This is a genomic window from Nocardioides conyzicola, assembly GCF_039543825.1.
GTDB classification, from domain to species: Bacteria; Actinomycetota; Actinomycetes; order Propionibacteriales; family Nocardioidaceae; genus Nocardioides; species Nocardioides conyzicola.
On the sequence record NZ_BAABKM010000003.1, the window covers coordinates 112,083 to 168,335 of the forward strand.

Below are 56,253 nucleotides of genomic sequence, written 5' to 3' on the forward strand. Positions count from 1 at the left end.
CACACCTGGGCGAGCGAGCCACCCAGCACGACGACCTCGGGGTTGAAGAGGTTGACGATCGCGCGGATCCCCACACCGCACCAGTCGGCCACGTCGTTGACGGCCTCCGCGGCACGGGGCTCCCCCGCCCGGGCCGCTGCGATCACCTCGGCGACCGCCTCCGGTCCGCCGCCGGCGAGCCGGCCGGCGCGCTGGAGCAGCACGTTCTCGCCGACCTTGGTCTCCCAGCAGCCGACCGCGCCACAACGGCAGTCCGGCCCGGTGCCGTCGACCTGCATGTGGCCGACCTCGCCGGCGTACCCGCTGGCACCGGTCAGGGGGCGCCCACCGACCAGGAAGCCGCCGCCGATGCCGACGCTGGCGCTCAGGTAGGCCACGTCGGAGAAGCCGACCGCGGCGCCTCGGACGTGCTCGGCCAGGACGCCCAGGTTGGCGTCGTTGCCGGTCGAGACCGGCCGGTCGAGCCGCGTGGACAGGAGCTCGGTGAACGGCTCCTCCACCCAGCCCAGGTTGGGTGCGAACCGCACCATGCCGTCCTCGGCGCGCACGGCGCCGGGCACGGCGACCCCGACCCCGAGGCAGCGCAGGTGGCCGCTCGAGGCGGCGAGGGTCTCCTCGATCATCTGCGCGACCGACTCGACCACGTGGGCCACGTCGTGCTCGCCGCGCTGGTGGCCCCGGGTGCGACGGTCCAGGACCTCGCCCCCGAGGCCCACCAGCGCGACGGCGATCCGGTCGACACCCACGTCGACCGCGACCACGACGTTGTCCTCGCTCGGGACCACGAGGTGCGAGGGTCGCCCGCGTCCACCCACCACCGCCGTCTGCTCGGTGACCAGGCCGAGCGACTGCAGCTCACCGGTCAGCGCGCCGATCGTGCTGCGGTTGAGCCCGAGCTGCTTCGTGAGCACCGCTCGGGTGGTCGGTCCGAGCGTGTGCACCGTCTGGAGGATGGCGCGCAGGTTCGCGCGCCGCAGCTCCTCGGTGCCGACGCCGGTGGGGGTGGGCACGTGCTACTCCCGTCAGATTCGTCCGCTGGCTGCGGCCTTGCGACGGCTGATCGCGTCGACGCTGGCCGCCACGAGCAGCACCAGACCGGTGACGATGTACTTCCGGCTGTCGGGCTGGTTCATCAGGCCCATGCCGTTGGCGATCGTCGCCACGACGGTGCCACCGATGATGGCGTCGACGACGCGACCCTTGCCTCCGAAGAGGCTGGTGCCACCGATGACCGCCGCGCCGACGGCGTACAGCAGCGTCTGGTTGCCACCGGTGACGTTGTTGACGCCACCGCTGTAGCTCGCCAGCATCAGGCCGCCGATCGCCGCGACCGTGGAGCACATCATGAAGCAGCTCAGCTGGACCAGCTTCACGTTGATGCCCGCGCGGCGCGCCGCCTCGGCGTTGCCACCGACGGCGTAGACGTGGCTGCCCCACCGGGTGCGGCTCAGCAGCACGGTGAGCACGACGGCGAGGCCGATGATGATGACCAGCGAGATCGGCACGCCCTTGATCGACTTGATGTTCGCGTTCGGGCTGCGCTCGATCGAGAGGTAGAAGACGACCAGGAACGTCAGCACGGCGAGGCCACCCGACTTCATGGCCCAGAGCAGGTTCGGCTCGCTGGTCAGCCCGTTGCGACGCCGGCGCCGGTTGCTCACGAACGTCAGCCCGGCGTAGGCCCCCACGAGGACGACCGCGACGACCCAGCCGAGCCAGACCGGGAGGTTGTCGCTGTTGAGCTTCGCGATGAACTCACCGGAGTCGATCGACCCCTTCTCGCCGATGATCGACAGCACCACGCCCTGCAGGGCGAGGAACAACGCGAGCGTGACGACGAACGACGGGATGCCGAGCCTGGCGACCAGCGTCCCGATGCAGAAGCCGATCGCGGTCCCGGTCAGCAGACCGACCACGATGGCCGCAGCGACCGGCCAGTCGTGGGAGGTGAGGAGCAGCGAGGTCACGGCCGCGGCCGTGCCGGCGGTGTAGCCCGCCGCGAGGTCGATCTCGCCGAGGAGCAGCACGAAGACGAGCCCCATCGCGATGATCGTGACGCCGGCCGACTGCTGGATCAGGTTGCCGAAGTTGAACGCCTTGGTGAAGGTCTCCGGCCGGAGGATGGAGAAGGCCACGACGAGCACGACCAGCCCGAGGACGGCCGGCATCGAGCCGACGTCGCCCCCTCGGAGCTTGGCGATGTAGTCGCCGACGATGCTGCCGACGGTGTCTCGGCCGTGCGCGTCCTGGGTCTCTTCGGTGACGGCGCTCATGCCGCATCTCCCTCGTTCAGCTTGCCGGTCGTGATCGCCGTGATGATCCGCTCCCGGCTGGTGTCGACGACGTCCACCTGGGCGACCATCTGGCCGAGGTAGAGGACCGCGATGTCGTCGGCCACCTCGAAGACGTCGTTGAGGTTGTGGCTGATCAGCACGACTCCGAGACCGCGCTCCGCGAGCCGGCGCACCAGCAGGAGGACCTGCTCGGTCTGCGCGACGCCGAGAGCGGCGGTGGGCTCGTCGAGGATGACGACCTTCGAGTTCCAGAGGACGGCGCGCGCGATGGCGACCGTCTGGCGCTGGCCACCGGACAGGGAGGCGACGTGCGTGCGCACGGACTTCAGCGTGCGCACGGACAGGCCATCGAGCGTCTCGCGAGCGCGAGCCTCCATGCTGTCCTCGTCGATCAGGCCGTTCTTGGTGACCTCGCGGCCGAGGAACATGTTGTGGACCACGTCCAGGTTGTCGCACAGCGCGAGGTCCTGGTAGACGACCTCGATGCCCAGGGCGTTCGAGTCCCGTGGGCTCTTCACGTGGACGGCGTTGCCCTCGAACGTGTAGTCGCCCTCGTCGAACGGGTAGATGCCGGCAATTCCCTTGATCAGCGTGCTCTTGCCGGCGCCGTTGTCGCCGACCAAGGCCGTCACGCGACCGGGTCGTACCGTCAGGTCGACACCGCGCAGCACGTGCACGGCACCGAAGCTCTTCTCAACGCCGCGCAGTTCCAGCAGCGGCTCTCCACTCGACATTACTCACCCTCCCAGGGGTTCTGATCGTGAAGCGGGGGCCCGCCCAGTCGGACGGGCCCCCGCATTTCAAGCTGTCAGATGACCGCTAAGCGGTCACGCGACTCCGTACTTCTTGCAGAGGTCCGCGATGCCCTTGCAGATGTCGGCGGCCGTGGCCTGACCGGCCGCGACCACGTCCTTGACGGTGTCGGCGGTGATCCACACGGGGGTGGCGAGCACCGACGGCACGTCCTTGCCGAGCTTCGAGTCGTTGACCGAGCCGGTCGCGATCGAGGACGGGTCATCGCCCTTGATGATCGCGATCGCCAGGTCGGCGGCAGCCTTCGCCTCGACGGAGGTGTCCTTGAAGACGGTGCCGGCCTGGTAGCCCTGCAGCACGTTGGCGAGGCCCTCGGACGTGGCGTCCTGACCGGTCACCAGGATCTTGCCCTCGACGCCAGCAGCCTTCTCGCGAGCGAGGACGCCGCCGGCCATGCCGTCGTTCGCCGTGATGAGACCGACGAGGTCGGGGTGAGCAGCGTAGAACTGGTCGAAGACCTTGCCCGCGGTGTCCGGGTCCCAGTCACCGGTCTGGTCGCCGACGACGGTGTAGCTGCCGTCGTCCTTGATGACCTGCTCGTAGCCCTGCTTGAAGAGCGTCGCGTTGTTGTCGGTCGCGGCGCCGTTGATGAAGGCGATGTTGCCCTTGTCCTTGCCCGCGGCCTTGAGGGCGTCGATCAGGCCCTGGCCCTGCAGCGCGCCGACCTTCACGTTGTCGAAGGACACGTAGTAGTCCGCGCCGCCGCCCAGCGTGAGCCGGTCGTAGTCGATGACCGCGATGCCCGCGTTCTTGGCCTTGTCGATGCACGCCTTGCCCGAGTCAGGGTCGAGATCGGTCTCGATGAGGACCTTGACGCCCTCGGTGATCATCTGGTCGCAGAGCTGACCGAACGTGTCGGGCGAGCCCTCGGCGTTCTGGATGTCCGACTCGAGGCCAGCAGCCTTGAAGGCCGCCTCGAGGTTCGGTCGGTCCTGGGTCTCCCAGCGGACCGAGGACTTCGAGTCGGGCAGGATCACCCCGACCTTGCCCGTCGCCTTGCCGCCGCCGCCGGAGCCCCCGCCATCGGAGCCGCCGTCGCTGTCGCTGCTGCCACACGCGGCGAGCCCGCCGAACGCGAGCACCCCCACTGCGGCGAGGGACGCGATACGCGCACCCTTGTTCCTGACCATTTCCTCGACCTCCATGGTTCGGATCAGCCGTGACCGTCGTCATGTGATCGCAGTCACGGCTTAAGTTGTCCGGCACAACATACTGACGGAGCCCAGGCTGGGCAAGCACCTGCTCGGTCCTTGTTTTGTTGCACGTTCAAACCAAGTGCGTCCCCGCCTGAGCGTGATCGAATCGTGATCTCCGCCGGGTGTGGCGGACCCGCTCCACGACGTCCGCCGGGAGGCTCCGACACCGGCCCGACTCGGTGCCGACACGCCGACGACATCGACGCGCTCGTACCAGGGGGTGCACTGTGACCCCGATCACCGGGTATGTTGTCGGCGGCAACATACCCGCCGCGCTCCCCCGAGCCGACGGGCCGATGATCTCGACTTTGTTGGATGACCAAACGAAATCGCGCTGGAGGCCGGAAACCCATGACCACACCCACGAACGACAGCTATGCCCCCACCCGTGAGGACCGGTTCTCCTTCGGTCTCTGGACCGTGGGCTGGCAGGGCGTCGACGTCTTCGGCGGCGCGGTGCGCCCGGAGCTGGCCCCGGCCGAGGCGATCCACCGCCTCAGCGACCTGGGCGCCTACGGCGTCACCTTCCACGACAACGACGTCTTCCCCTTCGACGCCGACGCGGCGACCAAGGAGAAGCACCTCGCGCCCTTCCGCAAGGCGCTGGAGGAGACCGGTCTGGTCGTCCCGATGGTGACCACCAACCTCTTCTCGCACCCCGTCTTCCGCGACGGCGGCTTCACCAACAACGACCGCGACGTACGCCGGTTCGCGATCCGCAAGGCGGCCGACCAGGTCGACCTGGCCGCCGAGCTCGGCGCCTCGCTGTTCGTGGCCTGGGGCGGCCGCGAGGGCGCGGAGTCCGGAGCCGCCAAGGACGTCAAGACGGCGCTGGACCGCTACGCGGAGGCGTTCAACACCCTCGGCGCCTACGTGCTCGAGCAGGGCTACGACATCCGCTTCGCGATCGAGCCCAAGCCCAACGAGCCGCGCGGCGACATCCTGCTCCCGACGATCGGCCACGCCCTGGCCTTCATCAACGAGCTGGACCACCCCGAGCTCGTCGGCCTCAACCCGGAGACCGGGCACGAGGAGATGGCCTCGCTCAACTACGCGCACGGGCTGGCGCAGGCGCTCTGGCACGGCAAGCTCTTCCACATCGACCTCAACGGCCAGACCGGCCCGCGCTACGACCAGGACCTGCGCTTCGGTGCCGGCAACGCGCGCGGCGCCTTCTGGACCGTCGACATCGTCGAGCACGGTGGCTACGAGGGCCCCCGCCACTTCGACTACAAGCCCCCGCGCACCGAGGACCTGGACGGCGTGTGGGCCTCGGCTCGCGGCTGCATGCGCAACTACCTGATCCTCCGCGACAAGGTCCGCGCCTTCCGGGCCGACCCCGAGGTGCAGCAGGCGCTCAAGGACGCGCGGGTCGACCAGCTCGGCGTGCCGAGCCTCGCGTCCGGCGAGACCGTGGCCGACCTGCGGGCCGAGTCCTTCGACCCCGACGAGGCCGCCCAGCGCGGCATGGCGTTCGAGCACCTCGACCAGCTGGCGCTCGAGCACCTGTACGGGGTGCGCGGCTGACGCACGACTGACATACACCTGCGCCCTCGCCCGCGACCGACGTCGCGAGCGGGGGCGTAGTGTCGTGGCACGGCGGCCGGTCAGGCTTCCCCCTCAGAGAGATCGCGCATGAGCGACAAGTCACCGCGCCAGGGCATGACCAAGAAGAACAGCAAGTCCATCAAGGAGAAGCGGGCCGACAAGCGCGGCAAGGGGTCGTCCATGATCGACGACCCCATCGCTCCGACGAAGAAGAAGTGACGCTCCTGTCGCTGGGGGTCGTGGGGTCGTCGGCGAAGGAGAACGAGTTCCGCCTGCCGATCCACCCCGAGCACCTCCCGCTCCTCGAGGCCGACCTCCGCCAGCAGATCACCCTCGAGCACGGGTACGGCGAGCGCTTCGGCGCCACCGACGGGTCGCTCGCGCCGTACGTCGCGGGGTTCGCCTCGCGCGACGAGATCCTGGCGAGCTCCGACGTCGTGCTGCTGCCCAAGCCGCAGCACTCGGACATCGCCGCGCTCGGGCCCGGTCAGGTCCTGTGGGGCTGGCCGCACTGCGTCCAGGACACCGAGCTCACGCAGATGGCGATCGACCAGCAGCTGACGCTGATCGCGTTCGAGGCGATGAACCACTGGACCGTCGACGGTGCCGTCGGCCTGCACGTCTTCCACAAGAACAACGAGCTCGCCGGCTACTGCTCGGTGATCCAGGCGATGGAGCTGGCCGGGATCACGGGCGACTACGGCAAGCGGCTGACCGCGATCGTCATCGGCTTCGGTGCGACGGCACGCGGGGCGGTGACCGCACTCAACGCCCACGGCGTGCACGAGGTCGCGGTGCTCACCAACCGCCAGGTGGCGGCCGTGGGCTCGCCGATCCACTCGGTGCGGATCCGGCAGTTCGACCACGTGCCCGACGGGGTGAACCTGAGCCACGTGATCACCGAGCGCGGGCGCGAGCCGCTGGCGGCGTACCTCGCCGAGAACGACATCATCGTCAACTGCACCCTCCAGGACACCGCGGCGCCGCTGACCTACCTGAGCAACGAGGACGTCAAGCTCTTCCGTCCGGGCAGCGTCATCGTCGACGTCTCGTGCGACCTGGGGATGGGCTTCGAGTGGGCGCGGCCGACCGGCTTCGACGACCCGACCTTCATGGTCGGGGACCACGTCCTCTACTACGCGGTCGACCACAGCCCGTCGTACCTCTGGAACTCGGCGACCTGGGACAACAGCACCGCGCTGATCCCGTTCATCCGGCCGGTCCTCGAGGGCGGGGCTGCGTGGGACGCGGACGAGACGCTGAGCCACGCCATCGAGATCCGGGAGGGCCGGGTGCAGAACCCGAGCATCCTGGACTTCCAGGGCCGGTCGGCGGAGCCGCCGTACGCGCTGGTCTGAGCCTGTCGGCGATTCGTGCGCGCGGGGGCCGATCGCTGTGGATACTGAGCCCACCCGACAGCAGGAGGCACACACCGTGCAGCGCGACACGGAGGACCGGAGGCTGCTGCACGCGTTGAGCCTGGCGGTGCTGGCCACCGACGAGGCCGGCATCATTGTCTTCGCCAACGACGCGGCGACCGAGATGTTCGCGCGCACCGCTGACGAGCTCGTCGGCAGCCAGGTGGTCGACCTCGTCGCCCTCGGCCCCGGTGAGGCGCCGGCGCTGCCGGCGGTCCTGCAGGGCGTGCGCTGGCACGGCGACCTGACCATCCTGCGCGCGGACGGCGCCGACCTGCTCGCCGCCGCCACGGTCAACCCGATCAGCGCCGCCGACGGATCCGTCGTCGGCGCCATCGCCGCGCTCGAGGACATGACCGAGGTACGCCGTACGCAGGCCGAGGCGACGGAGAGCGAGGTGCGCCTGCGGCTGGCCCACGCGGCCGCCGAGCTCGGCACGTGGCACTGGAACGCCCTGGACGGCACGAACGTCTGGGACGAGCAGATGCACCGCATCTACGGCCTGGAGCCCGGCAGCTTCGACGGCACCTGGGACGCGTGGGTGGGCAGCATCCACCCCGACGACCAGGAGGAGGCCATCGCGGTCGTCGTGCGCGCGATGGAGGAACGCGCCAACTACGTGCTGCGCAACCGGATCGTGCGCCCCGACGGCAGGTCGCGCTGGATCGAGGCCCACGGCAAGGTCCTCGTCGCCGCCGACGGCAGCCCCGCGGGCACCATCGGCTGCGTCCAGGACGTCACCGAGCGGATCCGGATGCAGCAGCGCCAGGAGGACGCCGCCGCCCGTGCGCTCCTGCTCCAGGAGCTCACGGCGGACTTCTCGAAGGCGCTCACGCCCGAGCAGGTCGCCGAGGTGCACCAGGCCGGGCTCGAGCGGGTGCGGGCGATCGTCGGCGCCGACCAGGCCCTGTCCGAGGCCGACGAGCAGCTGCTCGACACGCTGGCCTCGCAGCACGCGATCGCGGCCGCGCGCGCCGAGCTCTTCCGGCACACCACCGCCATCTCCGAGGAGCTCCAGTTCAGCCTGGCGGCGAGCCCGCTGCCGGAGCTGGACCGGTTCGAGGTCGCGGCCTACTACGCCCCCGGCGGCGACGACCTCGAGCACGTGGGCGGCGACTGGTACGACGTCGTCGCGACCGCATCCGGCGGCCTGGTGCTGGTGGTGGGCGACGTGATGGGCCGGGGCGTCCGCGCGGCCACCTCGATGATCCACGTCCGGGCCGGCATCCGCGGCCTGCTCACGGTCGAGACAGCACCGGCGGCGCTGCTCGAGGCCGCCGACCAGCTGATGACGCGCGACGCCCCGGAGCAGTTCGTCACGGCTGCCGCCGTGCTCATCGAGCCCGGCACGGGCACGCTGGAGCTGGCCAACGCGGGGCACATCCCCCTGGTGCTGGTCCGGCCCGACGGCACCGCGGCCGTCCTCGGGCACGGCACCGGCCTGCCCCTCGGCGTACACCCTCGAGGGCAGCGCACCAGCGAACGGGTGGACCTCCAGCCGGGCTCGGTCGTGCTGCTGGTGACCGACGGCGTCGTCGAGTCCCGCGACCACGACATCGACGAGGGCATCGCGCGGCTGGCGCGCTGCGCCGCGGAGCTCGCCGCCGGCTCGCTCGAGGACCTGGTGACCGGGGTGGCCGCGCTGGCCGACGAGCGCCTCCAGGACGACGTCACCGTGGTCGCGGCGCGCCTCAGGGCGTAGTCAGGGCCGCGCAGACCTCGTCGACCGCGGTCGGCGCACCGGCGACGTACCAGTCGACCCCGGCGGCCTCGACGTGCCTCGTGACCCCGCCAGCGCCCCGGATGATCGCGGCTCCCGGCAGCTCGTCCCACGGCGGCACGGAGTGCTGGCACACGACGTGCAGCCGCCCCTCGGCGACCGCCATCGCGTCCATCGAGCCGGAGCCCAGCATCCGCAGCGTCGCGGCCCGCGCGGCCATCCGGCCGAAGGCCGCGCCGACCTCGCCGCTGAAGTACGGCGGGTGGAGGTACGTCGTCACGCAGGACTCCGCCAGCGGGCGGTCGACGATCCGGCCGAGCGCCTCCCCGTCGACGCGGGAGGGCAGGTCCGGTCCCCCGACGAACGTCCGTCCGGTCGCGGGGTGGTGGATCGCGCCGAGCACGAGGTCGTCGCCGTCGGTGAGCGCGATCGCGGAGCACCACCAGTCGAGCCCGGCCACGAAGTTGTAGGTGCCGTCGACCGGGTCGATCACCCAGGTGCGTCCGCTGGTGCCGTCCCGGCTCGCGCCCTCCTCCCCCAGGACGCCGTCGTCGGGCCGCTCGGTCGCGAGCGTGTCGACGACGAGGCGTTCGGCCGCGTGGTCGGCGGCGGTGACGACGTCCGAGATCGACGTCTTGGTCTGAGCCTCCAGCCCAGCCGACCGCATCCGGTGCGCGAGCTCGCCGGCGTCGCGCACCAGCCGGGCGGCCAGATCGGCGTCGTCGGCGATCGTCATGCCCACGCCTCGGCCAGCAGCGACCGGGTGTCGGCGAGCAGCTGCGGCAGCGTCTTGGTGCCGCCGAGGACGGTGATGAAGTTGGCGTCGCCCGACCACCGGGGCACGACGTGCTGGTGGAGGTGCTGCGAGAGCGAGCCGCCGGCGACGCCGCCGAGGTTGAGCCCGACGTTGAACGCGTGCGGGCCGCTGACCTCGCGCAGGGTGCGCACCGCCTCCTGGGTGGTCGTCATCAGCTCGGTCACCTCGGCCGTGGTCAGGTCCTCGAGCTCGGCCACGTGCCGGTGCGGCAGCACCATCATGTGCCCGGGGTTGTAGGGGTGCAGGTTGAGGACCGCGAAGCAGGTCTCGCCCCGGTGCACGACCAGGCTCTCCTCGAGCGACTGCTCCCCCATCGCGCAGAAGGGGCAGCCCTGGTCGGCCGGCACGCTCGGCGCGACGTACGCCATCCGGTGGGGGGTCCAGAGGCGGTCGAACCCCTCGAACCCGTCGCGCTCGTGGCCCGCAGGATCGCTCATGGGCCCAACCCTAAGGTGAGGCCATGATCCGATCTGCGCGGCCCGAGGACATGGCAACCGTGGCCGACATCTGGCACCAGGCCTGGCACGTCGGGCACGCGGGCCACGTGCCCGAGGGCCTGACCGCCGCCCGCACGCTGGAGGCCTTCCACGCGCGTACGCCGTCGCGGGTGGCCGACACCCATGTCGCCGAGGTCGACGGCGTCGTGGTCGGCTTCACGATGGTCAACGGCGACGAGGTCGAGCAGGTGTTCGTCGACCCGCGCAGCCACGGCACCGGGATCGCCGCTCCCCTGCTGGCCGCCGCCGAGCAGCAGGTCGCGGCCGCCGGGCACGACGTTGCGTGGCTGGCCGTCGTCGTGGGCAACGCCCGAGCACGGGCGTTCTACGAGAAGCACGGCTGGCACGACGCGGGCGACCTGCCCTACGAGGTCAGCGCCGGGGGTACGACGTACGTCTCGCCCTGCCGTCGCTACGAGAAGGCCGTCAGTACTGCCGGAACCAGCGACCGAGGTCGGTGACCCCCGGGCAGGTGACGTCGAGGTCGCGCTGCCCCTCGACCCACTGACCGAGGACCGCCTCGCCGCCCTGGATCTGCCAGTCGTCGCCGCACCGATCCAGCGCCTCGGCCTGCGAGGTCTGCCCGGCCGCACGCCACTCCGGGAGGTCGAGGGCGAGGTCGCCGACGACGTCGCGCCACAGGGACGGCGTGGAGTAGACGCCGACCCCGTAGCCCGCGTCGGCGTACCCGCGCGTCGCGCCCTGCACGACCGCTCCGTTGGCCTCGAGGTCGCTGCTCCACTCGAAGTCGGGCACGTGCTCGACGTCGACCCAGACGACCGGGCTGTCCAGGCCGGCCGCGCGCATCGTGGCCACGTTGGCCAGCGCCTGCTGGTAGCCCGTGTTGGCCAGCGCCCCGAGGTCGGTCGTGGCGTCGAACGGCCCGCGGTCGCCGTACGACGTCACGGCCGCCCGGTCGGGCTGGCTGACGACGGCGTACGCCCCGGCCAGGAGGTGTCGCTGCCGGATCCACGCGACCTGCGAGGCCAGGCACGGGTTGGCGGTGAAGCCGGGACCGTTGGTCAGGCCGACGACGACGTACGTCGCCTCCGGTAGCGGCATCGGCAGCCCGAGCGTCCGGCGCTGCGGGATGCCCATGCCCTTCGGGCACTGCGGCCAGCTGATGTCGGCGCCGAGGACGGGGCGGTCCACGGCTGCTGGCTGCGCCGACGGCGAGGCGCTGGGCAGTGCTGCGGCCTGCTGCTCGGCCAGCTGCGCGAGCGCCTTGAGCCGCGCGGTCTCGGGATCCTCGGTCGGGGTGACGACGGCGGTCGGTCGCGGCGTCGACGGCTCCGGCGCGGGCGCGCCCGACGGGTCGCCTCCGCTCGACGAGCACGCCGTGAGCAGCGCGGCCGCAGCCACCAGGGCCGCGCCGCGCCGCACCACGACGCCGGTCAGACCTGTTCGCGTGACGCGACCGCGTCGACGACCCGCTGGATCGCCTCGGCGACGGGCACGCCGTTGTCCTGGCGGCCGTCGCGGTAGCGGAAGGAGACCGCGCCCGCAGCGACGTCGTCGGCGCCGGCGATCATCATGAACGGCACCTTCTGCAGCTGCGCGTTGCGGATCTTCTTCTGCATCCGGTCGTCGGAGTCGTCGACCTCGACCCGCAGGCCCTGCGCCTTCATCTGCTTCGCGACGTCGTGCAGGTAGTCGGAGAAGGTGTCGGCGACCGGGATCGCCTGCACCTGCACGGGCGCGAGCCAGGGCGGGAAGGCGCCGGCGTAGTGCTCGACGAGCACGCCGATGAACCGCTCGATGGAGCCGAACTTCGCCGAGTGGATCATCACCGGCTGCTGGCGGCTGCCGTCGGAGGCGACGTACTCGAGGTTGAAGCGGTCGGCCGAGGGCTGGTTGAAGTCGTACTGGATGGTCGACATCTGCCAGGTGCGGCCGATGGCGTCGCGGGCCTGCACCGAGACCTTGGGGCCGTAGTACGCCGCGCCGCCGGGGTCGGGGACCAGCTCGAGGCCGGACTCGATGCAGACGTCCTCCAGCACCTTGGTCGCGATCTCCCAGTCCTCGTCGGAGCCGATGAACTTGTCCGGCTTGGAGTCGTCACGGGTGGACAGCTCGAGGTAGAAGTCGTCGAGGCCGAAGTCGCGGAAGAGACCCAGGCAGAAGTCGAGCAGGTGCTTGATCTCGCCGGACGCCTGCTCCTTGGTCACGTAGGAGTGCGAGTCGTCCTGGGCGAAGCCGCGCACCCGGGTCAGGCCGTGGATGACGCCGGACTTCTCGTGCCGGTAGACGGACCCGAACTCGAAGAGCCGCAGCGGCAGCTCGCGGTAGGAGCGCTGCCGCGACCGGAAGATCAGGTTGTGCATCGGGCAGTTCATCGCCTTGAGGCGGTAGTCCATGCCGTCGACGTCGAGCGGCGGGAACATCCCCTCGCCGTAGTACGGCAGGTGCCCGGAGGTGTAGAACAGCCCCTCCTTGGCGATGTGCGGGGTGCCGACGTACTCGAAGCCCTCCTCGATGTGCCGCCGGCGGACGTAGTCCTCCATCTCCCGCTTGATCACGCCGCCCTTCGGGTGGAAGACGGGCAGGCCCGAGCCGATCTCGTCGGGGAAGCTGAAGAGGTCGAGGTCGCGGCCGAGCTTGCGGTGGTCGCGGCGCTCCGCCTCCTCGATCCGGTGCAGGTGCTCCTCGAGCGCCTCCTTGGACTCCCAGGCGGTGCCGTAGATGCGCTGGAGCTGCTTGTTCTTCTCGTCGCCGCGCCAGTACGCCGCCGCGCTGCGCATCAGCTTGAACGCCGGGATCCGCTTGGTGGTCGGCAGGTGCGGGCCGCGGCAGAGGTCGCTCCACGCGACCTCGCCCTTGCGGTTGACGTTGTCGTAGATGGTCAGCTCGCCGCCGCCGACCTCCACGCTCGCGCCCTCGGTGTTGTCGGCGCCCGCGCCACCCTTGAGCCCGATCAGCTCGATCTTGTACGGCTCGTCCTGCAGCTCGTTGATCGCGTCGGCATCGCTGGTGACCCGGCGCTCGAAGCGCTGGCCCTCCTTGATGATCTTGCGCATCGCCGTCTCGATCTTGGCGAGGTCCTCGGGCACGAACGGGGTCTCGACGTCGAAGTCGTAGTAGAAGCCGTTCTCGATCGGCGGGCCGATGCCGAGCTTGGCGTCCGGGAAGAGCTGCTGCACAGCCTGCGCCATCACGTGCGCGGTCGAGTGCCGCAGGATGTCGTGGCCGTCCTTGGAGTCGATCGCGACGCCCTCGACGACGTCCCCGTCCTGCAGCTCGTAGGCGAGGTCCTTCAGGTCGCCGTTGACCCGGGCAGCGATGACCGCGGTGTCGTCCGCGAACAGCTCCCACGCCTTGGTCCCCGTGGTGACCGACCGGTCCTCACGCGCGTCGGCGTGGGCGAGGACGATCTTGAGGTCGGACACGGGTGCTCCTTGGTCGGGTCGGTGCCTCGGCGTACGCCGGGACCCGTCGATCGTATCGACCGCCCCCGGTCGCTCGCGCGGCAGTTGTCGTCCCCGGTCCCGTCCCGTCAGTCCTTCTCGAGCCGGACCTTGCCGATCGACCCGATCGGCGACGCGCAGGCGTCGCCCCAGTCCGCGACCACGCCGCCGTTGCAGGCGCGGTAGCCGATCTCGTAGCCCTTGGCCGCGCCGTTGACCTTCAGGTAGCAGTCGTCCTCGCACTCGAGGCCGGTGATCGTGAAGACGCCGGCGCGGTTGGTGACGTCCGTGCCCTCGGTCTGCCAGCCGTCGTTCATGCTGCGCGCGGCGACCTTGATGCCCCGGACCGGCTTCTTCGTCTTCGCGTTGACGATGACGCCTCGGATGTACGCCGGGTTGGCCCGGATCTTGCCGAGGGCCGCGTGCGCGCCGTACGTCATGGCGTCCGCCGCACTGGGCTGCACCCACCCGTCCCCGACGTACCCGCCCTGGAAGCGCCCGGGCACCACCTGGACGTAGTACTCGTCGTCCGGCGAGGCCCCCGCGTCCAGCGCGAACTTGCCCGCGCTGTTGGTCACGTCGGTGTCCACGACCGCTCCCGGGCCACTCCCGGTGACCGTGCGCAGACGGACCGTCTGGCCGGCGACGGCGCCCGATCCCATCGAGTCGACCAGGCGGCCGGTGAGCGGGGACGCGGCCTGGGCCGGGACCTGGACGAGACCGACGGTCGTGACACACACCATCGCGGCAACCGCGGCGAGGACTCCGTGACGAGGCATGCCTCAGGCTACGTCTAGTCTCGCGCCGTGGAGGTCAGAATCGACGACCCGCGGCGCGACGACGTCGTGGCCCTGCTGCTCGAGCACCTGGCCGACATGCGCGCCACCTCGCCGCCCGAGAGCATCCACGCCCTCGACGTCGACGCGCTCGCCGTACCCGCCATCACGTTCGTCACCGCCCGCGAGGACGGCGTGCTCCTCGGCTGCGGCGCCCTCAAGGCGCTCGACGACGACCATGCCGAGATCAAGTCGATGCGGACGACGCAGGCCGCCCGCGGCCGCGGCGTCGCGGGCGAGGTCCTCGGCTGGCTGCTCGCGGAGGCTCGCGCACGGGGGCTGGCCCGGGTCAGCCTCGAGACCGGCACCGAGGACTACTTCGCCCCCGCGCACCGCCTCTACCTGCGGCACGGCTTCGTGGACTGCGGGCCCTTCGGCGACTACGTGCTGGACCCGCACAGCCGCTACCTGACGATGGTCCTGGACTGATCGGTCAGGTCGTCGAGGTGCCGGGCTCGAAGATCTGATCCGGCGACGGGACGGGCAAAAGGGCGTCGGCCTCGTCGTACTCCGTGAAGTGTGACGTCGTGACGGTGCCATTCGGATCGCGGGCGATCATCTTCACGAGCCGCGTGACCTCGCCGTCGGCCGCGATCCAGGTGTCGATCTTCCAACCGCTTCCGACCTTGCGGAAGTGGACGGCGCTGCGACCATCGACGTGCTCGACGCCCTGGCGGGACATGTCGTAGGGGCCCCACCAGTTGCCGATCCCGGTCGACGACAACACCACCGCGACCACGCCACCAACACATGCGTCGGCGAGCGGGTGCGGTGTCTCGACCCAGCGTCCGTTCAGCTGGGCACCGACCGTGCCGTCGCCGGTCGTGATCAACAATCTCGCGTCCTTGGTGGTGACGAAGCGCAGGTGGTGGCCATGGTCCACCATCTCGCCGGAGCAGCGACCCGAGTCGTGGACATCGTTGCTGATCGTCACACGATCCTTGGTCACGGTCGTCTCGAGGTGCACGCTCGTCAGTGCCTCCAGGTCGCTCTGGACCGTCGTGGCCAGCCGGTCGTGCTCCACACCCGGCCGGAGCAGCTCGCGGGCGTCGAGTCCGATCCGGACGTCCGACGGCAGGGGCTCGAGCGCCGCGGACGGGGCCGGTCCGCCGATGAGCGGGTTCTTGGTCGCCGACGGCGACGGAGCAGCCGACGGCTTCGCCTCGTTCGATCCGTCACCCGCTGAGCAGCCCGCGAGCAGGAGCAGCAGCACGGGCGCGGCGTACCGGAGCCCCGAGAACACGATCACGCGCCGAGGCAACCACATCGTCCGGCGTCGTGGGGGTGCTTCGCTGAGAAATGAAACGAGGCCGCACGCTCGGCGTGCGGCCTCGATCTGGTGGGCGATACTGGGTTCGAACCAGTGACCTCTTCGGTGTGAACGAAGCGCGCTACCACTGCGCCAATCGCCCTCTGTAGCGGTCGCAGACTCTAGCCTACCGAGCCGAGACGGTCATATTCGGGCCGGGCCGACGGCGTCATGTACGGCGCGGCCGCCCGTCTCCTCAGCGTGAGCCAGCCGACGTCCCCCGCCCTGACCCAGCAGGTCGCCTTGCAGTGCCTCGATGCACGGGGTCGGAGCATCGACCTGCCGGCCGTCCTCGGCTACTACCCCGAGGACCCGTGGGCCGTCGAGGTCACCTTCGGGAAGCCCGGCGAGACCGTGCGCTGGCTGATCGGCCGCGACCTCCTCCTCGAGGGCATGACGGACCCGGCCGGCGAGGGCGACGTGCAGCTCTGGCCGAGCATCGACGAGTACGGCCGCGCGGCCGTCGTCATCGAGCTCCGCTCCCCCCACGGCCGCCTGGTCACCCAGCTGCCGACCCGCGACCTCGGCTCGTTCCTGGCCCGCACCCTGGTCCTCGTCCCGGAGGGCAGCGAGCGGATCGACGTCGACCTGATGGTCGACGTACTGACCCGTTCCGAGGCCTGAGAGCGCCGGCGACCGGCCTCCCGGGCGGGTCCGGGTAGCCCGCAACGCGCCGGGGCGGACCGGATTTTGCACGGTCTGGGGCATCGGCTACTGTTCTCACGCAGCCAACCGGGAGACCGGATCTGGTGCGCAGGCGGACATAGCTCAGTTGGTAGAGCGCAACCTTGCCAAGGTTGAGGTCGCGAGTTCGAGTCTCGTTGTCCGCTCGGAGAGGTCTCTCTCTGGTTTGGCCTCTATGGTGGGTTGGCCGAGAGGCGAGGCAACGGACTGCAAATCCGTGTACACGGGTTCAAATCCCGTACCCACCTCCATGCAGTCCACAATTCAAGACTTGGGCGATTGGCGCAGCGGTAGCGCGCTTCCCTGACACGGAAGAGGTCACTGGTTCAAACCCAGTATCGCCCACCAGCACCACAGAACCCCTGACCTGCGGAGACGCAGATCAGGGGTTTTCTGCGTCCGTGCGACTCTGGCGCCACGAAGGTCGCCACCTCGATCACGAGCTCCGAGCTCGTCGTGGAAGCGGTCGTACCTGACGTGTAGTCCTGGGGCGTGGAGCTCCCAGCGCTGAGCGGCCCGCCACCACCGGAGGACCTCCCGAGACGGCCGAGGACGGGCCCGGCCGCCGAGATCGCCGGCGAAGAGACCGTGGGGCAGGCGGCGGGTGGCCGCTCCGAATGCGCCACGCCGCGACGGGTACCGACGCGTCATGGGAGATCAGGAGCACACGCACCAACCGGCACAGGAAGAACGTCCGATCGAGGTGGACGGCGTCCCCGAGGAGGAGGAGCTGTCGGTCGCGGATGCCGCCGATCGCCTGGACGTCGAGCCCGACCAGCAGCTCAACCGGCCGGACCAGCCCGACTTCGACGAGGCCGAACGCCGTCAGTACGAGGACCCGCCGCTCGACCGCCCGCTCTCGGAACCGCACCAGCCGGAGGACCGCTGACGACGACAGCCCCCCGTGGGCAGGGAGTCGGTGCGACGGTTCGTCAGGTCGGTGTCGAGGAGGAGCTGCTGCTGGTCGACACGGTCACGGGGCAACTACGTCCCGTGGCGGGCGAGCTGATCGCCGCGTTCGGTCCGGGGCCCGGAGGTGCCGTCGAGGTCAAGCACGAGTTCTTCAGCTCGCAGGTGGAGGTCACGAGCAGCCCGCACACCGCGTTGAGCGCGATCCGGGACGAGCTGCAGGCCGCACGAACGCGCCTGGCCCACGTGGGGGCCGCCTACGGCGTCGCACCACTAGCGGTCCCGGGGCCCGTCCTGGCCGGCGACGGCTCGGGACCGGATCTCTCGCCCGGGGACCGCTACGCGGCCATCGAGCAGCACTACGGCGATGTCGCCCGCCGATCGCTCATGTGCGCCCTGCACGTGCACGTCGACGTGACGGACGATGAGGAGGGCGTAGCCGTGATCGACCGCGTGCGCCCCTGGATCCCGGTGCTGCTCGCGATCAGCGCCAACTCGCCGTACTGGCACGGGCACGACAGCGGGTACGAGAGCTGGCGCTCGCGCCAGTGGAACATGTGGCCGACCTCCGGTCCCGCCGAGCCGTTCGGCAGCGCCGCCGCGTATCAGAAGGTGGTGGGCGAGATGGTCAGCCGAGGCGCCGCACTCGACGTCGGGATGGTGAACCTCGACGTTCGGCTGTCGCACCGCTATCCGACGGTGGAGTTCCGCGCCCCGGACGTCTGCACCGACCTCGACGACGCCATGCTCGTCGCGGCCCTGGCGCGGGCGCTCGTCACCCACCTGGCCGACCAGTGGCGAGATGGGATGCCGGCGGAGGAATGGCGTGTCGACGAGCTGCGTGCCGCCGCGTGGCGTGCGAGCCGGTTCGGTCTGCGCGGCACGCTCGTCTCGCCGCTGACTCGCGACCTCACGGGTGCCGGTCACCTGCTCCGGCAGATGGCAGACCTGCTCGCCGAACCGCTGGCAGCCACGGGTGACGCCTCATCCGTTGCTCGCGGACTGGCGGCCCTGGTGGAGCGAGGACACGGCGCAAGCCGCCAACGGCAGGCGCTCGCGAGCCCCAGAGCGCAGATGATGGACATCGTCGCCGACCTGCGGATGAGGACAGTCGCGACCTCATGACGCACCGAGGGCGATCGTCGTGCGACAGGGACTTGAGCGCGCTGAGAAGGTGGCCGAGTGGAGGTCCTGCCTGACATCGTCGCCCCCGAGCCCGTCGTCGTCTTCTGCGGGCTCGCGGGAGCGGAGAGCACCAAGCTGCGCGACCACCACTACGACAGCCCCGGCAACAGCTTCTGGGAGTCGATGCACCTCAGCGGCCTGTCCCCGCGGCGGCTGCGCCCGGACGAGGAGGCGGTCGTCGCGGACCTGGGCCTCGGTCTGACCGATCTCGTGGGCCACTGGGACCCGCGGTGGGTCGAGATCGACGAGCTGGTCGCGAAGCTCGAGCGGTGGCGGCCGGAGTGGCTGGCGTTCACCAGCAAGACGGTCGCCCACGAGGCCGCCCGGGCGCTCGGCGTACGCCGTCCCGGCCTCGGGCCGGTCGACTGGTACCTCGGCCCCGCGCAGGTCTTCGTCCTCCCCGGCGTGAGCGGCGCCAACCAGCGCAAGGACTACGACGGCCGCCCCAACCGGCTCTCCTGGTGGCGCGATCTCGCGGCGCTGGCCGGCACCGGCTTCGACGAGGCGCCGGCCGGGTAAGGAGAGCGCATGACCCGCTTCTCCGCAGACACCAAGGCCGAGGCCGTCGTGACCGCATCGCGCGCCGAGATCTGGGCCGCGCTGACCGATCCGGCGCTGATCGCCGAGCTGACGCCGTTCGTGCGCCGTATCACCGCGGAGGGCGACCACTGGCGGTGGGAGCTGAGCGGGCTGAAGGTGCTCGGGGTCGGGGTGGAGCCGGCGTTCACCGAGCTGATGACGTACGACGAGCCGGAGCGGATCGACTTCCGGCACGACCCGCCGGACGGAGAGACGGAGCGGTCCGGCGTGGAGGGCTGGTACGAGCTGACCGAGGTCGACGAGGGCACGCGGCTGGTGACCTCGCTCGAGATCACGCTCGACCTGCCGCTCCCCAAGGCGTCGTCCCGCGCGGTGAAGGCGGCGATGGGCAAGGTGGTCGACCAGATGGGCGAGCGGTTCTCGAAGGGACTGCTCGCCCACCTGGACGCCGAGGAAGTGGCGTAGCCGCTACTTCTTGGGCACGACCTTGATCGTGACCTTCGTGGTCGCGCCCGCGACGTACGTGTTGCCGGCGTAGGTCACCGTCAGGGTCTTGGTGCCCTTGGTCCTGAAGACCGCGAGCTTGACCACGACCTTGCCGCCGGCGCCGAGGGTGACGGTCCGCTTGGCGAGGCCGCCACCCGAGAGGGTGACCTTGCCCGTGGGCGTGACGCCGGACGCGGTGACCTTGATCGTGACGGTCGCCTTGGTCTTCTTGACGATCACCTTCTTGGGCGTGACGGAGGGCTTGGCGATGGCCGCCTTCGCCCTGGCCACGCTCAGGGTGGCGGTGGTCTCCGCCGCCGCGACCGTCGCGCTGCCGCTGTAGCTGACGGACAGGGTGTGGCTGCCCGGAGCGAGCGCCTTCGCCGGGATCGCGACCGTGGCCGCTCCCCCGGTCAGGCCGGCACTGCCGAGGACCTTGCCACCGGACGAGACCGTGACGGTGCCGGTCGGCGCGGAGCCGGTGGCGGTGACCGTCACGGGGACCGAGGTGGTCTTGCCGTAGACGACCGAGCCGCCGGTGGCGGTGACCGTGCCCGCGGCCTTGGCCACCGTCAGGGTGACGGCGTCCGTGGCCGTGGCGACGTGGTCGTCACCGGCGTACGCCAGCGTGAGCGCGTGGGTGCCGGGCTGCAGCGAGCTCGCCGGGACCGTGACGCTGGCCTGGCCGGAGGCCAGCGGTGCCGAGCCGAGGACGGTGTCGCCGTCCTTCACGGACACCGAGCCGGTCGGCGTGACGCCGTCCGCGGTGACCGTGACCGGGAGCGAGACGGCCTGGCCGTAGACCACCGAGGTGTCGGCGGCCGCGACCGAGCCGACGGCCTTGGTCACGGTCAGCTGGATGCTGTCCGTGCCGGTGGCGACGTGGTCGTCGCCGGCGTACGCGACCGTCAGGGTGTGCGTGCCCGGCTGCAGCGAGCCCGCCGGGACCGAGACGCTCGCGTGGCCCGCGGTCAGCGTGGCCGAGCCGAGGACGGTGTCGCCGTCCTTGATGGACACCGAGCCGGTCGGCGTGGTGCCGTCCGCGGTCACGTCGACCGGCACCGACAGCGCCTTGCCGTAGGCGACCGTGGCGTCCGCGGCCGCGACCGTGGCGTCGAACTTGTCGCACGGGAACGTCCCCGAGCGCAGCGAGTGGCCGTCCGTGTCGCCGTCGTCGGACCAGACGACCTCCTTCTTGCCGGCCACGCAGGTGGACTGCGGGGCGACCGCGAAGCCCTCGTTGTTGAGGTTCGGCATGCCGGCGGGCCGCTCATAGGCGTGGTCGACGACGAACTTTCCGCCACTCAGCTCGAGCAGCACGCTCGTGCCGTTGCAGCTGTCGTCGCAGATGGCCCAGAGACGCTTCTGCTCGGCGTCGTACGACACGTCCATCACGCTCGGCGGCCCGGCGTTCGTCAGCAGCCGCGGGTCGACGGTCGCGACGACGTGAGCGGTCTCCTGCACCGCATCGGTCTGGTCGAGCGCCAGGACGTACACCATCCCGGTGCCCTCGACGGCGACGGCGTACAGGCCGGTGCCGTGTGCGGGGTAGTGCGCGGGGTCGTACGCCGCACTGGTGCTCTCGTCGACGAAGCCGCCGCCGACCAGGAAGCTGTCCGGGATCCAGGTGATGCCCTCGAGGCCGAGGTTGGCTCCCACGGACGGGAGCAGCGAGTTGAGGTTCCACTCGTCGGTGGCGTTCAGCGTCGAGCCGGTGGCGCCGTTGGCGTCGTAGCGGAGCACGGCCATCTTGCTGACACCGCTGTTTGAGTTGTCACGCTCGGTGGCGAGGTAGACCGCACCGTCAGGCCCGACCGTGATCCCCTCGCTGTCGGGCGCGCCCGTGCCGTCGTGGTACTTGGGGGTCTTGCTCCAGCCGGCTGCCGGCACCCAGGTGCTGCCGCTCTTGGTCATCTTCCAGAGCGTGCCGAGCTTGTTCTGGGCGACCCAGAGCGTGCCGGCGTCGGCCGGGTCGAAGGCCAGGCCGCTGGCGTCCTGGTTGAACGTCGCGGCGTCGTCGGAGACGGCGACCGTCGGCGATCCCGGCCAGGGCTCGGTGGTCAGACCCGGGCACGCGTTCGCGGCACCGATCGTGACGGACTCGGTCTGCTTGAACGCGCCCACACCGTCGGCGCAGCGGCCGAGGCTCGGGGTCGGGGCGGTCGTCCAGGTCGCCGAGTCGATCAGGGCACTGGTGGTGTCGAAGAGCCGCACCGAGTCGGCGGCGTCGAGCGTGGCGTTCGGCGTGACGACGAGGTAGCCGTGCGCGGGGACGACGCTCGGGGACGGCAGCGTGGTCGGGCTGGCGTCGGTGCTGTCCTTGACGACCCAGCCGGCGACGTCGATCGGCTCACCGGAGATGTTGACGAGCTCCACCTGGTCCGGCGTACCGGAGGTGACGACCTCGTTGACCCGGATCGGGCTGCAGGCGTTCGGACCCCCGCGCGTCGAGACCGTGGTGACGCGGAAGTCGCCGGTCCCGTCGGGGCAGCGGCCGTACGTCGTGGCAGCGTGCGGCCCCCACGAGTAGCTGTCGACGGCGGCGGTGCCGTCGGTCTTGTACAGAGTGACCTGGTCGTCGACACCCAGCCCGAAGCCCGGGCCGGGGATCTCGGTGTAGATCGCGTAGAAGCCACCGGGCGCGATCGTGGTGCCGCTGGGGATCGTGACAGCCGGGTTGCTCTCGCCGCCGTCGCGGAGCTGCCAGCCGGAGACATCGACCGCGGTGCCGCCCGTGTTGGTCAGCTCGACCCAGTCCGCGACCGGGTCGCCGTTGGACTCGACCTCGTTGATCTTGATGGCCTCGGGGGGAGCGACGACCGGGCAGCTGTTGGCTGCTCCCGGGGTGGCGGCGAGGTTGAGCACCATGGTGCCGGTCCCGTTGGCGCAGCGGCCGTACGACGGGTCCGCGTGGTTGCCCGGGGCACCGATGCCCTCCCAGTTGAAACCGTCGACGACGGTCGTCCCGTCAGGGAGGAAGATCGTGATCTGGTCGTTGGAGCCGAGCCCGAACGACCCCGACGGGTACGCCGTCGTGTCGTTGGGGTTGAACGTGAAGTAGCCGCCCGGGGCGAGCACCGTGGTCGCCGTCGTGATCACCAGCGGCGTGTGCGACGGGTCGTCGTCGACCGCCTTCCACCCGGTGATGTCCACGGACTTGCTGGACGTGTTGAGCAGCTCTACGAAGTCCGGGTTGGGGTTGGACTTCACCTCGTTGAGGACGACGCCGCCGCCCGGCGGCGGGCAGCTGTTGGCCGCGCCGGGCGTCGCTGCCAGGTTGAGCTGCAGCGTGGCGTAGCCCGGGCAACGGCCGTACGACGGGTCCGCGTGGTTGCCCGGGGCGCCGATGCCCTCCCAGTTGAAGGCGTCGACCACGGTCGTCCCGTCAGGGAGGAAGATCGTGATCTGGTCGTTGGAGCCGAGACCGAACGACCCCGACGGGTACGCCGTCGCGTCGTTGGGGTTGAACGTGAAGAACTCCCCCGGAGCGAGCACCGTGGTCGCCGTCGTGATCACCAGCGGCGTGTGCGACGGGTCGTCGTCGACCGCCTTCCACCCGGTGATGTCCACGGGCGAGCTGGAGGTGTTCAGCAGCTCCACGAAGTCCGGGTTGGGGTTGGACTTCACCTCGTTGAGGACGACGCCGGCACCGGGCACGGCGGCGTCGGCAGCGACCGGGGTCGCGAGCACCGCCAGGATCGGGAGGGAGACGACGACGACGGCTGAACACGTGGCGGCGACCAGGCCGCGAAGGGGCGAACGCAAGAGGGGTCCTCGACGATGTCAGGTGCGGCCCGAGCCGGCAGGTGGTGGTCACGCGAGCACGCGTCACGCTGTCGAAGCCGGGCGAACCGTCGGTGAACTCATCACCAATCCCCCACCAACGACCAGGGGCCGGCGGCGGTCGGGTCGACGTACGGCGGGTTAAGCGTCGACCGCGGCGGCGGACTGCCAGCGCCGACGGGTCGCCACCTCGTGGTTGACCAGGTCGGCGAACCCGCGCGCCTCGTCGCCCATCCCACGCTTGAGCTTGAGCGCGTGGGGGTCGTGCTTGCGGCGCTCCACGGGCGCGGCCCCGACGACCTGGATCTCGAGGACGGGCTTGCCGGTCGCGGAGGAGGTGACCGTGGCCCGGTCGATGGCCGACCAGCCGACCTGGTGCAGCCGGCCGACACCGCGCGCCGCGGCCGCCGAGCGGGTGCGCCGGAAGGTCAACCCGTCGAGGGTGAACTCGATGCGTCCGTTGGAGCCGGAGAGATGCGTGACAGCCACGACGGAAGTGGAGCACACGGAGATGAACAGCCTCGTCCGAGGTCACCCCGCGTTCAGACGGCAACGCTAGGGTCCGCGCATGCTGCGCGACTTCAGGGAGTACATCGACCGGCTCCACATCGACGGTCACACGATCGGCGACGACCACGACGACGACCCGGTGCTGATCGACCCCGAGGGCCGGGCGGTGGACACCTGGCGGGAGGGCTACCCGTACGACGAGCGCATGCCCCGCGAGGAGTACGACGAGGCGAAGTACCTCCTCCAGGTCGAGCTCCTCAAGTTCCAGAACTGGGCCGCCGAGACCGAGACGAAGCACGTCCTCCTCTTCGAGGGCCGCGACGCCGCCGGCAAGGGCGGCACGATCAAGAGGTTCACCGAGCACCTCAACCCGCGCTACGCCCGGACCGTCGCGCTCACCAAGCCCAGCGACCGCGAGCAGAGCCAGTGGTACTACCAGCGCTACGTCAAGCACCTGCCGACCGCCGGCGAGATGGTCCTGTTCGACCGGTCCTGGTACAACCGCGCCGGCGTCGAGCGGGTGATGGGCTTCACGTCGGCACCGGACTACGAGCAGTTCATGGCGCAGACGCCGCTGTTCGAGCGGATGCTCGTCGACAGCGGGATCTCGCTGACCAAGTTCTGGTTCTCGGTCACCCAGTCCGAGCAGCGGACCCGCTTCATCATCCGTCAGGTCGACCCGGTGCGGCAGTGGAAGCTCTCCCCCATCGACCTGGAGTCGTTGGACAAGTGGGACGACTACACGGCCGCCAAGGAGGCGATGATCCGGCGTACGGACACGGAGTGGGCTCCCTGGACGACGATCCGGAGCAACGACAAGAAGCGGGCCCGGATCAACGCGATGCGCCACTTCCTGTCGCGCTTCGAGTACGACGGGAAGGACCAGGGCGTGGTCGGCGAGCCCGACCCGCTGATCGTGCAGCGCGGCATCGACGCGATCGAGGACTGACGTCTCGGAGGTGTCGAGGTGGTCTGGACGGGGTATCCGACCGACATGGACGCCCAACACCTCAGCTGCGAGGTCACCCGATGCCCCGCCTGCGGGCGCCGCTCGATGGTCGTGACCTACGAAGGCCTGGCCGACCCGGCCGACCCCACCCAGGTCGCCGTCTGGATGCCGACCCACGGATCGTGCGAGCACGGCTGCAACACCGCGCACCACGTCCTCCCCGGGCTGGCACGGGAAGCCGCCTGATCCACACCGCCCGCATCCGCCGACCGCCCGGTGGCGGTCACTTCCTGCTCGGGCTCAGCCCGGCGCAGACCCTCGTGGTGCTCATCGGGGTCGTCGTCATCGTGCTGGCGATCTACTACACGCGCCGCCGCTGAGATTTCCCCGGGAATGGACACCCGGCGGTGGCACTCCTGTCTCGCAATCCCCGAGATTCGAGACCGATGTGCACGCCGCCGGGGCCTGAACAGGATGCGCGACGACGTACCTCTCGCGGCTCACCCCAGGGGATGAGAACCGCCTGGTCAGGCGTCGTACGCCGGGAGCGTGAACCGGAACGCCGAACCCCGCCCCGCGGGGTTGGGGTGCGCCTCGATGCTGCCGCCGTGACGGTTCACGATGCGACGCACGATCGACAGGCCGAGTCCGCTGCCCTCGTACTCGCGGTAGTGGGCCCGGTGGAACTCGTCGAAGACACGCGCGCGGTCCTCCTCCGGGATGCCGATCCCGTCGTCGAGGACCTCGATGGTGACCAGGCGGGCGTCGGTGCGCTCACCGCACACGACGACCTTGGGCTCCTCCCCTGGCGCGACGTACTTCAGCGCGTTGCCGATCAGGTTGTCGAGCACCTGACGGACGAGCACCGGGTCGCCGAGCACCAGCGGGATCGACGTGGCGCTCACGAACCCGGTCGCCGCCCGGCCCACAGCGATCTCGTTGACCATCGCGGTCACGTCGATCCGACTGACGTCGAGGTCGCGGGCGCTGCTGGTCGCGTGGGCCAGCAGGTCGCGGATGAGCTCGCGCATCCGGCGCGACGACGAGCGCACGCGGGACACGAACTCCTGGGTCATCTGGGCGTCGAGGGAGCCGGCGCCGAGCTCGTCGGCGATCATCTCCGTCCAGCCGTCGATCGCGGCCAGCGGGTTGCGCAGGTCGTGGGCGACGACGCCGGCGAATGCGGCCAGCTCCTGGCGGTTGGCGTGCTCGTGGGTGGTGTCCCGCATCAGCACCATGGCCCGGCTCCGGCCGTTGACCTCGTCCCGCGGCAGCGGGATCGCGGAGACGGTCAGGACGCGGTCACCGACGTCGACGACCTTGACGACCATCAGCTCGCCGTCGACGCGCTCGCCCCGCAGCGCCCGGGCCGACGGACGCTCGTAGGCCGTCATCTCGACACCGTCGACCGTCCAGCTGCTGAGGGCGAACCTGGTCTGCCTCGTGAGCTGGTCGCCCAGCCCGAGCACCCTGGCCGCGGCCTCGTTGTGCATCAACAGGTCGCCGTGCTCGTCGACGACCAGGACCCCCTCGGTCATCGAGCCGATCACCGCAGCGCGGACGCTGCCCTGGTACGCCGTCTCCTCCTGCGCGCGGCGCAGGTCGTCGGCGAGGGCCTGGCGCTCGTCGCGGCCGGTGGCGATCGCGAGACCGGTGACGGCGATCGTCGCGATGTAGAACTGCGCGATCATGAAGCCGACGTCGGCGTGCTCGACGTGCGCGAACGGCCCGATGCCGCGCAGCGTGAGCATCATCGTGACGATCCCGACCACGAACGAGTGGGCCGCGCTCAGCAGGGTCGAGAAGCGGGCACCGAACCAGACCGTCGCGGCGAGCAGCGGGAACGCGAGCGGCAGCTCGTCGAAGCTGAAGGCCAGGCCGTAGGCGAAGACCGTGAAGACCGTCGCGGCGAGCAGCTCCGCTGGTCCGGCGTCCTCGCCGCGCAGGCGCGGCCTGGGGCGCGGCGCCGTGACTCGCTGGCCGATCATGATGCCGAGTGCGACGACGATCAGCGCGCTGCCGAGGTTGCGGCCGAACCACAGGCCGCTCGCCGTTGCGTCGAAGCTGTCGTAGCCGGTCGCCGGCAGCAGCACCGCGCCGATGCTCGCCAGCGCCGTACCGATGCCGATGGCGAGGATCAGGGCGGCGCCGAAGCGGGCGACGACCTTCGGGCTGTCGAGCGCGCGGTCGCCGCCGCAGTGCCAGACGTCCGGGCACCACCGGCGCAGGAGCAGCACGGCCAGCCAGCTCTGGACCACGTTGGCGACCGCGAAGACGGCCGCGATCTCGGCCTCGGAGCCGGTGTTCAGGTTGGCCGTGAAGGCCGCCGCGAGGAGCAGCAGGGTGTCGATCCCGACGAAGCGGCTGTTGCGGACGAGCAGCCAGACGATCGGCAGCCCACCGGCGGGCCAGAGCTCGGTGAAGCCGGCGCCCGCCATCTCGACCCGCCGGGTGAGGAACGACGACGCGACGAAGGCGACGGCGAAGAGGATGCTGAAGCCGAGACCGGCGCTTGCGCTCGACCTCGTCTGAACGTGCGGCATGGCGCCGCTCACCGGGCCCCCACCCACGCCTGCAGGCTAGCCGTCGGCGCCGCCGAATGGGGGGAAGCGGCGATTGACGGACGACCGCTCCAGACGGGTGTTGTCACTCGTCGGTCGCCAGCTCCTCGTCGTGCGTCCCCGGGCGGGGCGCCCAGGGCAGCTCACGCGCCGGCCGTACGACGATCAGCCGGTCGCCGCGGGCCAGCTGGGTGACCACCGGGTCGAAGTAGCGGTAGACCTTCTCGTCGCGCACGACCGCGATCACCTGGTCGGGGAGCTGCTGGGGCTGCTTGCCGACCTCGGACACGATCAGGTCCCGCTCGGCGACCTCGAGGCCCTCGCCGTACGTCAGCAGGTCCTCCATCACCTGGCCGAGCGTGGGCGAGAGCGAGGACAGGCCGAGGAGCCGGCCGACGGCGTCCGAGGACGTGATGACCGAGTTGGCGCCGGACTGGCGCATCAGGGCGACGTTCTCCTGCTCGCGGCAGGCGGCGACGATCCAGACCTCCGGGTTGAGCTGGCGCACGGTCAGCGTCGCCAGCACGTTGGAGTCGTCGCGGTTGGTCGTGATGATGACCTGGTCGGCCTCGCCGACGCCGGCGCGGCGCAGCACGTCGCGCCGGGTGGCGTCGCCGGTGACGACCGCGAGACCGTCGGCGTGCGCCTCCTGGAGCGCCTCGGCGCCCGGGTCGACCACCACGATCGACTCCCGGCTCAGACCGTTGTTGACGATCGTGTCGACGGCCGCTCGGCCCTTGGTGCCGTAGCCGATCACCACCACGTGGGCTGCCATGCGCTTCCTCCAACGGGCGATGCGGAACATCCTGCGGCCCTGCGAGGCGAGCACCTCGAGGGTGGTCCCGATCAACAGCACCAGGAAGGCGATGCGGAGCGGGGTGATCACGAACGCATTGATCAGGCGGGCGTGCGGCGCGACCGGCGCGATGTCGCCGTACCCGGTCGTGCTGAGCGTGACGGTCGTGTAGTAGATCGAGTCGACCAGGTTGACGCCGTAGCCGGGCGGGTCGTTGCCGTCGCGGTAGGCGCCGCGGTCGAGGTAGACGATCAGCACGGTGCCGAAGAGGATCGCGAACGCCAGCAGCAGACGCCGACCGAGCTCCCACCACGGGGAGCGCACCGGGTCCGGGAGCGAGATCAGGCCGACGCTGCGGCCCGTGCCCTGCCCGATTTCGCTGGAGTCGTCGGCCACGGACGTGAATCTAGTCGGTCTCCTGCCGCGAACCGATGCGACGCAACCGCTGCACGAGCTCGGATCTCGCGAGCATGGTCGAGCTCTGCGGGAAGACCGTGTCGAACGCCGCGTTGACGGCGGCGCCGATCAGCACCGCGATCGAGACCAGGTAGAGCCAGAGCAGGACGGCGATGGGCGCCGCCAGCGGGCCGTAGATCGAGCCCGAGTCGGCGGACGTGGCGGTCAGGAACCAGCGCAGCAGGGACGACCCCACCACCCAGCCGATGAGGGCGAACGTCGCGCCCGGGAGGTTGAAGCTCCAGTTGGTCCGCACCGGCACCGACACGTGGTAGAGCGTCGCGAGGAAGCAGATGCTGATCACCACGACGACCGGCCAGTAGAAGTGGATCAGGAAGTCCAGCCGGGGCGGCAGCCACTCCGCCACGAGTCCCGGCCCGGCGACGACGAGCGGGACCATGAAGACGCCCAGCACCATCGCGAGCAGGTAGAGCCCGAACGACAGCGCCCGGGTCTTCACGATCCCCCGGTGCCCGCCGAGCCCGTGCATGATCGTGATGGTGTCGACGAAGACGTGCAGGGCGCGCGAGCCGGACCACAGGGCGAGCACGAAGCCGAGCGAGATCACGTCGAAGCGGCCGCCCCGGAGCACGTCGTCGATGGTCGGCGCGATGATCTTGTTGACCGCGCCCTGGGTCAGGGCCTGCTCGGAGAGGTCGAGCACCGCCTGGCGCACGTTCTCGACCTGCTCGGGGCTGAACCGGTCGGTGACGAAGCCGATCGCGCCCGCCATCGCGAAGATCAGCGGCGGCACGGAGAGCACGGCGAAGAACGCCGCCTCGGCCGCCAGCCCGGTCACCCGGTAGCGCATGCACGAGCCGACGGTGGCGACCACGAGCCGCCAGATCAGGCTCCGGGCCCGCCGCAGGCGGGCGGCCAGGGCGCCGGGCTCGGCGCTCGGCCGACTCTCAGCACGCTCCGCCCCGGACATGGATCTACCGTAGACACATGAGTTCCGACATCCGGGTAGCCACGAACCAGGCCCCGCTCCTCGTTGGTCACAACATCGTCACGGCGGACGCGGCCCTGGTGGAGGCCGTCACCCGCCACGGCTCGGCCGAGGTGGTGGACGACCTCGCCCCGATCGGCGCGATGGCCGGGACGGCAGAGGCCCGCGAGCACGGGATGCTGGCCAACGAGCACCACCCGCGGCTCACGCCGTACGACCGCTACGGGAACCGGATCGACGAGGTCGAGTTCCACCCGTCGTGGCACTGGCTGATGGAGCGCGCGGTCGGTCACGGGCTCGCCGCGGCGCCGTGGGAGTCGGACTCGCCGCACGCGCACGTACGCCGGGCCGCGGGCTTCATGGCCTGGTCACACACCGAGCCGGGGCACGGCTGCCCGATCTCGATGACGTACGCCGCCGTGCCGGCCCTGCGCGCCGACGACGCGCTGGCGAAGGAGTGGACGCCGCTGCTCGCGTCGCTCACCTACGACCCAGGCCTGCGCGCCCCCGGCTCCAAGCTCGGCGCGCTCGCCGGCATGGGGATGACCGAGAAGCAGGGCGGCTCCGACGTCCGCGCCAACGTCACGGAGGCGCGCCGTACGTCGGTGGAGGGCGAGTACACCCTGCACGGCCACAAGTGGTTCACCTCGGCGCCGATGAACGACATGTTCCTGGTGCTGGCGCAGGCCGAGGGCGGGGTGACCTGCTTCGTGCTGCCGCGGGTGCTCGCGGACGGCACGCGCAACCGCATCGACGTCGTCCGCCTGAAGGACAAGCTGGGCAACCGGTCCAACGCCTCGTCGGAGCTGGAGTTCGACGGCACGGTCGCCTACCGGCTCGGCGACGAGGGCCGCGGGGTCCGCACCATCATCGAGATGGTCGCCGCGACCCGGCTCGACTGCGTGCTCGGCTCGACCTCGCTGATCCGACGAGCGGTCAACGAGGCGACCTGGCACGCGTCGCACCGCTCGGCGTTCGGCTCGCTGCTCAGCGAGAAGCCGCTGATGCAGAACGTGCTCGCCGACCTCGCCGTCGAGGCCGAGGCCGCCACGGCGCTGGCCGTCCGGCTCGCGGCAGCGGTGGACAACCTGGCGGACCCGCACGAGGCGGCGCTGCGGCGGATCGCGCTGCCGCTGTCGAAGTTCTGGGTCTGCAAGCGCACCCCGGCGGCCGTGGCGGAGGCGCTCGAGTGCCTGGGCGGCAACGGGTACGTCGAGGAGTCCGGCCTGCCGCTGCTCTACCGCGAGGCGCCGCTCAACTCCGTGTGGGAGGGCTCGGGCAACGTCAACGCGCTCGACGTGCTGCGCGCGCTCGGCCGCGAGCCCGAGGTGCTCGACGCGTGGATCACCGAGGTCGGCCGGGCCCGCGGCGGCGACGCCCGCCTCGACCGGGCCGTCGAGGACACGCTCGCCCTGCTCGGCTCGCTGATGGGTGACCCGTCGTCGATGGAGGTCAACGCCCGGCGGCTCGCCGTACGCATGGCCCTGTGCCTGCAGGGCTCCCTGCTCGTGCGCTTCGCTCCCCCCGAGGTGGCCGACGTCTTCTGCGCGTCCCGCCTCGGCACGTCGTACGACGGCGTCTTCGGCACGCTCCACGGCGGCGACCTGCGGGCGATCGTGGAGCGGGCGACGCCGGTCGTGTGAGCGGCTGCGGGTTTCACCGGCTGACCAGGGAAGCCCGCACGACACGCCGACGCGACACGGCGTGTCGTGCGGGTTTCACCGGCCACCCGGTGAAACCCGCCGTCCTACCGGGCGCCCACCGGCTCCGGGTCGGGCTCGGCCGTGGGGGCAGCGGGCTCGGGATCGTCGTCGACCATGGTCCGCTCGTCGAAGGGCAGCTCCCCGGCGAGCACGCGGTCGAGGCGCTCGCGGTCCAGGCCGTCGGTCCAGTTGCCGATCAGCACCGTGGCGATCGAGTTGCCGGCGAAGTTGGTGAGCGCGCGGGCCTCGGACATGAAGCGGTCGATGCCGACGATCAGGCCGACGCCGTCGACCAGGTCGGGACGGTGCGACTGCAGGCCGCCGGCGAGGGTGGCGAGGCCGGCGCCGGTGACGCCCGCCGCGCCCTTGGAGGCGATGACCATGAAGACCAGCAGGGAGATCTGCTCGCCGAGGCGCAGCGGTTCGCCCATCGCCTCGGCGATGAAGAGGGTGGCCATCGTCAGGTAGATGGCGGTGCCGTCGAGGTTGAACGAGTAGCCGGTCGGTACGACGATGCCGACGGTCGTCTTGTCGACGCCTGCGTGCTCCATCTTGGCGATCAGCCGCGGCAGCGCGGACTCGGACGACGACGTCGCGAGGATGAGCAGGAACTCGCGGGCGAGGTACTTGAAGAGCAGGAAGATGTTGACGCCCGAGAAGACGCGCAGCACCGTCCCGAGCACGCCGAAGACGAAGAGCACGCAGGTCAGGTAGAAGGCCACCATCAGCAGGCCCAGGCTCTTCAGCGCGTCGAAGCCGGTCTCGCCGACGACCGCGGAGATGGCGCCGAAGGCGCCGATCGGTGCCGCCCACATGATCATCGCGAGCACGCGGAAGACCAGCTTCTGGGCGTACTGCACGACCGTGAGGATCGGCTTCGCGGTCGAGCCCATCTGCTGGAGCGCGAACCCGATCAGCAGCGCGACCAGCAGCGTCTGCAGCACGTCACCGGAGGTCAGCGAGGAGAAGAGCGAGTCCGGGATGATCCCCAGCAGGAAGTCGGTCGTGCTGCCGTGCCCGGCCTCCGCCTGCGCGGCCCCGGCCGCTGAGACCTCGTCGTTGAGGTCCAACCCGGAGCCCGGGTGGATCAGGTTGCCGACGACCAGCCCGATCGTCAGCGCGAACGTCGACATGATCAGGAAGTAGCCCAGCGCCAGCAGGCCGACCTTGCCCACCTTGGCCGCGCTCGCGACCGAGCCGACCCCGAGGATGATCGTGCAGAAGATCACCGGCTGGATCATCATCGTGATCAGCCCGACGAAGCCCTCGCCCAACGGCTTGAGCTTGACCGCGAAGTCCGGGAACAGCAGGCCCACGAGGATGCCGAGCACGACCGCCGCGATCACCGCCAGGTAGAGCCAGTGGGTGCGGTTCTTGGGGGCCGCCTTCGGCGGTACGGCGTCGGTTTGTGGCATGGGTCACGCGTACCCGACTGACCAGTGGGCAAACCGCGACCCCTGCTGTTCACCCCGACCCGTCACACTCCGCCGATGTGACAGGGTCTCCCACGATGCTGCCCGAGCTGCTCGCCTCCGACCGGGCACCGGCGCCGCGGACGCTTGCCGACATCCTCGCGGCCACCACCGAGGAGCACCCGCACGCCGTCGCGCTCGACAGCGGCGTCGACGTGCTCACCTACCTCGAGCTCGAGGAGGCCGCCGGCGAGCTCGGCGCCCGCCTCCGCGAGGCGGGGGTACGCCGCGGCGACCGGGTCGGGATCCGGGTGAAGTCCGGCACCACCGACCTGTACGTCGCCATCGTCGCGACGCTGCTCACGGGCGCGGCGTACGTCCCGGTCGACGCCGACGACCCCGACGAGCGGGCGCGGACGGTCTTCGACGAGGCCGACGTCGCGGCGGTCGTCGGCAACGACCTGGCGATCACCAGCCGACGCGCAGCCCGGCCGGACCAGCCGGACGAGGACGTCGAGTCCTCCCTCCCCGAGCCGTCCGACGACGCCTGGATCATCTTCACCTCCGGATCGACCGGCACCCCGAAGGGCGTCGCCGTCACGCACCGCAACGCCGCCGCGTTCGTCGACGCCGAGTCGCGCTGGTACCTCCAGGACGCCCCCATCGGGCCTGACGACCGGGTGATGGCCGGGCTGTCCGTCGCCTTCGACGCCAGCTGCGAGGAGATGTGGCTCGCCTGGGCGTACGGCGCCTGCCTGGTCCCCGCCCCTCGCTCCCTGGTGCGCTCCGGCGTCGACGTCGGGCCCTGGCTGGTCGCCAACGACATCACCGTCGTCTCGACCGTGCCGACCCTGGTCGCCCTGTGGCCGACGGAGTCCCTGGCGACGGTGCGGCTGCTGATCATGGGCGGCGAGGCCTGCCCCGCCGAGCTCGCCGCCCGCCTCCAGTCCCCCGGTCGCGAGGTCTGGAACACCTATGGCCCCACCGAGGCCACCGTCGTCGCGTGCGGCACGGTCCTCGACGGCACCGACCCGGTCCGGATCGGCCTGCCTCTCGACGGCTGGGACCTCGCCGTCGTGGACGCTGCCGGGCAGCCGGTCGCCGCGGGCGAGACCGGCGAGCTGATCATCGGCGGGGTCGGCCTGGCCCGCTACCTCGACCCGGTCAAGGACGCCGAGATGTACGCCGCGATGCCGAGCCTCGGCTGGGACCGCGCCTACCGGTCCGGCGACGTGGTGCGCAACGACCCCGCCGGGCTGGTGTTCGCCGGCCGCGCCGACGACCAGATCAAGCTCGGCGGCCGGCGCATCGAGCTCGGCGAGATCGACGGCCAGCTGCTGCGGCTGCCCGGCGTCGTCTCGGCCGCCGCGGCCGTCCGGTCCACGAAGTCCGGCAACCAGCTCCTGGTCGGCTACCTCACGGTCAATGAGACGTACGACGACGCCGCGGCCCTCGAGCTGCTGCGCGCCCGGATGCCGGCGGCGCTGGTGCCGCGCCTGGCCGTCGTCGACCACCTCCCCACCCGCACCTCGGGGAAGGTCGACCGGGACGCCCTGCCCTGGCCGATCCCCGGCGCCGGCAAGGCCCGGGAGCCCGACGGTCTCACCGACACCCAGACCTGGATCGCCGAGATCTGGGCCGACGTCCTCGGCGCCGAGGTCACCTCGGTCCGCGACGACTTCTTCGACTTCGGCGGCGGCTCGCTGACCGCCGCCCAGGTGGTCGGCCGGCTGCGCGAGCGCTTCCCCGAGGTCGCCGTCGGCGACCTCTACGCGCACTCGCGGGTCGGGTCGCTCTCCGTGGCCCTCGAGGAGCTCGGTGGCACTACCTCGCGCACCGACCGCTCGGTCTTCCCCATCCCCCGCAAGACCCAGGCCGGTCAGCTCGTCGCCCTGGTCGGCCTGCGCGCTCTCGCGGCCGCCCGCTGGCTCAGCTGGCTCGCGCTCGGCTCGACCATCGCGTCGCAGCAGGTCGACTACCTGCCGTCGTACCCGGTCTGGGCGCTGATCCTCAGCACCTGGTTCTTCCTCGTCCCGCCCGGCCGGATGGCGCTCGCCGCCGGCCTCGCGCGGCTGACGCTGCGCGGCATCACGCCCGGCGCCTACCCGCGCGGGGGCAAGGTCCACCTCCGCGTCTGGATCGCCGGCCGGATCCAGGAGGAGCTCGCGGCCGCGGGCGTCGCGGGTGCGCCGTGGTTCACGACGTACGCCCGCCTCCTCGGCGCGCGCGTCGGCAAGGGCACCGACCTGCACGCGCTGCCGCCGGTCACCGGCTTCCTGCAGGTAGGCCCCGGCGCCGCGATCGAGCCCGAGGTCGACCTGACCGGCCACTGGATCGACGGCGACGTCTTCCACCTCGGCGCGATCAAGGTCGGCCGCGGTGCCCGGATCGGCGCGCGCAGCACGCTGGCGCCCGGCGCCGTCGTCCGCGCCAACGCGGAGGTCGCTCCCGGGTCGCTCGTCATCGGGGAGGTGCCGGCCGCGGAGTACTGGTCGGGATCGCCCGCCGAGCAGCAGTCCGTGCACGCCCGCGGTCCCTGGCACGACCAGGCGCCGCCCCCGGGACGCGCCTGGCTGCTCGGGTACGGCGCGCTGGCGACCCTCATCGGCGCGTTCCCCGGCATCGCCGCGCTGGCCGGGCTGCTCGTCGTGCTCGGCCCGGTCCGGGACGCCGACTCGCTCGGCGGGGCGTTCACGGCGGCCCTGCCGTGGCTGCCCCTCGCCACCGTCGTCGCGTACGTGGTCCTCGCGCTGCTGGTCCTCGGCCTCGTGCGGGCCCTCGCCGGCGGCATGACGGCCGGCGTCCACCCCGTCCGCTCCGGCGCCGGGCTCTGCATCTGGGGCACGTTCCGGGTGCTCGACGACGCCCGCACCTGGCTCTTCCCGCTCTACTCGAGCACTCTGACCCCGGTCTGGCTGCGTCTCCTCGGTGCCCGCATCGGCGTGGGCGTCGAGGCCTCGACGGTGCTGCTGCTGCCGAAGTTCGCCACCGTCAACGACCACGCGTTCCTCGCCGACGACACCCTGATCGGCTGCTACGAGCTCGGCGGCGGCTGGGTGCGGGTCGAGGACGTCAAGATCGGCAAGCGGGCCTTCGTCGGCAACTCCGGCATGGCGGCGGCCGGCCGCAAGGTGCCCAAGGCGTCGCTGGTCGCCGTGCTGTCCGCGGCTCCGCACCGGGCGATCGCCAAGGCCGGCTCGTCGTGGCTCGGCAGCCCGCCCACCCGGCTGCGCCGCTCGGCCAGCACCCAGGACGACAGCCGCACCTACGACCCGCCTCGCCGCCTGCGGACCTACCGCGGTCTGGTCGAGGCCGCGCGCGTCGTACCCCTGCTGCTCGCCGCCCTCCTCGGTACCTCCGTCGCCGTCGTGCTGCTGGCCCTCCTGGACGCCGCACCATGGCTGGCCGTCGTCCTCGGTGGCCCCGTGCTCCTCGCCGGCGGCATCGTCGCCGCGCTCGTCACCGCCGCTGCCAAGTGGACGATCGTCGGGCGGCACCGGCCGTCCGAGCACCCGCTGTGGAGCGGCTTCGTGTGGCGCAACGAGCTCGCCGACACCTTCACCGAGGTCCTCGCCGCGCCGTGGTTCGCCACGGTCACCCAGGGCACCGTCGCGTTGAACGTCTGGCTGCGCATGCTCGGAGCGCGGATCGGCAACGGCGTCTGGTGTGACACCTACTGGCTGCCGGAGACCGACCTCGTCGAGCTGCGCGACGGCAGCACCGTCAACCACGGCTGCGTCGTCCAGACCCACCTCTTCCACGACCGGGTGCTCGCCATGGATGCGGTCGTCTTGAAGGCGGGTGCGACCCTGGGGCCCAACAGCGTTATCCTTCCGGCCGCGACGATCGGCCGTCACGCCACCGTGGGGCCGGCGTCGCTCGTCATGCGGGGGGAAGGTGTCCCCAGCCGCACCCGGTGGATCGGGAACCCGGTCGGACCGTGGGAGGGCCAAGAGGAATGAGTGGGCACGATGACAGGGACTGACCCGTATGTGCCCGGCCACGGGGACGCGTCGTACGACGTCTCGCACTACGTGCTCGACCTCGGCTACCGCCCTGAGGGCAACCGTCTCGACGGCGAGGCCACGCTGACCTGCGTGGCCGTGGACGACGTCGTCCGGCTCCGCCTGGACCTGCACCACCTGCGCGTCTCCCGGGTGAGCGTCGACGGCAAGCCGCCGGCCCGCTACACCCACCGCGACGGCGGGGTGGCGATCTGGCTGGACTCCCCCATCGCGGCCGGCACCGAGTTCGAGGTGCGGGTCAAGTACTCCGGCCAGCCGGCGGTGATGAAGAGCAAGACCCTCGGCGACGCCGGCTGGGAGGAGCTCACCGACGGCGTCATCGTCGCGGCCCAGCCGCACGGCGCCCCGTCGTGGTTCCCCTGCAACGACCGGCCCGACGACAAGGCCACCTACGACTTCACCGTGACGGCGCCCGCGGGCTACGAGGTCGCGCTGAGCGGCGACCTCGTCGGTACGTCGCGCCGCAGCTCGGCCGTCAGCTGGCGCTACGAGCAGCGCGCGCCGATGGCGACGTACCTCGCGACCTGCCAGATCGGCCGCTACGCCGTCACCGAGCAGGACGGGCCGGTGCCGCTGCGCGTGCTCGCGCCCGAGGACGTGGCGGGCGACGGCTTCGACGCGAGCTTCGGCCGACAGCCGGAGATGATGCGCTTCTTCGTCGACCGGTTCGGCGCCTACCCCTTCGACGGCTACACGACCGTCATCACCGACGACGACCTCGAGATCCCGCTGGAGTCGCAGTCGCTGTCGACCTTCGGCCGCAACTTCTGCGTCGACTCGTGGGACACCATTCGGCTGGTCGCGCACGAGATGGCGCACCAGTGGTTCGGCAACGCGGTGACGCTGCGGCGCTGGCAGGACATCTGGCTGCACGAGGGCTTCGCCTGCTACGCCGAGTGGCTCTGGTCGGAGGAGTCGGGCGGCGACAGCGCCGACGACTGGGCGCGGACCCACCACAAGAAGCTCGACGGCAAGGACCAGGACCTCCTGCTCGCCGACCCGGGTCCGGAGCTGATGTTCGACGACCGGGTCTACAAGCGCGGCGCGCTCACCCTCCACGCCCTGCGCGTCGAGCTCGGCGAGGAGCCGTTCTTCCAGCTGCTCCGCGCCTGGGTCGCCGCGCACACCGGCGGCTCGGTCACCACCGAGGACTTCATCGGCTTCTGCGAGAGCGAGACCGGCCGGGACCTCACGGACCTGTTCGACGCGTGGCTCTTCCAGACGGACCTGCCGCCGCTGCCCGCTGCGGTGTGAGCCAGGCGACCGCGGCGACGTAGCCGTCGGGCGCCTCCAGGTCGATCCAGGCCTCGGCGCCGAGCACGACCGCGGTCATCGGCCGGGCCAGACCGACGCCGTACATCTTGAGCACGGCCTCCTTGCGCGCCCAGACCCGTGCCTGCTCGAGCGCGTCAGCGGCCACCTCGCCCGGCGCCAGCACCAGCTCAGGCTGCCAGCGCGCGGCGACCTCGGCGACCGACTCGACGTCGACGCCGACCGCTCCGTCGGTCGCCACCGCCGTCACCAGGTGCGGGCCTGACCGGGCGAGCGAGACCGCGACGTCGCGCCCGTCGTACGTCGCCCACGGTCGGCCGTGCGCCGCGGAGCCGCACCGTCCGCACAGGCGTCCGGTCCGAGCCTCGCCGTCGCCGTACGCCCAGCCCAGGTGCGCCGCCAACGCGTCGTCGGCGGCGCGCGCCGAGTCGTGCCAGGCGACGTCGATCGTCAACTCAGCTCGAAGGCCACGTCGGTATCTCGCTTCGCTCGCTACGAGAGGTTCAGACCTGGGTAGAGCGGGTGCTTGTCGAGCATCTCCGCCGACGCGGCCTTCACCTTGTCGGCCACCCCGTCGCCCAGCTCGTACGACGCCTTCGACGGCCCGCCCGCCTTGGTGGTGCCGGGCTGGGTGTTCTGCAGGACGTGGACGATCAGCTCCGCGACGTTGTCGAACTCGTCGTGGCCGAAGCCGCGGGTCGTCAGCGCCGGGGTGCCGAGGCGGACGCCGGAGGTGTACCAGGCGCCGTTGGGGTCGGACGGCACCGAGTTGCGGTTGGTGACCACGCCGGCGTCGAGCAGCGCCGACTCCGCCTGGCGGCCGGTGAGGCCGAAGGACGACACGTCGAGCAGCACGAGGTGGTTGTCGGTGCCGTCGGTGACCAGCTTGGCGCCGCGGCTCATGAAGCCGTCGGCGAGCGACTTGGCGTTGTCGGCGACCTGCTGCGCGTAGGTCTGGAACGCCGGCTGACGGGCCTCCGCGAGCGCGACGGCCTTGGCCGCCATCACGTGCGAGAGCGGGCCGCCCAGGACCATCGGGCAGCCGCGGTCGACGCTCGGTGCGTACTCCTCCGTCGCCAGCACCATGCCGCCGCGCGGGCCGCGCAGGGACTTGTGGGTCGTGGTCGTCACGACGTGGGCGTGCGGCACCGGGTCCTCGTCGCCCGTGAAGACCTTGCCCGCGACCAGCCCGGCGAAGTGCGCCATGTCGACCATCAGGGTGGCGCCGACCTCGTCGGCGATCTCGCGCATCTTGGCGAAGTTCACGCGACGCGGGTACGCCGAGTAGCCCGCGACCAGCACCAGCGGCTTGAACTCCTTGGCCTTTGCGCGGACCACGTCGTAGTCGAGCAGCCCGGTCTCCGGGTCGGTGCCGTACTGCTGCTGGTGGAACATCTTGCCGCTGATGTTGGGCCGGAAGCCGTGGGTCAGGTGGCCGCCGGCGTCGAGGGCCATGCCGAGCAGGCGCTGGTTGCCGAGCTCGTGACGCAGCTCCTCCCAGCCCTCGTCGGTCAGGTCGTTCACGTTCTTCTTCTCCAGGCGCTCGAGCCACGGGCCCTCGACCCGGTGGGCGAGGATCGACCAGAACGCGACCAGGTTGGCGTCGATGCCGGAGTGCGGCTGGGCGTAGGCGTACTCGGCGCCGAAGAGCTCGCGGGCGTGCTCGGCGGCGAGCGCCTCGACGGTGTCGACGTTCTGGCAGCCGGCGTAGAAGCGGTGGCCGACCGTGCCCTCGGCGTACTTGTCGCTCAGCCAGGTGCCCATGGTCAGCAGCACGGCGGGCGAGGCGTAGTTCTCGCTCGCGATCAGCTTCAGCGAGCTGCGCTGGTCGGCGAGCTCCTTGCGGGTGGCGTCCGCGATCCGGGGCTCGACCGAGGCGATCACCTCGAGGGCCTGCTGGTAGGCGCTGCTGGTCAGGGCGGAGAGGTGCGCGTCGCTCATGCGGCTCAGCGTAGTGGGGCCGTACGACGCCGATCGAGCGGCTCGGGCCGCCCCCGGAGTGTGACGTGGGCCGCACCGGGCGGGGTCGGCCGCCCGGCGCGGCCCGCCGTGTCTCGCATGTTGGATCCTCGTCCCACATCATGGGATTTCGCCTTGTGGGGAGGGCGTCCGGACCGTGAGACTGCTTGACATGACCGCTGCGACGCAGACGTACCTCGTGGTTCGACGCCACGTGGACTTCGGGCGTACCCGCAGCTCCATGTGTTGGCCCTCCTGACGTACAGAGCCTGACCAGCCGCCCATCACGCAGCTGACCGGACCAGGGCATCGACGCCCGGTCCGAGCGTCGCTGCCACCGTCGTCAAGGAATGCCTCGCCTGATGTCTGACCTGCGCTACACCGCCAAGGCCGCCGCCCACACCGAGATCCCGCGCCCCAAGCGCGGCGAGGGGCAGTGGGCGCTCGGCTACACCGAGCCGCTGAACAAGAACGAGCAGTCCAAGAAGGACGACAGCCCGCTCAACGTCCGCGACCGGATCCTCTACACCTACTCCAAGCGCGGCTTCGCCTCGATCGACCCCGCCGACCTGCGTGGCCGCTTCCGGTGGATGGGCCTCTACACGCAGCGCGCCCCGGGCTTCGACGGCGGCAAGACGGCTACGCTCGAGGAGGAGGAGCTCGACGACGAGTTCTTCATGATGCGGGTCCGCTCGGACGGCGCGCTCCTCTCGCACGACGCCGTACGCGCCCTCGGCACCATCGGCGTCGACTTCGCCCGGGACACCGCCGACGTCACCGACCGCGAGAACATCCAGTACCACTGGATCCGGATCGAGGACGTGCCCGCGATCTGGGAGCGGCTCGAGGCCGCCGGCCTGGACACCATGGAGGCGTGTGGCGACTCGCCGCGGCCCTTCCTCGGCTCGCCGGTCGCCGGCGTCGCCAAGGACGAGATCATCGACGGCTCCGCGGCTCTGGAGGAGATCAAGCGGCGCTTCATCGGGCACCCGGACTACGCCAACTTCCCGCGCAAGTTCAAGACCGCGCTGACCGGGCACCCGGGCCACGACGTCTCCCCCGAGACCAACGACATCTCCTTCGTCGGCACCGTGCACCCCGAGCTCGGCCCCGGCTTCGACCTGTGGGTCGGCGGCGGCCTGTCCACCAACCCGATGCTGGCGCAGAAGATGGGTGTCTGGATCCCGGTCGACGAGGTCGCCGACGCCTGGGAGGGCGTCGCGTCGATCTTCCGCGACTACGGCTACCGCCGGCTGCGCTCGCGGGCGCGCCTGAAGTTCCTGGTCGCCGACTGGGGCATCGAAAAGTTCCGCGAGGTCCTCGAGAACGAGTACCTCGACCGCAAGCTGGTCTCCTGCGAGTCGCCCGGCTCCCCCGTCGGCCACCGCGACCACATCGGCGTGCACGAGCAGAAGGACGGCAAGCTCTACGTCGGCATCGCGCCGACCGCCGGCCGCGTGTCCGGCACGATCCTCGTGCAGCTCGCCGACCTGATCGAGGAGTACGGCGTCGCGGGCGCCCGGCTCACGCCGTACCAGAAGATCGTGCTGGTGGGTGTCGAGCCCGCCGTCGTCGAGGAGCTCGTCGAGAAGCTCGACGCGATCGGGCTCTCGGCCCGGCCGTCCAACTGGCGCCGCAACACGATGGCCTGCACCGGCATCGAGTTCTGCAAGCTGGCGATCGTCGACACCAAGGAGCGCGCGCGCACCCTGGTCGGCGAGCTCGAGAAGCGCTTCCCGACGCTGGACACGCCGATCACCGTCAACGTCAACGGCTGCCCCAACGCCTGTGCCCGCACGCAGATCGCCGACATCGGCCTCAAGGGTCAGCTGGTCATGCACGAGGGCGAGCAGGTCGAGGGCTTCCAGGTGCACCTCGGCGGCGCGACCGGACTGCAGGCCAACTTCGGCCGCAAGCTGCGTGCCCACAAGGTCACCAGCGCCGGGCTCGACGACTACATCACCACCGTCGTGACGAACTTCCTGGCCGACCGCGAGGACGGCGAGCTGTTCGCCACCTGGGTCGCCCGGGCCGACGAGGACCTGCTGCGCGGCGACAAGCTGCTGGAGGGGGTGGCGACGCCATGAGCGAACGCGCCGTGCCCTTCCACTGCCCCTTCTGCGGCGAGCAGGACCTGCGCCCGCACGAGGTCGTCTCGGAGAGCGGCGAGATCAGCTCGCCGCACGGCACCTGGGAATGCCGAGGATGCCTGCGTGCTTTCAGCCTGAAGATGCTCGGCTTGATCCGACCGTCAGGAGCCCACTCATGAGCGTGACCACGACGACCGCGCGCAACAAGCGTGGGATCGACACCGCCGGCCGGTCGCCGGAGGAGCTGCGCGAGCTGGTGTCCCACTGGGGCGCCGAGCTCGAGCTGGCCCCCGCCGAGGTGATCGTCGAGTGGGCGGCCGCGACCTTCGGGGAGCGCTTCTGCGTCACGTCCTCGATGGGCGACGCCGTGCTGACCGACGTGGTCTCCAAGGTCGTGCCGGGCATCGACGTGCTCTTCCTCGACACCGGCTACCACTTCGTCGAGACGATCGGCACCCGCGACGCGGTCGAGGCGACGATGCCGGTCAACCTGATCTCGATCACGCCCGTGCAGTCGGTGGCGGAGCAGGACGCGACGTACGGCAAGGACCTGTACAAGACCGACCCCGACCTGTGCTGCAAGCTGCGCAAGGTCGAGCCGCTGGCCGCCCGCCTGGCCGACTACGACGCCTGGGCGACCGGGCTGCGCCGGGCCGAGACCAAGAACCGGGTCATCGCGCCGGTGATCGGCTGGGACGCCAAGAAGGCCAAGGTCAAGATCTCGCCGCTGGCCCGCTGGTCCGACGAGCAGGTCGAGAAGTACATGGCCGACAACGGCATCCTGGTCAACCCGCTCGTGTACGACGGCTACCCCTCGATCGGGTGCTGGCCGTGCACCCGGCGCGTGGCCCCCGGCGAGGACCCGCGCAGCGGGCGCTGGGCCGGCACCAACAAGACCGAGTGCGGGATCCACTCATGAGGACCCGCACCCTGCAGACCGGCAGCGTGGCCGGCCGTGCACTCGCATTCCCCGAAGCACGCACAGGTAAGGAGGCGGCGTGATGGCTGCTCCTGCTCTGGTGGCCCTGGCTCACGGCAGTCGTGACCCCCGGTCCGCCGCAACGATCAAGGCCCTCGTCGACGAGGTCAAGGCGATGCGCCCCGACCTCAAGGTCGAGGCCGCGTTCCTCGAGCTGTCGAAGCCGTCTTTCCAGACGGTCGTCGACCGGCTCGTGAAGGCCGGTCACGACGAGATCGTCGTCGTGCCGCTGCTGCTCACCGAGGCCTACCACGCCAAGGTCGACGTCCCGAGCGCCGTCACCGAGGCGACGACCCGGCACCCCGGCGTACAGATCCGGGCCACGTCGATCCTGGGCCTGGAGGCGCACTTCCTCGAGGTGCTGGACCTGCGGATGCGGGAGGCGCTCGCGGCCTCCCGGGTGCGCGAGCTCGACGCGCTGGTGCTGGCCGCTGCCGGGTCGAGCGATCCGCTGGCCAACCAGGCCGTCGCGCGGCTCGCCCGCGTCTGGGGCGCCCGGCACAAGCTGCCCGTGACCGCGGCGTTCGCGTCCGCCTCGCCGCCGGCGACGGGCGAGGCCGTCCGCACGTTCCGTGCCGAGGGACGCCGGCACATCGCCGTCGCCTCGCTCTTCCTGGCCCCGGGCTTCCTCCCGGACCGGGCCGCGGAGCTCGCCCTCGAGGCCGGTGCGATCGCGGTCTCCGCGCCGCTGGGTGCGCACCCGGAGCTGGCCCGCACGATCCTCGCCCGCTACGCCGTCGGCGCGGTCGAGCTGGTCCCCGTCTGACGCCGAGTCGGCGCCAGTTTGCACAAACTGGCGCCGACTCGACTGCAATGTGGCGCCGACTCGGCACTTGGGGGCAGTCGGGTGGTACCTCAGGTGGAGGCGGGTGACCCACCCCGTTTCCTAGCGTCGAAGCATGACGATCCTGCTGTCGGACGAGCGCGTCCGGTCCGTGCCCGTGGTGGAGTCCGGCGAGCCGCTGGTGCGGCTGCCGCGGAGCCTGTCCCCCGCCGGCGCGCTGGTGCGCGCCGGCCTCGCGAACCGGCTGATGGCGGCCGACCTCCAGCTCCCGTGGGTCGTGCAGCTGCGGGTGGTCGAGGGGTTCCGGCCGGTCGAGCAGCAGCGCGCGATCATCGCGTCGTACGCCGAGCAGGTGCGGCTCCACCACCCCGGCGCCGACGACGCGGAGCTGGCCCGGCTGACGAGCAGGTTCGTCTCGCCGGTCGACGTCGCACCGCACGTGGCCGGCGCCGCGGTCGACCTCACCCTCGTCGACGCGTGCGGCGACGAGCTCGACCTGGGCACGCCGATCGACGCGACCCCGGAGGACAGCGACGGTCGCTGCTACTTCGCGGCCGACGGCATCGGTGCGGATGCCCGGGCACACCGGGAGCTGCTCGCCACGGTGCTGGCCGGGCACGGGCTCGTGAACTACCCGACCGAGTGGTGGCACTGGAGCTTCGGCGACCGCTACTGGGCGCTGACGACCGGCGCCCGGCACGCGCTCTACGGCCCGGTCGCCGCGGCGGTGGCGGCATGAGCGCCACCGCGATCGCCCCGCGGGCGGGCACGAGCAGCGGGCCGCGGCTCGACATCGACCTGCAGGCCGTCGGCCGCAACACCCGCCTGCTCGCCGACCGCGCGGCCGGCGAGCTGATGGCCGTGGTGAAGGCCGACGGGTTCGGGCACGGCGCGGTCGACGTGGCGCGGACGGCGCTGGCCCACGGCGCCACCCGGCTGGGCGTCACCACCCTCGACGAGGCGTGGCCGCTGCGCGACGCGGGCCTCGCCGTACCTCTCCTGAGCTGGCTGAACCCGGTCGACGCCGACTACGGGTCGGCGGCGGCGCGCGACGTCGACGTCGCGGTGCCCAGCCTCCAGCACCTCGCGGCCGTCGCGGCCGCGCCCGGCCGCAGCCGGGTCCACCTCCACCTGGACACCGGCCTGGCCCGCGACGGCGCCGACCCCGCGAGCTGGGGGCAGCTGTGCCGGGCGGCCCGGCGGGCCGAGCAGCGGGGCGAGGTCGAGGTCGTCGGCGTGATGGGCCACCTGGCCTGCGCCGACGAGCCCGGCGACGAGAGCAACGCGCTCGGCCGGACCCGCTTCGCCTGGGGCCTCGAGACCGCACGCGCCGCCGGCCTGCGCCCGCGCGACCGGCACCTGGCCGCCACCTCCGCCACCCTCAACGATCCACGGGCGCACCACACGATGAGCCGCGTCGGCGCGGGCCTGGTCGGCATCGACCCCTCCGGCTCGACCCGGCTGCACCCGGCGATGACGCTGACCGCGCCGGTCGTGCAGGTCCGCAAGGTGCGGGCGGGCACCCCGGTCGGCTACGGGCACACCCACCGCACCGCCGCCGCGACGCACCTCGGCCTGCTGCCGATCGGGTACGCCGACGGCCTGCCGCGGCTCGCCTCGGGTCGGGGCCAGGTGCTGGTCCGGGGCGTACGGCGCCCGGTGGTCGGCCGGATCTCGATGGACCAGCTGGTCGTGGACCTCGGCAGCCGCGGGATCGACCAGGGCGAGACGGTGACGCTCTTCGGTCCCGGCACGCACGGCGAGCCGACGGTCTCCGAGTGGGCGGCGTGGGCCGACACCATCGAGCACGAGATCGTCACCGGCATCGGCGCCCGCGTCGAGCGCCGGACCCGCCCGGTGCCGCACCTGAGGAGCCTGTCGTGAGGACACCGCCGACCAGGACCAGGGTCGCCGTCATCGGCGGCGGGCAGAACTGCGAGCACGACGTCTCCCTCGCCTCGGCCGCCTCGGTGGCGGGCGCGCTCGACCCCGCGGCGTACGACGTCGTGCCGATCACCATCGGCCGCGACGGCACCTGGCGCGACCGCGGGCTGCGGCCGATCGGCCTGTGCGGAGCCGCTCAGGTGCTGCGTGGCTGCGACGTCGCCTTCCCGGTCGTGCACGGTCCGCGCGGCGAGGACGGAGCGCTCGCCGCCCTGTGCGAGCTCGCCGGGATCGCGTACGTCGGGTCCGGGGTCCGCCCGGGCGCGATCGCGATGGACAAGTGGACGACCAAGCTCGTCGCCGCAGCGGTCGGCATCGCCACGGCGCCCGGCCGCCTGGTCACGGCGGCCACGGCCGGGCACGAGCGCTGGACCCACCCCGTCGTGGTGAAGCCGGTCGCCGCCGGCTCCAGCCTCGGCGTCAGCCTGGTGACCGAGCCGGGCCTGCTCCGCCCGGCGCTCGAGGAGGCCCTCGCCCTCGACGACCGGGTGCTGGTCGAGGACGTCGTCGCCGGCCGCGAGATCGACGTGGCGGTGCTCCGACGCACCGACGGGTCGCTCTTCGTCCCGCCCGCGCTCGAGATCGTCGCCGACGGGGTCTTCGACCACGAGGCGAAGTACGGCGGCCACGCGGACTTCCGCGTCCCCGCACGTCTCGAGGGGGTCGAGGCCAAGGCGCTCAAGGAGGCGGCGCTCGCGGTGTACGACGCCCTCGGCTGCTCCGGGGTCGCCCGGGTCGACTTCTTCCTGACCGAGGACGGCCCGGTGCTCAACGAGGTCAACACGGTGCCGGGGATGACCGAGCACTCGCAGGTGCCGCGGATGTTCGCCGCGGCGGGGATGTCGTACCCGGAGCTGCTGGACGAGCTCGTCCGCGGCGCCCACCGTTGAGCGCCCCGTCGGGCGTGGTTCCATTGCGGGGTGGTGACGGCATGACCTCCTGGCGCCAGTGGGCTCCCGACCTCGGAGCCGGCCTCGTCGTCCTGCTGGTCGGGCTCGTCGAGACGCTGAACCTCTACCACCCTTATTACGCGTCCGACCCGCGCCCGCCGGCCGCCCTGATCTGCCTCGGCATCGCGACCGCCGTCGCGCTGTCGCGCCACCTGCCCGGCGCCGCGCTCGCGCTGGTGTGGGCGGTCTGCTCGCTCCAGGTCGTCTTCGGCACCCAGCTGCTGATGGTCGAGCTGGCGATCGGGGCCGTGGCCTTCGGGGCCGCCCGGTGGGGCAGCACCGCCACCGCCTGGCTGAGTGCGCTCTCGATCCCCGCCGCCGCGGTGATCTCGGTCTTCTGGATCCAGCCGGACGTGTTCTACCGCGCGCTCGACACGGCCGGCTTCCGGTCCCTGATCGACACGACCTCGCGGTTCAGCGACCGCTGGCAGATCACGGCGGCCATCCTCGGGATGTCGGTGCTCGGGGTGCCGTGGCTGGCGGGGCTCGCGCTGCGCTTCTCGGCCCGCGCCCAGCAGTCGCGCGAGTCCCAGGTCACCGCCGAGGCGCAGCGCGACCAGGCCGAGGAGATCGCCGAGCTCCGGGAGGAGCAGGCGCGGCTGGCCCGCGACGTGCACGACGTGGTCGGCCACTCGCTGGCCGTGATCCTGGCGCAGGCCGAGTCGGCGCAGTACCTCAAGGACGCCGACACCAGCGCCTTGAAGCAGACCATGGCCAACATCGCGACCTCGGCGCGCACCTCGCTCCAGGACGTCCGCCAGGTGCTCACGACGACCGGAGGCGGTACGGCGCCGCCCGCTCGCACCGCCGGCCTCGACAGCCTGGTCGACGGCGTGCGCGCCAGCGGCCACGAGATCGACTCGACCGAGGTCGGCACGCCCCAGCCGCTGCCGCCGGAGCTCGAGGTGGTGGCCTTCCGGGTGCTCCAGGAGATGCTCACCAACGCGATCAAGCACGGCCACCGCGGCGCGCCGATCCAGGTCGAACGACACTGGGAGGGTGAGCTGCGGATCGAGGTGCGCAACGTGATCGACACCAGCGCCCCCGAGACCCAGCCGTTGATGATGGCGGAGCCGATCCCCGAGCAGAGCGGGCAGGGCCTCGACGGCATGCGCCGCCGGCTCGAGTCCGTGGGCGGACGGCTCGACGTACGCCGGCGCACGGAGGCGGGCGGTCCCACCTTCACGGCCACGGCCTGGGTGCCGGTGAGGTCCCGATGACCACCCCCGCGATCCGTGTCCTGCTGGTCGACGACCAGGAGCTCTTCCGCGAGGGCGTCCGGGTGATCGTCGACGCCCAGGACGGCATGGAGGTCGTGGGGTCGGCGGGCGACGGGCTCGAGGCGGTCCGCCTGGTCGACGAGCTCGAGCCGGACGTGGTGCTGATGGACATCCGGATGCCGGAGATGGACGGCGTCGAGGCGACCCGCCAGATCTTCCTGCCCGACCGGGCGGCGCGGCGCGAGACGCCGGTGCGGGTGGTCGTCCTGACGACGTTCAACCTCGACGACCGGGCCGCGACCGCGATCAGGTACGGCGCCAGCGGCTTCCTGCTCAAGGACACGACGCCGGTGATGCTCCGCGACGCGATCCGCACCGTCCACGCCGGCAACGCCGTGCTCGCGCCGACGGACCTCTCGACGCTGCTGGAGGGCCAGTTCCGGGCGCAGACGCCGACCCCGCCGGCGTACCTCTCCCTCACGGACAAGGAGCGCGAGGTCTTCGCGGCGGTCGCCAAGGGGTTGTCCAACACCGAGATCGCCGGCCTGGTCTTCGCCAGCGAGTCGACGGTGAAGACCCACGTCGGTGCGATCCTGCGCAAGCTCGGCCTGCGGGACCGGGTGCAGATCGTGGTCTTCGCCCACGAGCACGCCCTGACCTAGCCGACGAGCTTCTCCCGCAGGTGCTCGAGCTGGCGGGCGGGGTCGGTGGTGGTGCCGCCGTGCACCGGACCCGGCTGGAGGACCGTGCTGCGGGGCGCCTTGACGAAGCCGAAGCGCTGGCTGATCGGCGCCGACGCGGCCGCTCCCCCGCGCTCGTCGCCGGCGCAGACGCCGTCGACGAAGGCCAGCGCGTCGCAGACCTGGTCGACGTCCACGCTCGGGTCGAGGGCGCGCAACCGCTCGGCGTCGACGTGCCAGGAGACGTCGAGGAAGTCGGTCGCGTGGCAGTAGAGCACCACGCCGACGTTGACGAACTCCTCACGGTCGACGCGCGGCACGCAGCGCAGGACGACGTACTGGTAGGCGAGCGTGGTCATCGCGCCGCAGCCTCCGCGCTCGGCAGCCACTGCCGGGTGCCCAGCCGGGCGACCAGGAACGACACGTAGGCCGCACGCACGGCGTCCGCGCTCTCGGCACCTGGCACCGGCTCGAGCCACTCGTCGGGCACCTCGGCCAGCACCTCGGTGAAGACCGCCTCGTCGAGCAGCGCGCTGATCTCGGCGTCGGCCTGCGGCAGCCCGGGCGCCGACGCCCCCAGTACGTGGTCGTCGGGGTTCCACGGCTGGCGCGCGAAGCGCTCCGGGTCGGTCACTCCCCCACCCCACGCGTGGTGGAAGTACAACGCCGCACCGTGGTCGATCACCCACAGGTCGCGGTGCCACACCAGCAGGTTGGGGTTGCGCCAGGAACGGTCGACGTTGGCGGTGAACGCGTCCAGCCAGAGCACCTTCGCCCCCACCGTCTCCCCCGCGGCGACCTGGCCGTCGTACCCGAACGAGCCCGGCAGGAAGTCGATGCCGAGGTTGAGCCCGGCGCTCGCGTTGAGCAGGTCCTGGACCTCCTCGTCCGCCTCGTAGCGCGCGATCGCGGGGTCCAGGTCGAGGGCCACCAGCCGCGGGGTCCGCAGACCGATCCGGCGGGCGAGCTCGCCGACGATCACCTCGGCGACCAGCACCCGCAGGCCCTGGCCGGCGCCGCGGAACTTGCACACGTAGGTGCCGAGGTCGTCGCCCTCGACGATCCCGGGGAGGCTGCCGCCCTCCCGCAGCGGGGTCACGTAGCGGGTCACGGAGACGGTCGGGATCACGCCGTCACCCTAGGGCGTGCCCGGTGCCCCCCGCATTTCCGTACGCCATCGTCGGAATTGTTTGGTCGGCCCGCTCCCCGGGTAGTCGGCGGGTGGGCGTCCGGTGGGGGCGCCCCATTCCGGGAGGACACCTTCATGCACGTACGCCGACTCATCGGCTCCTTGCTCGCCACGACTCTCGCCGCGACCGCGTTGACCGCCGTCGCCACCAGCGCTCCGGCCTCCGCGGCGACGACGGTGCCGACCAGGGTCACGATCCAGGTCAGCCAGAAGAAGGCCGAGTACAACGACAAGATCTCGGTCACCGGCTCGGTCCAGGGGCAGAACAGCGACGGGACCTGGGGCACGCTGCCCTACGGCTCGGGCAGCGCCACCCTGCAGTTCCTGCCCAAGGGCAGCTCGACGTGGAAGTCGCTCCAGTCGGAGGCCGACGGCAACACGTTCTACTTCTACCCGGTCCCGGTCAAGGCCACCGGCACCCTGCGCGTCGTCTACAGCGGCGGCACCTACGGCGACTACCAGTTCACCCCCTCGACGTCGTCGTCGAAGTCGCTCAAGGTCACGCGCAAGCTGACCTACAAGGAGGTCCCCGGACGACGGACGGGGATCCAGGGCAAGATCTCGCCCGCGGCCAGGATCAAGGTCGTCATCCAGAAGAAGGTCGGCAAGAAGTACCGCCACTTCAAGACCGTGAAGACCGCCCGCAGCGGCAAGTTCAAGATCATCCTGCCGGCACCGCGCAACGGTCGCTTCTACTGGAAGATCACCTTCACCGGCAACAAGACCTTCGTCCCCCGGGTCGTGAAGGGCAGCACGTACAGCTACTGAGCAGCTCCGACCGAACGGGTCAGGTGCTCGCGTCCGACGCGAGCAACCTGGCCCGTTCGGCTTCCACGTCGAAGTCGGCCGCCGGCCAGCGCAGGTCCATCCCCCGCAGAGCGGCGAGCAGCAGCTGCCCGACGGCCAGGTTGCGGAACCACTTGCGGTCGCTGGGGACGACGTACCACGGCGCGTGCTCCGTGTTCGTCCGCTCCAGGGCCAGCGCGTACGCCTCCTGGTAGTCGTCCCAGCGGGCGCGGGCGTCGATGTCGCCGGGCTCGTACTTCCAGTGCTTCTCGGGGTTGTCGAGCCGCGCGAGCAGCCGGTTGCGCTGCTCGTCCTTGCTCAGGTGCAGCATGCACTTGAGCACGACCGTGCCGTCGTCGACGAGCTCCTGCTCGAACGCGTTGATCGCGTCGTACCGCCGGTCGATCTCCTCGAGGCTGGCCAGCTCGTTGACCCGCGCGATCAGCACGTCCTCGTAGTGGGAGCGGTCGAAGACGCCGAGGTAGCCGGGGTCCGGCACCGCCCGGCGGATCCGCCAGAGGAAGTCGTGGGAGAGCTCCTCCTTCGTCGGCGCCTTGAACGACGTGATCCGGACGCCCTGCGGGTCGACCAGGCCGACGGTGTGCCGCAGCGTGCCGCCCTTGCCCGAGGTGTCCATGCCCTGCAGCACCAGCAGCACCCGGCGGCGGGAGCCGGTCGCCCGTCCCTCGGCCCAGAGCCGCTCCTGGAGGTCGGCGAGCTCGTCGCCGAGCCCGCACAGGGCTGCCTTCCCGTCGCTCTTCTTGCCGTCGAAGCCGGGCTTGGCGTCGGTCGGGAGGGCGGCGAGGTCGACGGGGCCGGTGGGCAGGCGCAGCGGGTGAGCGGTCATCTGGTGATCATCCCAGGACGCGGGCCACATCGAGGGAGCAACCGACGACCGTGTCGACACTGCCGTCCTCCTGGGGCTCGTCGAACCACAGCCCGGCGACGAACCCGGTCTTCGCCAGCATCCGCAGCGACGCCGCGTTGCGGTGGTCGGGAGCCGCGAAGTACGTCGGGGCGTCGGGGAACCGGTGCCGGGTGCGCAGCATCCACGCCCACAGCACGCGCGGGCCGAGGCCGCGCCCGCTCCACTCCTCGGCGAGCGCGTAGTCGACGCCGATCGCAGCCGGATCGGGTCCGAGCAGCGCGTAGTCGGGGTAGTCCGCGATTCGGTAGTCCTGGAGGAAGCCGACCGAGCGGCCGTTGACCTCGGCGACCCACATCCGGGTCGGGCTCATCCCGTCGATGCACGGGCCGTAGCGGGCCTCGACGTTGTCCGCGGTCGGCTCCCCCTCGGAGGCCCACCAGCGGCGGACGTGCTCGGAGGACCGCCAGCGCAGCACGTCGGGCAGGTCGCCGCGGGTCATCGCCCGGACGGTGATCCGCTCGTCGTGGTCGACGACGAACTCCTTGACCGTGCCCGACAGGTCGCTCGGTGCCGGCTCGGCGTGCATGCTCGCGCAGGTACGCCGGGCCGCGGCCGCCCACGGCTCGCCCGGACGGACGACGCCGGACAGGTCGCGGCCGCGGTCGTGCACCACGACGCGGACCGGCTCGTCGGTCACGACCCCGGCTTCGCCCGGTGCACCAGGGGCGGAGCGGCGGACCAGGGGAAGTCGATCCACGCCTCGGTGTGCCGCCAGACGTACTCCGGTCGGATCACCGTCCACGGCTTCTCGTAGATCACCGCGGTGCGGGCCTCGGCCACCTGGTCGGCGACGAAGTCGCGGACCACCTCGAGGGTCTTGCCGGTGTCGGCCACGTCGTCGGCGATGAGGATCTTCAGGCCCGCTAGGTCGACCGCGGCCGGCGTCGGCGGCAGCATGATCGGGACCTCGAGGCGCTGCTCGACCCCGGTGTAGAACTCGACGTTGACCGCCGACAGGTTCTTGACGTCGAGCGCGTAGCCGAGGCCCATGCCCAGCCCGAGACCGCCGCGGGCGATCGAGAGGATCAGGTCGGGTTCGTAGCCCGAGTCCACCACCTGCTGGGCCAGGTCCAGCACCGCGGTGCCGAACAGCTCGTACGTCAGGATCTCGCGCTCGGTCGCCACGAGAGCATTGTGGCGGGTCGGACCGGTCAGTCGTCCAGGGGTTCTCGTCCTGCGGCCGCCAGCTCCTCGCGGACGACCGCGAACGCGAGCCCCGAGCCGTAGCCCTTGCGGGCCAGCATGCCGACCAGCCGCCGGGTGGCCTTGACGTCGTCGACCCGCTCGACGGAGCGCAGCTTGGCGCGCACGAGCGCACGCGCCGCCGCCGCCTCGTCGTCCGGGTCGATGTCGTCGAGGGCCTCGCGGGCCACCTCGTTGTCGATGCCCTTGCGGTGCAGCTCCTGGGCCAGCGCCCGCTTGGCGAGCCGCCGTCCCACGTCGGACCGGGTCGCTCCGCGCGACGCGATCCAGGCCCGGGCGAACGCCTCGTCGTCGATCAGCCCGACCTCCTCGAACCGGTCGAGGAGGCGGGTGGCGATGTCGGCCGGGACGTTCTTGGCGGCCAGCTTGTCGGCGAGCTCCTTGCGGGTGCGCGCCTGGCCCGTCAGCTGGTCGAGCAGGATCTTGCGGGCCACCGCCTCCGCGTCGGCCTCCGGGACCTGGGCTGCCTCGTCCTCGGGTGGTGGTGCGGTCGGGGCGGCGCGCCGTGTCCACGCGTCCACCCCGACCGAGACGTCACCGAGCCAGTCGGGCGGCACAGAGGTCCCCGCTGATCGAGCCTGTCGAGATTCGTGAAGGGTCATCGACTAGAAGGAGTCGACGCCGATCGGCTCGTCGGAGAGCGGAGCCTCCTGGTCGACCTGGGGGCCGACGCCGAGCTTCTCGAGGATCTTCTTCTCCAGCTCGTTGGCCAGGTCGGGGTTGTCCTTGAGGAAGTTGCGGGAGTTCTCCTTGCCCTGACCGAGCTGGTCGCCCTCGTAGGTGTACCAGGCGCCGGCCTTGCGGACGAGCCCCGACTCGACACCGACGTCGATCAGGCCGCCCTCGCGGCTGATCCCCTTGCCGTACATGATGTCGAACTCGGCCTGCTTGAACGGCGGGGCCACCTTGTTCTTCACGACCTTGACGCGGGTCCGGTTGCCGACCATGTCGGTGCCGTCCTTGAGCGTCTCGATGCGCCGCACGTCGAGCCGGACCGAGGCGTAGAACTTCAGCGCCTTGCCACCGGTGGTGGTCTCGGGCGAGCCGAACATGACGCCGATCTTCTCGCGCAGCTGGTTGATGAAGATCATCGTGGTGCCGGAGTTGCTGAGGGCACCGGTCATCTTGCGCAGCGCCTGGCTCATCAGACGGGCCTGGAGACCGACGTGGCTGTCGCCCATCTCCCCCTCGATCTCGGCCCGGGGCACCAGCGCGGCCACCGAGTCGATGACGACCAGGTCGAGCGCGCCGGAGCGGATCAGCATGTCCGCGATCTCCAGCGCCTGCTCACCGGAGTCGGGCTGCGAGACCAGCAGCGCGTCGGTGTCGACGCCCAGGGCCTTCGCGTAGTCGGGGTCGAGCGCGTGCTCCGCGTCGATGAAGGCCACGATGCCGCCGGCACGCTGGGCGTTGGCCACGGCGTGCAGGGCGACGGTGGTCTTGCCGGAGGACTCCGGCCCGTAGATCTCGATCACCCGTCCGCGCGGGAACCCACCGAGGCCCAACGCGATGTCGAGAGCGATCGAGCCGCTGGGGATGATGGCGAGCGGGGCCCGCACCTCGTCGCCGAGACGCATGACCGAGCCCTTGCCGAACTGCTTCTCGATGTTGGCGAGCGCGGCGTCCAGGGCCTTCTCGCGGTCTGCACCAGCCATGTGCTGATCCTTCTCTCTCGTCGGGTGTCAGGTACGTCGGCGACGCTAGAGCGAGCCACCGACAGCGCCTGATCAGCGCTGACACCATCTGTGGAGAACCTCGTCCGCGTCGTACCTGTGCACACAACCTAGCCCGAACACCTGTTCGACCGCAGCACCTGGGTGCGGCGTGTCGCGACGTCGCTCAGACCGGGACCGAGGCGGGCAGCCGGACCAGGAAGCGGCAGCCGGCGGGCGCCGGCTCCCCCACGTTCTCCACGTGCACGACGCCCTGGTGCGCCTCGACGATGCCCTTGACGATCGCCAGCCCGAGCCCCGCTCCCCGCGCCTCGCGCGAGCCGAGCGCGGGCTCCGGCGTGCGCGCCGTCTCGCCGCGCCAGGCCAGGTCGAAGACCCGGCCCATGTCCTCCTCCGACAACCCGCCGCACTCGTCGCTCACGCTCAGCTCGACCCCGTCGGGGAGCGCCCGGCCGCGGATCTCGACGACGCCGTCGGCCGGGGTGTGCCGGATCGCGTTCATGACCAGGTTGGTCATCACGCGGGCCATCCCGGCCGCGTCGGCCGTCAGCACGATGCCGTCCTCGACGCTCCCCCCGAGCCGCACGTTGCGGGCCCGGGCGACCGGGTCGGCGCCGGCGATGGCCTCGCTGACCAGGTCGCGGAGCATCACCGGCTCGGGCGTGAGCCGGAGGACGCCCGCGTGGATCCGGGAGAGCTCGAACAGGTCGTCGACCATCCGCACCATCCGGTCGACCTCGGCGCGGATCTGGCGGTGGTAGCGATCGGGGTCCACCGCGATGCCGTCCTCCAGCGCCTCGGTCATCGCCCGCATGCCGGCCAGCGGTGTGCGCAGGTCGTGCGACACCCACGAGATCAGCTCACGTCGCGACTCCTCCAGCCGGGCCTCGCGCAGCCGGGACTCCTCGAGGCGCTCGCTGGTGCGCGCCAGCTCCTCGGAGAGCGCCTGGAACTCGCTGGGACCGCGGCTCGCGGCGACGTACGTGCCGTGGGCGTCCAGCAGCCGGGCGTCGCGCTGCAGCGCCTCCGACCAGCGGGAGATCGCCAGGCCAACCGCGAACGCGACGACGAGGGACACCGCTCCGGCCGCGCCCGCGACGAGCGCGACCACGCCCCAGTCGTGCGTCGAGATGAACATCATCCGGGCGGCGGCGACGACGCCGGCCAGCACCGAGCCGATCGCGACCACGACGACGAGGCCGAGCTGCCAGCGGATGGACAGGTGCCGCAGCAGCCACGCCGCCACCAGCCCGACCACGCCGACGCCGACCGCACAGACGGCGGCCACCGCCACGATCTGCACCTGGTCACTCGTCATGACGCTGCCTCCCACCGATAGCCCACACCCCACACCGTCTGCAGCCGCTCCGGCCGGGTCGGGTCGCGCTCGACCTTCTCCCGGAGTCGGCGCACGTGCACCGTCACCGTCGAGTGGTCGCCGATCGACCAGCCCCAGACGTGCTGCAGCAGGTCCTCGCGCGAGTACGCCGTACCGGGGTGCGCGAGCAGGAAGCGCAGCAGGTCGAACTCCCGGACGGTCAGCGCCAGGACCTCGCCGTCCCGGGTGGCGACGTGCGCGCCCTCGTCGACGACGAGGTCGCCGTCCACCAGGCGCTGGGGCGCCGGTGCGGAGCCGGTACGCCGGAGCACGGAGTCGACGCGCAGCACCAGCTCACGCGGGCTGAACGGCTTGCTCACGTAGTCGTCCGCACCGGTCTCGAGACCCATCACCCGGTCGGTCTCCTCGCCCAGCGCGGTCAGCATGATGACGGGCACGTCGCTGGTCGACCGGAGCT

At 71.4% G+C, this 56,253-nt stretch carries 53 protein-coding genes and 4 tRNA genes (2 of these 57 running past the window's edge); 29 read left to right on the plus strand and 28 right to left on the minus strand.

The window, feature by feature from the left end:
- The 4 genes from ABEA34_RS18385 to ABEA34_RS18400 form a co-directional block, all read right to left on the minus strand.
- On the minus strand, window positions 1–1,010 hold the 5' portion of the coding sequence (locus tag ABEA34_RS18385) for an ROK family transcriptional regulator (protein ID WP_345522940.1). 178 nt of this gene lie to the left of the window's left edge; only the first 1,010 of its 1,188 coding nucleotides appear in the window; it begins with the start codon at window positions 1,008–1,010; the stop codon falls past the left edge of the window.
- Window positions 1,011–1,022: 12 nt separating this feature from the next.
- Window positions 1,023–2,273 carry a sugar ABC transporter permease gene (locus tag ABEA34_RS18390; RefSeq protein ID WP_345522941.1) on the minus strand — a complete coding sequence of 417 codons (1,251 nt, stop codon included), beginning with the start codon at window positions 2,271–2,273 and terminating at the stop codon, window positions 1,023–1,025.
- A complete protein-coding gene (locus ABEA34_RS18395) occupies window positions 2,270–3,028 on the minus strand; it encodes an ATP-binding cassette domain-containing protein (RefSeq protein WP_345522942.1) in 759 nt (252 codons plus the stop codon). Before ABEA34_RS18395 ends, ABEA34_RS18390 begins: the two co-directional genes overlap by 4 nt.
- 93 nt (window positions 3,029–3,121) lie before the next feature.
- Window positions 3,122–4,252: a sugar ABC transporter substrate-binding protein gene (locus ABEA34_RS18400; RefSeq protein ID WP_345522943.1), complete on the minus strand. Its 1,131-nt coding sequence runs from the start codon at window positions 4,250–4,252 to the stop codon at window positions 3,122–3,124.
- A gap of 402 nt (window positions 4,253–4,654) precedes the next feature.
- On the opposite strand from ABEA34_RS18400, the gene xylA reads away from it, so the two are divergent.
- From xylA to ABEA34_RS18420, 4 genes are all read left to right on the plus strand, one after another.
- Window positions 4,655–5,830 carry a xylose isomerase gene (gene xylA, locus ABEA34_RS18405; protein WP_345522944.1) on the plus strand — a complete coding sequence of 392 codons (1,176 nt, stop codon included), beginning with the start codon at window positions 4,655–4,657 and terminating at the stop codon, window positions 5,828–5,830.
- 108 nt (window positions 5,831–5,938) lie between these two features.
- Complete coding sequence (locus ABEA34_RS18410; protein ID WP_345522945.1) at window positions 5,939–6,070, plus strand: hypothetical protein; 132 nt, start codon at window positions 5,939–5,941, stop codon at window positions 6,068–6,070.
- Window positions 6,067–7,209, plus strand: coding sequence for a N(5)-(carboxyethyl)ornithine synthase (locus tag ABEA34_RS18415; protein ID WP_345522946.1), 1,143 nt, complete (start codon window positions 6,067–6,069; stop codon window positions 7,207–7,209). The genes ABEA34_RS18410 and ABEA34_RS18415 overlap by 4 nt, the downstream gene beginning before the upstream one ends.
- A 76-nt stretch (window positions 7,210–7,285) precedes the next feature.
- Complete coding sequence (locus tag ABEA34_RS18420) at window positions 7,286–8,971, plus strand: SpoIIE family protein phosphatase (RefSeq protein WP_345522947.1); 1,686 nt, start codon at window positions 7,286–7,288, stop codon at window positions 8,969–8,971.
- Here the strand turns inward: ABEA34_RS18420 and ABEA34_RS18425 are convergent.
- Both ABEA34_RS18425 and ABEA34_RS18430 read right to left on the minus strand, forming a co-directional pair.
- Entirely contained in the window at window positions 8,961–9,725 is a 765-nt protein-coding gene (locus ABEA34_RS18425; protein WP_345522948.1) for an inositol monophosphatase family protein, read from the minus strand. The genes ABEA34_RS18420 and ABEA34_RS18425 overlap by 11 nt on opposite strands.
- Window positions 9,722–10,243: an HIT family protein gene (locus ABEA34_RS18430; protein ID WP_345522949.1), complete on the minus strand. Its 522-nt coding sequence runs from the start codon at window positions 10,241–10,243 to the stop codon at window positions 9,722–9,724. The genes ABEA34_RS18425 and ABEA34_RS18430 overlap by 4 nt, the downstream gene beginning before the upstream one ends.
- Window positions 10,244–10,266: 23 nt before the next feature.
- On the opposite strand from ABEA34_RS18430, the gene ABEA34_RS18435 reads away from it, so the two are divergent.
- Entirely contained in the window at window positions 10,267–10,764 is a 498-nt protein-coding gene (locus ABEA34_RS18435; RefSeq protein ID WP_345522950.1) for a GNAT family N-acetyltransferase, read from the plus strand.
- Here the strand turns inward: ABEA34_RS18435 and ABEA34_RS18440 are convergent.
- The 3 genes from ABEA34_RS18440 to ABEA34_RS18450 form a co-directional block, all read right to left on the minus strand.
- A complete protein-coding gene (locus ABEA34_RS18440; RefSeq protein WP_345522951.1) occupies window positions 10,730–11,689 on the minus strand; it encodes a glycoside hydrolase family 25 domain-containing protein in 960 nt (319 codons plus the stop codon). The genes ABEA34_RS18435 and ABEA34_RS18440 overlap by 35 nt on opposite strands.
- An 8-nt stretch (window positions 11,690–11,697) precedes the next feature.
- The gene (gene thrS, locus ABEA34_RS18445) at window positions 11,698–13,689 is read right to left on the minus strand and encodes a threonine--tRNA ligase (RefSeq protein WP_345522952.1); all 1,992 of its coding nucleotides are present in this window, start codon (window positions 13,687–13,689) and stop codon (window positions 11,698–11,700) included.
- 107 nt (window positions 13,690–13,796) lie between these two features.
- A complete protein-coding gene (locus ABEA34_RS18450) occupies window positions 13,797–14,486 on the minus strand; it encodes a hypothetical protein (protein ID WP_345522953.1) in 690 nt (229 codons plus the stop codon).
- 27 nt (window positions 14,487–14,513) lie between these two features.
- Here ABEA34_RS18450 and ABEA34_RS18455 point away from each other — a divergent pair, with 27 nt between their 5' ends.
- Entirely contained in the window at window positions 14,514–14,972 is a 459-nt protein-coding gene (locus tag ABEA34_RS18455) for a GNAT family N-acetyltransferase (protein ID WP_345522954.1), read from the plus strand.
- Window positions 14,973–14,976: 4 nt separating this feature from the next.
- Here ABEA34_RS18455 and ABEA34_RS18460 read toward each other — a convergent pair whose 3' ends face one another.
- Together ABEA34_RS18460 and ABEA34_RS18465 are read right to left on the minus strand one after the other, a co-directional pair.
- Window positions 14,977–15,792 (minus strand): hypothetical protein, encoded by an 816-nt coding sequence (locus ABEA34_RS18460; protein ID WP_345522955.1) that lies wholly within the window; start codon window positions 15,790–15,792, stop codon window positions 14,977–14,979.
- A gap of 88 nt (window positions 15,793–15,880) precedes the next feature.
- Window positions 15,881–15,955 (minus strand) — tRNA-Val (locus ABEA34_RS18465).
- 98 nt (window positions 15,956–16,053) lie between these two features.
- On the opposite strand from ABEA34_RS18465, the gene ABEA34_RS18470 reads away from it, so the two are divergent.
- The 8 genes from ABEA34_RS18470 (at window position 16,054) to ABEA34_RS18505 (ending at window position 19,635) form a co-directional block, all read left to right on the plus strand.
- The gene (locus ABEA34_RS18470) at window positions 16,054–16,476 is read left to right on the plus strand and encodes an SsgA family sporulation/cell division regulator (protein ID WP_345522956.1); all 423 of its coding nucleotides are present in this window, start codon (window positions 16,054–16,056) and stop codon (window positions 16,474–16,476) included.
- A gap of 133 nt (window positions 16,477–16,609) precedes the next feature.
- Window positions 16,610–16,682, plus strand: a tRNA-Gly gene (locus ABEA34_RS18475).
- A 31-nt stretch (window positions 16,683–16,713) separates the two neighbouring features.
- Window positions 16,714–16,787, plus strand: a tRNA-Cys gene (locus tag ABEA34_RS18480).
- Window positions 16,788–16,809: 22 nt separating this feature from the next.
- A tRNA-Val gene (locus ABEA34_RS18485) sits at window positions 16,810–16,884 on the plus strand.
- A 301-nt stretch (window positions 16,885–17,185) separates the two neighbouring features.
- Window positions 17,186–17,425, plus strand: coding sequence for a hypothetical protein (locus ABEA34_RS18490; RefSeq protein ID WP_345523278.1), 240 nt, complete (start codon window positions 17,186–17,188; stop codon window positions 17,423–17,425).
- Window positions 17,422–18,570 carry a carboxylate-amine ligase gene (locus ABEA34_RS18495; protein ID WP_345523273.1) on the plus strand — a complete coding sequence of 383 codons (1,149 nt, stop codon included), beginning with the start codon at window positions 17,422–17,424 and terminating at the stop codon, window positions 18,568–18,570. Before ABEA34_RS18490 ends, ABEA34_RS18495 begins: the two co-directional genes overlap by 4 nt.
- A 57-nt stretch (window positions 18,571–18,627) precedes the next feature.
- Window positions 18,628–19,149 carry a mismatch-specific DNA-glycosylase gene (locus ABEA34_RS18500; protein WP_345522957.1) on the plus strand — a complete coding sequence of 174 codons (522 nt, stop codon included), beginning with the start codon at window positions 18,628–18,630 and terminating at the stop codon, window positions 19,147–19,149.
- A 9-nt stretch (window positions 19,150–19,158) separates the two neighbouring features.
- Entirely contained in the window at window positions 19,159–19,635 is a 477-nt protein-coding gene (locus tag ABEA34_RS18505; RefSeq protein ID WP_345522958.1) for an SRPBCC family protein, read from the plus strand.
- Between the two features lie 3 nt (window positions 19,636–19,638).
- On the opposite strand, the gene ABEA34_RS18510 is transcribed toward ABEA34_RS18505, so the two are convergent.
- Both ABEA34_RS18510 and ABEA34_RS18515 read right to left on the minus strand, forming a co-directional pair.
- Window positions 19,639–23,421: a lamin tail domain-containing protein gene (locus ABEA34_RS18510; protein WP_345522959.1), complete on the minus strand. Its 3,783-nt coding sequence runs from the start codon at window positions 23,419–23,421 to the stop codon at window positions 19,639–19,641.
- 159 nt (window positions 23,422–23,580) lie between these two features.
- Window positions 23,581–23,928 (minus strand): hypothetical protein, encoded by a 348-nt coding sequence (locus ABEA34_RS18515; RefSeq protein WP_345522960.1) that lies wholly within the window; start codon window positions 23,926–23,928, stop codon window positions 23,581–23,583.
- Between the two features lie 79 nt (window positions 23,929–24,007).
- Here ABEA34_RS18515 and ppk2 point away from each other — a divergent pair, with 79 nt between their 5' ends.
- Entirely contained in the window at window positions 24,008–24,898 is an 891-nt protein-coding gene (gene ppk2 / locus ABEA34_RS18520) for a polyphosphate kinase 2 (protein WP_345522961.1), read from the plus strand.
- 45 nt (window positions 24,899–24,943) lie between these two features.
- Entirely contained in the window at window positions 24,944–25,144 is a 201-nt protein-coding gene (locus ABEA34_RS18525; RefSeq protein WP_345522963.1) for a hypothetical protein, read from the plus strand.
- A gap of 281 nt (window positions 25,145–25,425) precedes the next feature.
- Here the strand turns inward: ABEA34_RS18525 and ABEA34_RS18530 are convergent, their stop codons facing one another.
- The 3 genes from ABEA34_RS18530 to ABEA34_RS18540 all read right to left on the minus strand — a co-directional run bounded on the left by ABEA34_RS18530 (window position 25,426) and on the right by ABEA34_RS18540 (window position 29,642).
- Window positions 25,426–27,468 carry an ATP-binding protein gene (locus tag ABEA34_RS18530; RefSeq protein WP_345522965.1) on the minus strand — a complete coding sequence of 681 codons (2,043 nt, stop codon included), beginning with the start codon at window positions 27,466–27,468 and terminating at the stop codon, window positions 25,426–25,428.
- Between the two features lie 76 nt (window positions 27,469–27,544).
- Window positions 27,545–28,651: a potassium channel family protein gene (locus tag ABEA34_RS18535; RefSeq protein WP_345522967.1), complete on the minus strand. Its 1,107-nt coding sequence runs from the start codon at window positions 28,649–28,651 to the stop codon at window positions 27,545–27,547.
- A 10-nt stretch (window positions 28,652–28,661) separates the two neighbouring features.
- Complete coding sequence (locus ABEA34_RS18540) at window positions 28,662–29,642, minus strand: YihY/virulence factor BrkB family protein (protein WP_345522969.1); 981 nt, start codon at window positions 29,640–29,642, stop codon at window positions 28,662–28,664.
- A gap of 17 nt (window positions 29,643–29,659) precedes the next feature.
- Between ABEA34_RS18540 and ABEA34_RS18545 the strand changes: the two genes are divergently transcribed.
- The gene (locus ABEA34_RS18545; RefSeq protein WP_345522970.1) at window positions 29,660–31,303 is read left to right on the plus strand and encodes an acyl-CoA dehydrogenase family protein; all 1,644 of its coding nucleotides are present in this window, start codon (window positions 29,660–29,662) and stop codon (window positions 31,301–31,303) included.
- A 104-nt stretch (window positions 31,304–31,407) separates the two neighbouring features.
- On the opposite strand, the gene ABEA34_RS18550 is transcribed toward ABEA34_RS18545, so the two are convergent.
- Entirely contained in the window at window positions 31,408–32,778 is a 1,371-nt protein-coding gene (locus ABEA34_RS18550; protein ID WP_345522971.1) for a cation:dicarboxylate symporter family transporter, read from the minus strand.
- A gap of 77 nt (window positions 32,779–32,855) precedes the next feature.
- Here ABEA34_RS18550 and ABEA34_RS18555 point away from each other — a divergent pair, with 77 nt between their 5' ends.
- Both ABEA34_RS18555 and ABEA34_RS18560 read left to right on the plus strand, forming a co-directional pair.
- A complete protein-coding gene (locus tag ABEA34_RS18555) occupies window positions 32,856–36,737 on the plus strand; it encodes a Pls/PosA family non-ribosomal peptide synthetase (protein ID WP_345522972.1) in 3,882 nt (1,293 codons plus the stop codon).
- 30 nt (window positions 36,738–36,767) lie between these two features.
- On the plus strand, window positions 36,768–38,054 hold the full coding sequence (locus ABEA34_RS18560; protein ID WP_345522973.1) for a M1 family metallopeptidase: 1,287 nt from the start codon (window positions 36,768–36,770) through the stop codon (window positions 38,052–38,054).
- On the opposite strand, the gene ABEA34_RS18565 is transcribed toward ABEA34_RS18560, so the two are convergent.
- Together ABEA34_RS18565 and ABEA34_RS18570 are read right to left on the minus strand one after the other, a co-directional pair.
- On the minus strand, window positions 37,990–38,526 hold the full coding sequence (locus ABEA34_RS18565; protein WP_345522974.1) for a 4'-phosphopantetheinyl transferase family protein: 537 nt from the start codon (window positions 38,524–38,526) through the stop codon (window positions 37,990–37,992). The two genes, ABEA34_RS18560 and ABEA34_RS18565, sit on opposite strands and share 65 nt — an antisense overlap.
- Window positions 38,527–38,564: 38 nt before the next feature.
- The gene (locus tag ABEA34_RS18570; RefSeq protein ID WP_345522976.1) at window positions 38,565–40,013 is read right to left on the minus strand and encodes a glycine hydroxymethyltransferase; all 1,449 of its coding nucleotides are present in this window, start codon (window positions 40,011–40,013) and stop codon (window positions 38,565–38,567) included.
- A gap of 380 nt (window positions 40,014–40,393) precedes the next feature.
- Between ABEA34_RS18570 and ABEA34_RS18575 the strand changes: the two genes are divergently transcribed.
- The 9 genes from ABEA34_RS18575 to ABEA34_RS18615 all read left to right on the plus strand — a co-directional run bounded on the left by ABEA34_RS18575 (window position 40,394) and on the right by ABEA34_RS18615 (window position 48,660).
- Window positions 40,394–42,118 (plus strand): nitrite/sulfite reductase, encoded by a 1,725-nt coding sequence (locus ABEA34_RS18575; protein ID WP_345522977.1) that lies wholly within the window; start codon window positions 40,394–40,396, stop codon window positions 42,116–42,118.
- Window positions 42,115–42,300, plus strand: coding sequence for a hypothetical protein (locus ABEA34_RS18580; protein WP_345522978.1), 186 nt, complete (start codon window positions 42,115–42,117; stop codon window positions 42,298–42,300). The genes ABEA34_RS18575 and ABEA34_RS18580 overlap by 4 nt, the downstream gene beginning before the upstream one ends.
- Complete coding sequence (locus ABEA34_RS18585; RefSeq protein ID WP_345522979.1) at window positions 42,297–43,040, plus strand: phosphoadenylyl-sulfate reductase; 744 nt, start codon at window positions 42,297–42,299, stop codon at window positions 43,038–43,040. Before ABEA34_RS18580 ends, ABEA34_RS18585 begins: the two co-directional genes overlap by 4 nt.
- Before the next feature lie 82 nt (window positions 43,041–43,122).
- The gene (locus tag ABEA34_RS18590) at window positions 43,123–43,866 is read left to right on the plus strand and encodes a sirohydrochlorin chelatase (RefSeq protein WP_345522980.1); all 744 of its coding nucleotides are present in this window, start codon (window positions 43,123–43,125) and stop codon (window positions 43,864–43,866) included.
- 133 nt (window positions 43,867–43,999) lie between these two features.
- Window positions 44,000–44,623, plus strand: a complete 624-nt coding sequence (locus ABEA34_RS18595) for a M15 family metallopeptidase (protein ID WP_345522981.1) — start codon at window positions 44,000–44,002, stop codon at window positions 44,621–44,623.
- On the plus strand, window positions 44,620–45,768 hold the full coding sequence (gene alr / locus ABEA34_RS18600) for an alanine racemase (RefSeq protein WP_345522982.1): 1,149 nt from the start codon (window positions 44,620–44,622) through the stop codon (window positions 45,766–45,768). The genes ABEA34_RS18595 and alr overlap by 4 nt, the downstream gene beginning before the upstream one ends.
- Window positions 45,765–46,718 carry a D-alanine--D-alanine ligase family protein gene (locus tag ABEA34_RS18605; protein WP_345522983.1) on the plus strand — a complete coding sequence of 318 codons (954 nt, stop codon included), beginning with the start codon at window positions 45,765–45,767 and terminating at the stop codon, window positions 46,716–46,718. The genes alr and ABEA34_RS18605 overlap by 4 nt, the downstream gene beginning before the upstream one ends.
- 41 nt (window positions 46,719–46,759) lie before the next feature.
- Window positions 46,760–47,998 carry a sensor histidine kinase gene (locus ABEA34_RS18610; protein ID WP_345522984.1) on the plus strand — a complete coding sequence of 413 codons (1,239 nt, stop codon included), beginning with the start codon at window positions 46,760–46,762 and terminating at the stop codon, window positions 47,996–47,998.
- Window positions 47,995–48,660 carry a response regulator gene (locus ABEA34_RS18615; RefSeq protein WP_345522985.1) on the plus strand — a complete coding sequence of 222 codons (666 nt, stop codon included), beginning with the start codon at window positions 47,995–47,997 and terminating at the stop codon, window positions 48,658–48,660. Before ABEA34_RS18610 ends, ABEA34_RS18615 begins: the two co-directional genes overlap by 4 nt.
- Here ABEA34_RS18615 and ABEA34_RS18620 read toward each other — a convergent pair.
- The gene (locus ABEA34_RS18620) at window positions 48,657–49,037 is read right to left on the minus strand and encodes a DUF3037 domain-containing protein (RefSeq protein ID WP_345522986.1); all 381 of its coding nucleotides are present in this window, start codon (window positions 49,035–49,037) and stop codon (window positions 48,657–48,659) included. The two genes, ABEA34_RS18615 and ABEA34_RS18620, sit on opposite strands and share 4 nt — an antisense overlap.
- A complete protein-coding gene (locus ABEA34_RS18625; protein ID WP_345522987.1) occupies window positions 49,034–49,807 on the minus strand; it encodes a HipA family kinase in 774 nt (257 codons plus the stop codon). The genes ABEA34_RS18620 and ABEA34_RS18625 overlap by 4 nt, the downstream gene beginning before the upstream one ends.
- A 135-nt stretch (window positions 49,808–49,942) precedes the next feature.
- Between ABEA34_RS18625 and ABEA34_RS18630 the strand changes: the two genes are divergently transcribed.
- The gene (locus tag ABEA34_RS18630) at window positions 49,943–50,635 is read left to right on the plus strand and encodes a hypothetical protein (RefSeq protein WP_345522988.1); all 693 of its coding nucleotides are present in this window, start codon (window positions 49,943–49,945) and stop codon (window positions 50,633–50,635) included.
- A gap of 19 nt (window positions 50,636–50,654) precedes the next feature.
- On the opposite strand, the gene ABEA34_RS18635 is transcribed toward ABEA34_RS18630, so the two are convergent.
- The 7 genes from ABEA34_RS18635 to ABEA34_RS18665 all read right to left on the minus strand — a co-directional run.
- Complete coding sequence (locus tag ABEA34_RS18635) at window positions 50,655–51,500, minus strand: polyphosphate kinase 2 family protein (protein WP_345522989.1); 846 nt, start codon at window positions 51,498–51,500, stop codon at window positions 50,655–50,657.
- Between the two features lie 7 nt (window positions 51,501–51,507).
- Window positions 51,508–52,218 carry a GNAT family N-acetyltransferase gene (locus tag ABEA34_RS18640; RefSeq protein ID WP_345522990.1) on the minus strand — a complete coding sequence of 237 codons (711 nt, stop codon included), beginning with the start codon at window positions 52,216–52,218 and terminating at the stop codon, window positions 51,508–51,510.
- Window positions 52,215–52,706 carry a phosphoribosyltransferase gene (locus tag ABEA34_RS18645; RefSeq protein WP_345522991.1) on the minus strand — a complete coding sequence of 164 codons (492 nt, stop codon included), beginning with the start codon at window positions 52,704–52,706 and terminating at the stop codon, window positions 52,215–52,217. The genes ABEA34_RS18640 and ABEA34_RS18645 overlap by 4 nt, the downstream gene beginning before the upstream one ends.
- A 26-nt stretch (window positions 52,707–52,732) precedes the next feature.
- A complete protein-coding gene (locus tag ABEA34_RS18650) occupies window positions 52,733–53,341 on the minus strand; it encodes a regulatory protein RecX (RefSeq protein WP_345522992.1) in 609 nt (202 codons plus the stop codon).
- A gap of 48 nt (window positions 53,342–53,389) precedes the next feature.
- A complete protein-coding gene (gene recA, locus ABEA34_RS18655; RefSeq protein WP_345522993.1) occupies window positions 53,390–54,439 on the minus strand; it encodes a recombinase RecA in 1,050 nt (349 codons plus the stop codon).
- Between the two features lie 184 nt (window positions 54,440–54,623).
- Window positions 54,624–55,775, minus strand: coding sequence for a sensor histidine kinase (locus ABEA34_RS18660; RefSeq protein ID WP_345522994.1), 1,152 nt, complete (start codon window positions 55,773–55,775; stop codon window positions 54,624–54,626).
- A protein-coding gene (locus ABEA34_RS18665) for a response regulator transcription factor (protein ID WP_425576894.1) crosses the window boundary here: on the minus strand, window positions 55,772–56,253 show its 3' portion. The gene runs 196 nt beyond the window's last position; 482 of the gene's 678 nt are visible here — the last part of the coding sequence; the start codon falls outside the window, past its right edge — the gene reads right to left on this strand; it ends in the stop codon at window positions 55,772–55,774. The genes ABEA34_RS18660 and ABEA34_RS18665 overlap by 4 nt, the downstream gene beginning before the upstream one ends.

What these genes read in the sequence shown, in the direction of transcription:
- ABEA34_RS18630 (WP_345522988.1), top strand. Translation starts at nt 49,943, where the DNA reads ATGCACGTACGCCGACTCATCGGCTCCTTGCTCGCCACGACTCTCGCC.
- ABEA34_RS18585 (WP_345522979.1), top strand. Translation starts at nt 42,297, where the DNA reads ATGAGCGTGACCACGACGACCGCGCGCAACAAGCGTGGGATCGACACC.
- ABEA34_RS18610 (WP_345522984.1), top strand. Translation starts at nt 46,760, where the DNA reads ATGACCTCCTGGCGCCAGTGGGCTCCCGACCTCGGAGCCGGCCTCGTC.
- ABEA34_RS18545 (WP_345522970.1), top strand. Translation starts at nt 29,660, where the DNA reads ATGAGTTCCGACATCCGGGTAGCCACGAACCAGGCCCCGCTCCTCGTT.
- recA (WP_345522993.1), bottom strand. Translation starts at nt 54,439, where the DNA reads ATGGCTGGTGCAGACCGCGAGAAGGCCCTGGACGCCGCGCTCGCCAAC.
- ABEA34_RS18550 (WP_345522971.1), bottom strand. Translation starts at nt 32,778, where the DNA reads ATGCCACAAACCGACGCCGTACCGCCGAAGGCGGCCCCCAAGAACCGC.
- ABEA34_RS18395 (WP_345522942.1), bottom strand. Translation starts at nt 3,028, where the DNA reads ATGTCGAGTGGAGAGCCGCTGCTGGAACTGCGCGGCGTTGAGAAGAGC.
- ABEA34_RS18450 (WP_345522953.1), bottom strand. Translation starts at nt 14,486, where the DNA reads ATGCCTCGTCACGGAGTCCTCGCCGCGGTTGCCGCGATGGTGTGTGTC.
- ABEA34_RS18620 (WP_345522986.1), bottom strand. Translation starts at nt 49,037, where the DNA reads ATGACCACGCTCGCCTACCAGTACGTCGTCCTGCGCTGCGTGCCGCGC.
- ABEA34_RS18615 (WP_345522985.1), top strand. Translation starts at nt 47,995, where the DNA reads ATGACCACCCCCGCGATCCGTGTCCTGCTGGTCGACGACCAGGAGCTC.
- ABEA34_RS18505 (WP_345522958.1), top strand. Translation starts at nt 19,159, where the DNA reads ATGACCCGCTTCTCCGCAGACACCAAGGCCGAGGCCGTCGTGACCGCA.
- ppk2 (WP_345522961.1), top strand. Translation starts at nt 24,008, where the DNA reads ATGCTGCGCGACTTCAGGGAGTACATCGACCGGCTCCACATCGACGGT.
- ABEA34_RS18660 (WP_345522994.1), bottom strand. Translation starts at nt 55,775, where the DNA reads ATGACGAGTGACCAGGTGCAGATCGTGGCGGTGGCCGCCGTCTGTGCG.
- ABEA34_RS18580 (WP_345522978.1), top strand. Translation starts at nt 42,115, where the DNA reads ATGAGCGAACGCGCCGTGCCCTTCCACTGCCCCTTCTGCGGCGAGCAG.
- ABEA34_RS18590 (WP_345522980.1), top strand. Translation starts at nt 43,123, where the DNA reads ATGGCTGCTCCTGCTCTGGTGGCCCTGGCTCACGGCAGTCGTGACCCC.
- ABEA34_RS18410 (WP_345522945.1), top strand. Translation starts at nt 5,939, where the DNA reads ATGAGCGACAAGTCACCGCGCCAGGGCATGACCAAGAAGAACAGCAAG.
- ABEA34_RS18595 (WP_345522981.1), top strand. Translation starts at nt 44,000, where the DNA reads ATGACGATCCTGCTGTCGGACGAGCGCGTCCGGTCCGTGCCCGTGGTG.
- ABEA34_RS18635 (WP_345522989.1), bottom strand. Translation starts at nt 51,500, where the DNA reads ATGACCGCTCACCCGCTGCGCCTGCCCACCGGCCCCGTCGACCTCGCC.
- ABEA34_RS18525 (WP_345522963.1), top strand. Translation starts at nt 24,944, where the DNA reads ATGGACGCCCAACACCTCAGCTGCGAGGTCACCCGATGCCCCGCCTGC.
- xylA (WP_345522944.1), top strand. Translation starts at nt 4,655, where the DNA reads ATGACCACACCCACGAACGACAGCTATGCCCCCACCCGTGAGGACCGG.
- ABEA34_RS18575 (WP_345522977.1), top strand. Translation starts at nt 40,394, where the DNA reads ATGTCTGACCTGCGCTACACCGCCAAGGCCGCCGCCCACACCGAGATC.
- ABEA34_RS18490 (WP_345523278.1), top strand. Translation starts at nt 17,186, where the DNA reads ATGGGAGATCAGGAGCACACGCACCAACCGGCACAGGAAGAACGTCCG.
- ABEA34_RS18400 (WP_345522943.1), bottom strand. Translation starts at nt 4,252, where the DNA reads ATGGAGGTCGAGGAAATGGTCAGGAACAAGGGTGCGCGTATCGCGTCC.
- ABEA34_RS18390 (WP_345522941.1), bottom strand. Translation starts at nt 2,273, where the DNA reads ATGAGCGCCGTCACCGAAGAGACCCAGGACGCGCACGGCCGAGACACC.
- ABEA34_RS18540 (WP_345522969.1), bottom strand. Translation starts at nt 29,642, where the DNA reads ATGTCCGGGGCGGAGCGTGCTGAGAGTCGGCCGAGCGCCGAGCCCGGC.
- ABEA34_RS18570 (WP_345522976.1), bottom strand. Translation starts at nt 40,013, where the DNA reads ATGAGCGACGCGCACCTCTCCGCCCTGACCAGCAGCGCCTACCAGCAG.
- alr (WP_345522982.1), top strand. Translation starts at nt 44,620, where the DNA reads ATGAGCGCCACCGCGATCGCCCCGCGGGCGGGCACGAGCAGCGGGCCG.
- ABEA34_RS18435 (WP_345522950.1), top strand. Translation starts at nt 10,267, where the DNA reads ATGATCCGATCTGCGCGGCCCGAGGACATGGCAACCGTGGCCGACATC.
- ABEA34_RS18425 (WP_345522948.1), bottom strand. Translation starts at nt 9,725, where the DNA reads ATGACGATCGCCGACGACGCCGATCTGGCCGCCCGGCTGGTGCGCGAC.
- ABEA34_RS18430 (WP_345522949.1), bottom strand. Translation starts at nt 10,243, where the DNA reads ATGAGCGATCCTGCGGGCCACGAGCGCGACGGGTTCGAGGGGTTCGAC.